Below are 53448 nucleotides of genomic sequence, written 5' to 3'. Positions count from 1 at the left end.
TAATCTTTTTGCTTAAATTTTGTGTAAAGCAATTCAAGCTGAGCTTGTTGTGCATATTGCCCAGTCGGGAAATAAGTATCCATTGCTTCTAACGCTTTTGCAGCATCGCCATATTGCCCACGGTCTAATGATTTTATCGCATTATTGTAATAAGTCTGCTCATTTGATTTCGGGCCTGTATCAACAACATCCTTCTTCGGATTGCTGCTACAGCCGACAAATGCAGTTGCTAAGCCTACAGTTAAAGCAAGCATTGTGACTTTATAACGTGGTAGCGACATAAAAATTCCTCTGTTTATACGGGCAATAGGCTACAATTGCGCTATTAAACCACTTTTGTCCGAATGAGCAAATGACTTCAGCACACTCTTCTAATTCTAATTTCCCAGAAAATGATTTCAATTTACTTGAAGATTCTGAGGATGCAGATAATCATAATTCTGCGCCGACTGCAACACGTTTATCGTTGCAATTTCAATTGGATGAAAGCTATTTAGGGCAACGTATTGACCAAGTCGCAGCACTGGTTTGGAACGAGTTTTCTCGTGAAAAACTCAAGCAGTGGATGAAAGAAGGTCATTTGTTGGTAAATGGTAACATTGTCAAGCCTAAGTATAAATGCGAAGGCAATGAACTTCTATGTTTAGATGTTGAATTGGAAGCACAAACGTCTGCACAACCTGAAAATATCCCTTTAAACATTGTTTATGAAGATGACGATATTATGGTCATCAATAAACCTGTTGGTATGGTTGTTCATCCTGGTGCGGGTAATCCAAATGGTACTTTGGTGAACGCCTTGCTTTATCATTACCCAAAATCTGCCGAATTAACCCGTGCAGGTTTAGTGCATCGTATTGATAAAGACACCAGCGGTTTATTGGTTGTTGCTAAAAATTTAGAAGCGCAATTTTCTTTAAGTAAACAATTGGCTAAAAAAACAGTTTACCGTGTATATGACTTGATTTGTTATGGTCATATTATTGCGGGAGGAACGATTGATGAGCCGATTAAACGTCATCCTGTAGATCGTGTAAAAATGGCTATTTTACCGGGTGGTCGTGATGCGGTGACGCATTACAATGTTAAAGAACGTTTTCAGCATTTCACTCGTGTACAGGCACAACTTGAAACAGGGCGTACTCATCAAATCCGGATTCATTTCACCTATATAGGTTATCCATTGGTGGGTGATCCAGTCTATGTTAGCCGAGTTAAAGTTCCAGCAGGTGCTTCTGAGAAACTGAGCAGTGCATTGCGTAACTTTAAACGCCAAGCTTTACATGCCTCTAAATTAGGCCTAGTTCACCCACGTACACAAGAAGAAATGATGTTTGAAGCACCATGGTCAGATGATTTCGTTGAGTTGGTTGAAGTGTTACGCTCTGAAAACAAAGCCTATTAATTGATTTACATGATAAAACTGCTCAATGAGAGCAGTTTTATACATTGATTTAGTTACCACAAGCATCTTTTGTACCTGTTGGAAAAGTATTGGTAAATTTTGATTTATCCGTGACCAATTCTAATGACATGGTTTTATTTAGGTATGGAGAGTTGGCTTCAAAACCCTCAAAATTGACTTGTAGGACTACTGTGAAATCTTTAGGTTTAGACAGTAAAGTCGCGACATAATCTAAATTTTTTTTATTTACAATCAGTCCAATTTGATTGGTATTTTGATTAAAGTAAACACCAAGATTTTGTTGTGAGCCTCCTTTAATTGGTTTTATATAAGAATATAATTCTTTAATTTCTTTAGTGTTAGGATCAGTTGATATAATTGATATCAATACCAAATTTTTTATATTATTTTGCACCTTTAAGAATGGGCTATTTTCATATATTACTGATATTGAATGCATATTTTTATTTTTATCCTGAAGTAATATTGTATAAATTTTTGCATCATTTCTAGCGTTTGTTAATTCAGTTGGAATAACGTCTGTATTTAATTCAAATCCAACAACACCTGATTGAGGTAATATTAACCCTCCCTCAACAATAGTACTATTCATCATTTTCAATGTACTATGATTGGCAGAATACGTGATTGGATATGCTGTTTCTAGAATTTTATAGGAAAGTTTTTGACCTGATGCTATAGGAAATTTAAAAAAAAATTGTATGGCTCAGGCATAAAGCCTTCTAAATCATAACGACATAGTGCAAATCCTTGCGTGCTGATAACACTCAGACTCAATAAAACAGCAAGCTTTAGTTTTTTCATGGTTTATCCTTATTTTTAAGTTTTAATTAATATTATTGAGTTTGATTAAAAAAACAACACTATGTGAAGTTGAAATGTTTAGTTTTGTTAATCAACAAAATGGACGAGAAGATTGGTTTTTGGATTGAGTAAATTTGTTATAGTTATTGAGTCGTGAAAATGATTTGAATAGGAAAATGAGTCATATGCAATTTGTTCAAGGATTACCTCAAGGTGTATATGCAGGCCAGACACATATACATCACCCAAAGGCTTTGCCATCTGTACAGCCTGAGCTTGAAGGTTTTAATTTGGCATTGCATGTAAATGACGATCCTCAACGGGTACAACAACACCGTATGATTTTATTGGATGAGTTTGCAGAATTGGGTGTTAGTAAAATTACATGGATGACGCAAACCCACAGCACAATATGTCATACCATCAATGAAGAAATGACATTTACTGCATTGGAGGGGGATGGCTTGGTCACACAGACTCAGGGGCATGCCTTGATGATGATGACTGCTGATTGCTTACCCGTTGTTTTAGGCAATGCCGCGGGTACTGAGGTTGCCAATCTACATGCAGGTTGGCGCGGTTTAGCAGGAGGGATAATTGAAAATACCATTGCCAATATGAAGTCTCCACCTACTTGGGCTTGGTTGGGAGCAGCAATCAGCCAGCCTTGTTTTGAAATTGGCGCAGAAGTCAAAGCTGCTTTTTATTCTAAATATGCTGAACTAGACACTGCATTTATAGAGGGTGAGCAAGCAGGTAAGCACTATGCGGATTTGTATGCGATTGCGCGTTATATTCTTAAACAACATGGGGTGAATGTGGTTACAGGAGGAGATCAGTGTTCTTATCGTCAAGATCAGGATTTCTATTCTTATCGTCGCCATGCAAAAACAGGGCGTATGGCTACTTTTGTATTTATTCGGAATTAAATCTTTATTTTTAAATAGATTTATCGTTGTTTTAAGCGTTATGTTATAGGTTTTCTGAACATTACAAGAATTGTTTAAAAATGAATTGATGTTAAACTTGACCAAATTTGTTTGTTTTCAATTGATATGTCTTTATCTGCTAAATCTATCGCGATCGTTTACCACAGTCCATTTGGTCATACTGCAAAAGTTGCGAATTATATTGCACAAGGTGCAGAGAAGATCGGTGTAACTGTTCATCAAATGGATATTGAGCATATTGATTGGGATATTTTAGATCAAGCGAATGCCATAATTTTTGGCTCACCGACCTATATGGGAAGTGTTACAGGTCCATTTAAAATGTTTATGGACTCTACATCTAAACGTTGGAAAAATCGTGATTGGCAGGGCAAACTAGCTGCTGCATTTACCAATTCAGGTGGTTTAAGTGGCGATAAGCTATCTGTACTGCAACAGATTAATATCTTTGCAATGCAGCATGGTATGTTATGGTCTGGACTCCCTTTAATGCCTACAGGTGTTAAACCCACAGATTTAAACCGTATGGCGGGTTATTTAGGGTTAATGACACAATCAGATAATGCACCTGTTGAAATTACACCGCCTTCTGGTGACTTGCAAACCGCAACATGGTTTGGAGAGTATATTGCGTTACTCATAAATAAAATTACGCCGTAGTTGTTCATTGGTATTCGATAAAAGAATGGAAAATAGAATAAATAAAAAATTTTATAATAGGCTTTTTTGATAAGCCATTTTTTAACTATAGATCAATATAAAAGTCCCACATCTTAGTCTTCTCCCAACGGGAGAAGCAACTTTAAATACCAATATAATTCAATCAATATGATTATTTTTTGCATTCATGGAAAGGTATTATGCACTGGTGGTTTATGATCTGCTTTGGACGGATTATTGTGATACTATTAAGTATAAATATACAATTGTTAAAATTAGTTACATAAAATAATATAAGTAAAACCCTTAAAAATATCGTAAAAATAATATTTTTATGTATAAAAATTATATACTTGTAATAATAATTTATTAAACTGAATTTTAGTATAACTTTTACCCATAATAAAATATGAGAAGATTATGTGGGTATAAAAATAGAGTGATTGATAAGGAAATCATTAAAGTTATAACGGTATCTCTGGCACGACTAGTATAGGGCTTACTCTTCAGCGCGATGAGCGCTTGGATCGTGGTTGACCTTATGAGTGTGTAAGCCGTTAGAAATTAATGTTCGCGGGCTAGATGCATGTTGACTTCCTATAAGCGGATTGGGATGTATAAAGCTGCCAACTTTGAAAAAAGTTGTAACGAAGGGGCTAATAAAAATCTGAAGGCTCACTTGGGGAGAATATAGTAGCGATTCTGTTGATAGTGTGCGAGATGAATTTGACGGCTCTGTTGATTAGGGAGAAAACATGATTTCCACTAAGGATTTTTCAAAGCGTTTTGTTGGCTATAATATCGTTGATTGTGAGGTAAGAAGGCGTAATTTTTTTTATTTCATTGCCCGCGAAGATTATACGAAGTGGACGGACTGGAAAGAAACTGGAGATCACCCAAGCGAGCGGTCTCTTTACAAGAAAATAATAACTTTCACTCTTTCTGAAGCCCCTAAAAAACAATGGGGGCATGGCCTGTTGAAGGGTTTTTCCAGGCTGACTTCAAGTGTGGCATTCCAACCGAAAGAGCAGCTTATCGTGGGATCTCTGAGTGGGCAGATATATGTTATCGGTTCAGGAGAGCACGAAATTCAAGGCGAGATTAAGTCGGATTTGCGAGGATCGCTAAATAGTCTTAGAACAATCGAAGGTAGCGTGTATCTGGCTGGTAGTGGCAGAGTTTCTGGAATTCGAAGAGGGAAGGACGACTGGCAGTGGATTAGTCGCGATACGCCATACGACCAGAAAACCGAACTGTACACTGCAGGATTCGACGTCATGGATGGATTTTCTAGCAATGATATCTATGCGGCCGGCGGGGATGGGGATGTCTGGCATTACGACGGAAAATCTTGGAGGCGCATAGATTTTCCCAGTAACTTGACTATTGGGACCATGTGCTGCGGCGCTGACGGAAAAGTCTACATCAGTGGATATGAAGGTTTGTCTTTCGTTGGTCGCGGTGATGACTGGAAGCCGGTAAAGCGGCGGGAAATCATTCCATTGGGATTCAAAGACATCGTCTGGTACGAGGACCGTGTCTGGTGTACCAATGACATCGGCGTGTGGTGGATTGTCAATGACGAGATCGTCTCCGCCAGTATTCCCGCCTTTGCCAAAGTCAGCTCTGGAAACTTGTCTGCCAGAGATGGCGTCCTGTTGCTGGCTGGCTTTTATGGGGCTGCCTATCTGGAAAATGGTCAATGGAACGAGATTTTCACCCATAGCGAGATGGTCGACCGCTGCAAAGCCGAAGGCCTGTATGACGGCGTGCTCAAAGCCCGTTGGCATGAGTTCAAGGATTAAGCATGGAATGCTTTGCGCATTCGCAGAAATCAGCTAGATGAGTACTACAAAAGTGTAAAGGGAAAAATGCCTCAGCAAATCCAGAAGAGCAGGCAAGATCCGAAAAGATATCCTCAGATGGTAGTGTAGAAATGGACTAAATAATTATGGAAACGATTAATTTCAGCAAAGAGCTCTTGGGTTTTAATATCGTTGATTGTGTCGTCAGAAGTAGGGATAAGTTCTATTTCCTTGCTCGTGAGAACTATACGCAGTGGACGGACTGGAAAGATGTTGGTCGTTATCCAGATGACACTGCCTTGGAGCTTAGAGTTATCTCCTATTTTAGCTCAAAACCTATTGGTTCTCAGTGGGGGCATGCAATTTTAAATGGGTTTGATCTTGCAAGTGCTGCTGTGGCGATAAATCCAAAAGAGCAACTGGTCGTGAGTTCAATCAGCGGTCAGCTCTATGCCGTTGGAAGTGGTGAGGCAGGCATGGAAGATAGTATTTCCAGTCAATCTCGTGGTGGTATTTTTCGACTAAAAACTGTATCAGACACATTGTACGCAGCTGGAGGAATGCGAACTTTTGGCTTTCGCGAGCAAAAAAACCAATGGCATTGGCATAACAAAAATATTCCATTGACTGAGGAGGACGAATCCGGGTGGCCGGGATTTAGGGATTTGGACGGATTTTCTAAAGCAGATATATATGCTGTTGGTGGATACGGTGATGTATGGAGCTTTAACGGACACGCGTGGCGCCAGGTCGATTTTCCAAGCAATCTCTTCATAAAAACAGTCTGCTGCGGTGGTGATGGCCGCGTTTACATCAGTGGTTACGAAGGCCAGACCTTTGTAGGTCGAGGTGACATCTGGAAGAAGGTAGCAAGCAAGGAACTCATCACCCTCGCGTTTAAAGATATGGTCTGGTACGAAGACCGTGTCTGGTGTGCCAACGACAGCGGTGTGTGGTGGATTATCAAGGACGAGATTGTCCGCGCTGATATCCCCGCCTTTGCCAAAGTCAGTTCTGGACACTTGTCTGCCCGCGATGGCGTCCTGCTGCTGGGCGGTTTTTATGGCGCCACGTTCCTTGAAAACGGTCAATGGCACGAGATTTTCAGCTACGACGAGATGGTTGACCGCTGCAAGGCCGAAGGCCTGTACGACGGCGTGCTGCAAGCCCGCTGGCATGAGTTCAAGGACTGACCCTCAGAATGCCCAACACGCTCTCCCAGCAGCGGCGAGCATATTGCTACGACAAGCGTTCCATCATGGAGTCCACAGCATAGGCAATTTAAATTTAGGAAATGTTCCATTACTGAATACTAAAGTAAATATGAACTTAGTTAATCTAAAACAGATAAATTAAGATTTGTTTCTAACGGTTATGGGAATCTAAAATGTTAAATCCCTAAGAGAAAGGAAATCTACAGATGGAGGTTTTTTTTATTGTTTATGTAAGAGATAAGCTCTATCTCACTTTCAAATAATACACCTGTTGAAATTACACCACCCTCTGGTGACTTGCAAACCGCAACATGGTTTGGAGAGTATATTGCGTTACTCATAAATAAAATTACGCCGTAGTTGTTCGGTGTAATTACATAAAAAAACAAAAAACATCATAAATAAAAAGCCTTTAGAATCATTGTAAAAGTTGAATTATTGAGTGAAATGTTTTGTTAATTGAAGGCTAAACTGTGTTTTGCCTTTTTTTTATTGTCGTTTTCATATAATTTTTACCAATAAGAAAAAATCTTAGAAGATGATATGGATATTAAAGATAGAAAAACAATTAAAATCATAAGGATGTTTTTAACTTATGGTCTGTTGTTTTCTCCAGTTTATTGTTTTGCAAACTCTTTTCAATCTGAAGGATTAACTGAATTAAATGACGCTGAGCTTTCTAAAGTTAGTGGTCAAGCCCTGATGAGTTTGAGTTATATTGCACCTAATGATTCAGTCAATAAAATGCAAGGGCAAGGTATCGGTTTTTATAAACTTGGACTCGAAGCTGATCTTGAATTAAATGCCAATATTAAAAAATTGCAGCTCGGTTGTGGTGGGGTAAATGGGGCGGGCGGTTGTGACATTGATATTGATAATTTGAGTCTTTCAGGTATAGCAGATACCCGAGAAGGACGTGTAGGTTCAAGTGCAAAATTGACCAATCCATTTATAGAGTTTGCGATAAAAAATCCCAATTCTGCGTCAACACGAGAAGTAGTTGGCCTACGATTAAGTGCTGAAAAAGCATTAGGTTTGTTAACAGCAGGTACTGAAAACTCAGATTTGCCAAATGGTATTAATAGCCTGAGTGGTGCTTTAAAAATTAAAGCAACAACAGGCAGTGCAAATACGACTGCACGGAATTTACAATATGCTGATACAAATATGTCTATTAAAGGGAACATTAAATTAGGTATTCTTCCGACAGCAAGTTTTCAGACAAATGACTATAATTTAGGATTGCAATCGACTGGCGCTACATTGGCTGTTAATGGGAAAACTTTATACGGCAATCGCATGACGAGTGCTCTTTTGACTGGAACAGCTAAAATTGATGAACTATTTTTTAGAGGTTCAATTAAACCAATTCTTGCAGGTATAGATTTATCATTTTTAACATTGAATGCGAGTGGTAGCATATCGGGTTTAACTGCAAATTTAGATATTAATCAAAGCTTGGGATATATTCATAAGCTACAATTGAATAATCCATTTTCTTTATCATTACAACAACAGTCTGTGTGGTGGCCAAATGCTGAAATTGCTGCTCAAAGAGGATGGTGGATAGCGATTGAAGATGAAATTGATATTGGTAAAGTCACGCCATCAAATACGATTGACGTAACCAATGATGTTTTAAAACAAGTTGTACCAAGTTTAAATGAATATCTTGCTAAATCTGAGAATACTGTGAAATGTCCAGGTTTAATTGGCTTATCTTGTATTGCGAGTGAGGTGGCAATTGGGCAAATTAATTTATCAGGTTCAAATCCACTATATTTCCCGATTAATGATTTGAAATTGGCGACTCAAGATTTTGCGCCTAACTGTTATGGCAATCTAAAATTCTGTTAAATCTTTGAGACTAAAGAAAACCTCCAGATTGAGGTTTTTTATTGGGTATAGCTTGATATGCGTTATATCGCAGGAGTCAATAATCCACTTGTTGAAAACGTATTATGCATTGGTGATTTATGTTCTGTTTTTGGCGGATTATTATGGTATTATTAAGTATAAATATACAATTGTTAAAATTAGTTACATAAAGTAATATAAGTAAAAAATCCTTTAGAATCATTGTGGGAGTGATGTTGAATTATATAAAAATTATAAAATATAAATATTTACGACGAAGTGTTATTCTATTTATTTAACACTTAGTATATTTTTTATCCATAATAAGATCTGAGAAGATGGTATGGATATCAAAAAAAACCGAGCAATTGATAAGAAAATCATTAAAATTGCAAAACTGGCTTTCATTTGTACAGGATTGTTTTCTTCAATCCATAGTTTTGCAAGCACTCTACATTCTGAGAGTTTAATGCAATTAAATGATGCTGAACTTTCGGATGTGAGTGGCCAGGCACTGATGAGCTTGAGTTATATTGCGCCTAATGACTCAATCAATAACATGCAAGGACAGGATGTCGGTTTCTATAAACTTGGACTGGAAGCTGAGCTTGACCTAAATGCCAATATTAAAAAATTACAACTGGGTTGTGGTGGGGTAAATGGGGCAGGCGGTTGCGACATTGATATTGATAATTTAAGTCTTTCGGGTATAGCCGATACCCGCGAAGGACGTGTAGGTTCAAGTGCAAAATTAACCAATCCCTTTGTAGAATTTGCGATAAAAAATCCCAATTCTGCGTCAACACGAGAAGTGGTTGGTTTACGCTTAAGTGCTGAAAAAGTTTTAGGCTTATTAACCACAGGAATAGAGAACTCCGATCTACCTAATGGAATAAATAGTTTAAGTGGGGCAATTAAAATTAAGGCGACCACAGGAACGGGATTTACAGCTCCAAGAGCGATGAGCTTTAATGATACAGGAATGGTTATGAGTGGCCGAATTAGAATAGGTTTTGTTGCACCAACTTTTACTACAAATAACTATAATTTACAGTTGCAATCAACTAAAGCTAATTTATTGATCAATGGTACAACCTTAACAGGTACACGTTTAACTTCTGCAAAACTCACAGGCACTGCATTGATCGATAATTTAAACTTTGGTGGAAATATTACTGCAAGGGTAAATCTACCATTAGTATCATTGGTTCCTTTGAGTATTAATTCAAATGGCTATATATCAGGCTTAAGGGCTGACTTAGATATTGAACAAGATCTTGGATATATTCATAAATTCCCTTTAAACAATCCATTTTCTTTATCACTACAGTCGACTCAAGTTCACTGGCCTGGTGCTGAATACACCTCGAATCGTGGATGGTGGTTAGCCATAGAAGATGAAATTGATATTGGTCAAGTTGTACCTAAAAATCAGATTGATGTAACCAATGATATTCTTAAACAAGTTGTACCCAGTATTAACAATTATTTGACAAATAATCCACCGACTTGTCAGTTAATAGTTGGGTGTATAGCACTTGGTCTGAATATTGGTGAAGTTAATTTATCATCGGCAAAACCACTATATTTCCCAATTAAGGATTTACCCTTAGCAACTCAAGGATTTGCGCCTAACTGCTATGGCAATCTAAAATTCTGTTAAATCTTTAAGACTAAAGGAAGCCTCCAGATGGAGGTTTTTTTATTGCTTATGCAAGATTGAGTTTTATTACTTTGCCAATCATGATCACTGACAATAACCTCTTAGGTGACTTGTAAACCACATGATGTGCTGAAAAGTAGATTGTATGACTATTAAGTATAAATATATAATAATTAAAATTAGTTACATAAGTAAATATCAATAAAAAGTCTTTAGAATCATTGAGAAAGTAATCTTGGTTTGCATAATTGTTATAGTATTGAGATATTTAATTCACTTTTCTATTTGCTTTATTTGTATTTTAGTATATTTTTTATGCATAATAAAATGAGATTAGCTGATATGGATATCAACTATAATAGAATGATTGATAAGAAAATCATTAAAGTCGTAAAGAATGGTGTAATTTATGCTGGATTGTTTTCTTCAATGCATTGTTTTGCAAATTCTCTATACTTGGAGAGTTTAACTCAATTGAATGACTCTGAGCTTTCTGATGTTCATGGTCAGGCACTGATGAGCTTGGGTTATATTGCGCCAAATGACTCAGTCAATAAGATGCAAGGGCAAGGCGTCGGTTTTTATAAACTTGGACTTGAGGCCGAGCTTGAATTGAATGCCAACATTAAAAAGTTACAGCTCGGTTGTGGTGGGGTAAACGGGGCGGGTGGTTGCGACATTGATATTGATAATTTGAGTCTTTCAGGTTTGGCTGATACGCGTGAAGGGCGTGTGGGTTCAAGTGCAAAATTAACCAACCCATTTGTAGAATTTGCCATAAAAAATCCCAATTCTGCTGCAACAAGAGAGGTTGTTGGCCTACGTTTAAGTGCTGAAAAAGTTTTGGGAATGTTGACCGCAGGTACTGAAAATACAGGTTCGCCAAACGGAATTAATAGTCTCAGTGGTTATATGAAAATTAAAGATACTACTGGTACAGGCTATACTCAGGCACGTGATATGTCTTATTCAGACACAGGTAAAACTATTGATGCAAATATTAATGCTCAGATTTGTGTAATTCTTTGCTTAAATATTCCTCTTGGGGTGAGGTCAAATAACTATAGTTTAAATTTAGATTCAGCTAAGGCTGATATTTTTATTAAGGGACAAACCATATCTGGCAATAGAATGAATAAGGTACTTTTAAATGGTTATGCAAATATTAATAGAATTAATTTTTCGGGTAATCTAGAAGCATCGTTGAATATTACAGCTGGCTTATTTAAGCTTCAAAAAACGGTTGATGGTAATATTACGGGGTTAAAAGCGAATGTGTCTGTTGATCAAAATTTAGGTTATATCCATAAAATTAATTTAAATAACCCTTTTTCATTATCTCTGCAAAATCAAAATGTATGGTGGCCAGGAGCTGAAGTTGCTGCGCAAAGAGGCTGGTGGATGGCATTTGAAGATTCTATTGATATTGGAGATGTTACACCTAGTCAAAAAATTATTATTACCAATGATGTACTTAAACAAGTGGTAGATCCGATTAGTAATTACTTAACATCAAATCCGATTCCATGTAGTGGATTGGGTGGGTGTTTGGGTGGTTATTTGGGTATTGGAAATGTCAACTTACCGAATACATCAGTAAACTTTCCGTTAAAAGATCTACAACTTAAAAATCAAGACTTTGCTCCCAATTGCTATGGTTCGTTAAAATTCTGTTAAAAAGATGTTTAAAAGAAAAAACCTCCATTTCGGAGGTTTTTCGTATATCAAATAGATTATTTATGCATGATTCGTGATTTATCACGCTGCCAATCGCGATCTTTTTCAGTGGCACGTTTGTCATGTAACTGCTTACCTTTTACCAAAGCAATCTCAAGTTTAGCCAAATGACCTTTCCAGTAACACGCCAAAGGTACGCAGGTATAACCTTTTTGATTGACAGCACCCAGTAGCTTTTCAAGCTCACGGCGCGAGAGCAACAGTTTACGGGTACGTGTCGCTTCAGGGACTACGTGCGTAGATGCTGAAAGTAAAGGTTGAATTTGAGCACCGAAGAGAAATGCTTCATTATTTTTAAAGGTAATATAGCTTTCAGTAATGGTCATCCGCCCAGCACGTAATGACTTGACTTCCCAACCTTGTAAAGAAAGCCCAGCTTCAAATTTTTCTTCAATAAAATAATCGTGGCGTGCACGTTTATTTTGTGCAATCGTCCCACTATTATTTTTTTTAATAACAATCTTATTCATTATAACCTTTTGAATAACTGAAAATAATTAAACGATCGTGAATAAGTTACCCGTTTGATTACCCGTTTTGAAATATTCACTAAAAACAGGTTTATATAAAAAAGCCCGCTATATGCAGGCTACTATAACATTTTTAGGCTTATATTTTTCAACTTCTTGTTTCACTGTTGATTCATACCAAAAAACTTCTTTATCACTTATTTTTATCGGCTCAGGCACATCACCTTGCTTTACCATGTTGTAGAACTTTGTTCTCCCGACCGATAAGAGCTTCATAAATTCAGAAGCCCTGACACGACGATCAATTTCCATCAACCTTCCTCCTTTTCTTCTTTATACCCATAATCCTGTGTATCAATATCAGCACCACAGAAAGGGCAATTTGAAAAAACAGCATATTTACCTTTAAATTTTCTTGTACATACAGCAACTCGGCTAATTCTTTCACCTGTTTTTAGATTTACTGAAAAGCGATTTTGTTCCAAAACTTCAGTACGAATTGCATCTAAAAGAGTAGTGCAAGGATTAACACTACGACCACTTTCAGTCTTTACGCAAAGTTCAATCATGCGATTTCTCCCAAACTCTTGACCACTTCACTCGGCAACCCAAACACATCACGGAAAGCCTTATCAAATTCACCGCTTGCAATGAATGTATCAATGCAGTTTTTCGGCTTCTCATATACTGCAATATAATTTGACAGTACGTGATAGATAACGTCAGCGTTTTTATCTGTAATAGGAAACTTTAAACCCTTATCGTTGATTACATGAACTCGCACCTCAACGGCTAACGCATTAATACAATTGCTATGCAAATGGCGAGATTCCGATAAGATTTCACCCAATACAACAGTCTGATCGAAATCAAGAGACATGGTGAAAGGCTTATCCTTGTGCAGCTCATCAATGATGTAGTTCGCCACAGCAATGTTTGTTTGTTGAATTTCAGTCATTGGTTGGCTCCTGTGCTGCTGCAATCATGGTGTTATAGATAAATTCATTACGTGAGTTATGGCTCATGTCTTGAATTTTCTCATCAAAATTCCATGTCGCATCAATCATTTTTGGAGTTGGCTCTTTCGGCACCAAAACAAACCCTTCAGGGGTGGCTTTGGCTTGCCACAACTTCCAACTAAAATTTATCCACCCAACAATATGATCTTCACTTGGATGCAAAACATCAGAAGCAAAGTATTCATTTTTCTCTGTGTCGAATATTGTTCCTACTCGCAAGTTATGAATATTCATTCCTGCTAAATGTTCTTCAAAAGCTTCACGTTCTTTTTTAATATCCATATCATCACCTATGTGCAATATTCTGCGAAAAATCCTTATTTTTTGATGATAATGCGCAGATTTTTGCTTGAATTTAATTAGTCGTTTTGAAAGTCATTAAGTGAAAACTTCCATTTGTCTATTTGACCGTTTTCATTAATATTCATGATGATGTAATCACCATATCCACGTTCAGCTGGTGACAGTGTGTTTGGAACATACCCATCTTCTTGAGATGAAATTACAGAATTACTTTTATCCAATAATTCCCAACCACAACAATCTGCTACTTTGTAATGAATGTTTGCAGTCTTGCCAATTTCCCAGTTTTGTATAATGCCTGTAGCAATATCAATTTTAGGGCACCACATTTCGCCTTGTTTGCAAGGGATATTCTCACCGTTTTCAGTATCTTCGATGCCATTGATTGTGGAATCTTCCCAGTAGCGAACATGCGCTTTCACAAGTAAATATTTAATTTCCATCACAACCACCACGCCATTTGCCAAAGTTGAAAGTAAAGTTTTAGGAGGGTCATGCTGCGAGCTCCTTTTGATTAAGCTGAATAAAGGCGCTATCAATTACCCGGTTAAATGCAATAACTGAGTTTTCAACACCTTGAATATCCAAATCTTTCGCATAAATACGCTTAATGAAAAGCTGTAAATGCTCAGGAAGTCGCGGATCGTAACTCACGAAATCACACCACTCACGACGAGTGCAGGCCAATTGCCATGTGATTTGTGGAATATGTTCATCTGGAACTTCTTGCATCAAAATCGTATTTAAATGCGTTGTGGTAGAAGGGCACTTAATCTCAAGTTGCCCATTTTTTCCAACCAATCCATCAGGACTGGCACCACTCATTTTGATAGCAGGGTGATCGATTAAACCAACATCTGTGACAAATGATCCTGTGTCATTTTCATAAGCAATTACTGCAAATGGCTCTTGATCAATCCCCCATTGCATAGGGCCAGTGGTTTTAGTTTCTTCCTGAACGCCAGTAAGGCGCTCAGAAAGAATAGTTAACGCCAAAGCGTTGTAGCACTTGCCTTTGGATGGTTTTGCGCCCATATCTTTGATGCGTGATGCGGTAATTTTTCCGCATCGTTGAGCATGCCAATCATCATTCCGCTGCAGAGTGTTCATAAACTTCCCCTTGTGGTTGATCGGCTTTTTGTGCAGCAGCCTTTAAAGATTCTTTATGCATGGTCCAGAAGTGTGAGCGACATTTACCTTTTGGTAATTCTGCATAACCAGTCTCAAGAGCTTCCATTCCTTCAAATGCCAATTCACGCATATTGTTTAAATGTGCTTCTTCAAACTCTTGATAACCATCGGGAATCAAATCGCCCGTTTCACCCTGAACAGTGCGAACTGTGCCACCATCTTGAATTCGTTCTGCTTCGTCCTGGTCATAAATTCCAACAAAGCCAAAGGCTAAACGTGCACATTGAATAGTCGCTTTGTGTCGTAAAAAACGAGAAGGGTGTGACTGCCATGGGCCAACCACATCGCCATATTTTCCTTTAAATGGTGGGCGATAGCATTCAGCCAAATATTCACGCACTACAGTTGGTCGCTCACGATCTTTGCGGTAAATAATGCAATCCACCCATTCAGGTGCAGCAACCTTTGCACCTTCCATGGTGACCATATTTTCAGAGTATTTAAATTCCAAGCCATCAAAATTAGGGCTACTATTTACGATGCGCGACCAGCCATCAACACCAACAACAGGGATTATCCCTTTATTTTTATCAGGGAAAGCATATATTTCTTTGGTCCACGGATTAAGCTTATATTGGCCTGCAACGATCAACAAAGAAGCCATTTGAGCGTCTGAAATTTCTTTATCACCATTATTAAAAGCAGTAGCAATTAATGTATTTTTTAATTCAACTGGATCAACATTACCAAGGCCTAAAAGATCTGCCATTTGAGTGATTTGAGCCGTTACAATCGTGCTGTGTTGTATAGGTGCATTCATCTTCTAATCCTCAGTATTTGATCGAAATGTGTGGAATTTGGTTTTTAGCAATCGCTGTAATTAACTCTTTTATTTGAGCTTCTGGAATCCCTAGACTCAAACCTTCAATTGCAGAGAAAGCTTCGCGATTAATGGTGCGCATGTGTTCAACATTGGCTTTGCGTTGTTCTTCAGCTTTGCGCTCAGCATCCGCTTTTGCTTGAGCTTCTTTCTCAATACGCAAACGCTCAGCTTCAACCGCTTTTTGGCGATCAATTTCAGCCTGCTTTTCACGCTCAATGGCTTGTTGCTTTAATTGCTGTTCGCGCAATTCAGCTTGTTCTTTTTCGAGCTTTAAACGTGCTTCACGTTGTTCTGCTTCAAGCTTTTCTTGCTCAGCTCTTTTATGATCTGCAAGTGCTTTTGCTTCAGCTTCAACACGTGCTTTGTCAGCTGCTTCACGTGCAATTTTTTCGTCACGTTCTTTCTGTTGGCGCTCGATTTCAGCTTGACGTAAGTGCTCCAATTCAGCACGCTCAGCATCTGCTTTTTCGCATGCAACAAGGGCAGTGCGAAGCTTTTCAAGTGTTTCGAATTTTGCAAGTTTGGCTTGCTCTTCGTATTCTTCAAAAGACTCATCTATATTGAAGTTTTCAAGATCAAAAATACTTCCTCTAATTACATGCAATTCCTGAAATGCTGTATTTTCGTCATAGAGACTTTTAATTGCCCGAATGGCCGCTTCATGCTTCGCCACACGATCTTTTTCCGCATTTTCCCAGTCTGTTAAAGGCTGACGAATACGGTCACGCTCAGCATCCAATTCATCACGTGCAAATTTTCGATCTGCATCAATTTTGTTGGTAACAACCGTGTATTGCTCTTTGAGCTTTTTACCCTCAGCATCGATTGCAGATTTTGATTGAGCAACCTTGTAAGCCAGTGAGGCAATTTCCTTGCGGCCTTTTGCAGTTGTAACATCGGGAACGATACTGCTTACTTGAGCTTTAATTTGATCAACGATTGCCTGAATGCCATTCGCATTGTTGAATGCAGCCACAATCACATTTTGTTCTAATACTTGTAGTTCCATTATGCTGCAACCCCTCTCAATTCATTAACTTTTTCTTCTTCAAAATGCGCCTTAAGCATTTCATTAAGTGTATAAACTTGGCTATTTGTCAGTGCAAATCGAAGCCCTTGAACAGCTAGAATCTCGTCAAAACCCTCAACAACAGGGCGGTGCCAAGTCGCTACTTCAAGCAAGTCATAATCCACATCAACATCATTTTGTGGATCACTTGTATTGTTCCAAGCAAGTGAACTTGTAGTTTGATTTGCTTCAACAACAGCGGACACATAACAAGCGCTGTAGTTAGGTACAATTAATGAGAAATAGACTTTTGAGTCTTGGATAACAAACTCATCAGCAACTACAAGATTTTGAAAAGTAGGCGCTTCAGGAGCGTAATTAGAAAGCATATTCATTAGGCATATACTCCCAAGTTAAAACCTATCGTTGAGTGATTGTTTTTTTGAATCGGTTCTTTTATCGAATCTTGGTATTGAACACCCAAGTTGTGCGCTAAAAGATTTCCTGATCCTCTTGTGTAGACAATCCCAATTTCGCCATTTAGATGGAATCTTAAAGCTTCATCTTGAGCAGGCTTGCTAGATATATCCGCACCTTTATGAATTAGAAATTCAACAAAATCATGAAAATGAGATTTACTTGATAAAACTTTACGCTGTGCATACTGACGGTTAGAGCCATAACGCTTTTTTAATACATCCCATTCATTAAGTGGTTTAGAAAGCATATTCATTGTTGTGGCTCCTTAACCTTAAATTCGACCACCCATACCCATGGATTTACAGCCCAAGAATCTGAACCGTTAATTTCCTGCCAAAGTGATTTAAAGCTTTCTATTGCTGTTTCACGATATGCACGTTCTTTATTTTTATAGCCTTTCCACATAAGGCGATCAGCTCTAACCCAAGAATCACCATCTGGAACATTATCTTGTACTATGATTTGTTCCACTCCCTCAGCCTTGGCATCTTCGCTAGAAATATCATTTAGGCGCTCTATACGAACATTAATGATTTCTAGCAAAATACGGCTTGCTGAACGTGGCATGTGAATTGATGGAGTCCACTTTTCACCATCAAAGCAATCATGAGATGCTCGATAGAGAGGTGTTCCCCAACTTGGACATCCACAAGGAAAATCTGAATGTGGGCATTCATCAGAATCGAATAAACGAAATGTTTCACGCACCCAAAGCTGATCACCAATTTTTCCATATGGACAGTTATGGCGAGAGATTGATGAAGGGAAAGGCATTCCATTATCCATAACTTCATGCATGGTAACTTCTGTAACCTTTGGCTCTGGTTCCATTGTATAAAGAGGTATGATGTTTTTATCGGTTAAAGGTGGTTGCACTTTCAATACGCGTCGAGTCTGAATCTTACGACCTTCCAAAATGGCTTGAACCATTGGAGTATTAAACAAAATCGGACGTTCCATACTCACCCCCTTACCAAAGCGATATAGAACATCGCACCGATCAAAAAGATGATGATTGAGCCAAGGAGTAAGCTTTGAACCTTGCTCCAAAACCAACGATTCGAAATCTGTTCGATCGTCAGTAGACGTTGTGGTTTTTTGTGTGACATAATTACCTCGTACTAAGTACAAGCCCACTTGTGATTTGCTGTCTAAGTGGGCTTTTGTTTGTGTATGAGATAAATATAAGAAAACTTAGTTTTATTGTCAAGAATTATTCTAAGAAAACTTATATTTTTTTAGAAACTTATTTTATTTATGCTTTAATAGACAAAAGAAAACCCACGCAGGGTGGGTTAGTTATAAGGTTTTACTATTTTATTTTGAATCTTTTAGCTTTTTAAGAATTCTTTCTGCTTCAACTTTTTCACTAGCCCTAGATTGAATTACACGCTTAAACTGAGATGCTTCAAGATTGTCTTGAATAGCTCCTGCGATACTCAACGCTCCTGTGATCAATAAACCTAAAATTAGCGAAAAACTTATTTTAGTATCTATTTTTAACCAAAGCAAAGATCCAGCAATAAAGGCGAAAACAACATAAAAAAGAATTGAATTTCTAGTCATTTTACCACGAGTACTTAAAATAAAGTCTAGACGTCTGGATTCAGAACTAGTTAAGTCTTTTATTTCACCAGTGGTATTAAGTGCATTCATTGATTGGAAAAGTATTGCAATTGGAGCCATAATGAAAGTCAAACACCAAGTTAAAGACTCCTTAGATAAGTTTAAATTAAAGTGTTTCAGGATAAAAAAGGACACTACTCCAACAATTGCAACTGATATAGCAATTGAATGAAAGCTATTAACGAAGATTCGTTTAACTGGAGTTTCCATAATTTAGCTATCCATTTGGTTTTAAGTTGCTCATCAACCATGCATGCATTTGAGACCATAGATTTGTCTCATTTACTGTTCCATTAAGAATTTCAACGGAAAGATTTGTTGATATTCTCAGTTCACCTGCTTTAATTGTTCCGCCATTTTTTAGCTCAATCTGATAATCATCATCTGGCAAGTGTCTCAATGCTGTGGCTACAGTGTCAATGACTTTCTGTCCGCTTTCAGTTGTTTTTCTATCGTAAGTCATTACCACGTACATTTTCAGGTTTGATGCATCAAGACCATCTTCCAAGTGCAGATCTTTTAGTTTATCTTGACCTAAAACCGTTTTTAAAATCTCAATCCCTTTACCTGTTAGGTTAAAAGATGCTGATTTTGCTTGTTCAATAACACTTGTATTATGCTTGCTTTCATCCAATTTAGTCTCTATAGGGGCACCAATTTTAAGAGATTTAGCAGGGTTCTTTTTAATTTTTTCTTGAGACTCCTTACTGATGGTATCACATAATGCCAATACTGATGTTACATCTAGCAAAGAAGAGTTTGACAAAAGCCATTTAAGATAATCTTCAAGATGGTTGCTTTTTAATGCGGGCGATTGCATAAGTACCAAATGATTTTCAAACACACCAAAATATAGAATGGAATTAATAAACTGATTTTTAAGTTCTTCGTTCTCTTCGTCTTTAGGTTGAATAGTTTTTATATCTAATGGCTCGATTTTATATTCTTGGGTTGTCTCATCCAAGCGTAAAAAAGTTTGAGATTTATCATATTCAACAAATACGAGTTGACCAAAAAGCATACCTTGAAAGTTAGTATGATGATTTAATAAGATAAAGTCTTTTGAATCATTATTAATCAACTGATGTCGGTCTTTTGCTAAATATTGTAAGGCACCAGTGCTTAGCGCTCTTTCTAATAGGGTCTGAAGATTGTGTTTAGAATCAGGCATATTAACTGATTTGTAATAAACTTTTCTTCTACGCTTTTCTGTTTTCATTTAATTCTCCAAAGTCTGTTCCCCGATAATTTATAAAGGACTGCGTCGGGTTCGCAGTTTTTAATCTTTCTTATCAGAATAATTTTCTAAAAATTCATCTATCCATTCTTGTGCAGCATCAAGATTTGTTATATCACCTAGCTTTAAATTAGTTTCTTCAGCCTCGTTAAACCCCTCAATAATCGCTTCAAAAATATTAGCTTCAGCAATCACTTCTCGCGCCATATCAGCAGGATCGTAGCTTTGCTTGGCTTTTTTAAGTGATGCTATTTGTTTATCAATTCCTGCACCAATTTTAGCTAAAGCCAATTTAAACTCTTGACGATTAATTGTTAGCGAAGTTTTAGACTTATTCAGTGTTGCGATCATAATATTCTCTTTTATATAAGAAATTTAATTTAATGAACTCACGCAAAGGCAGCCTTATTAACTCTTGCGCATCTTATTTCTGCGCTTTGATCTAAATACATATCTAATCGAGTCAACCACCTCTCCAACAAAAACACACTCTTCATCCAGCGGGATGATATTTGGTTTAAATTCAGGGTTTAGAGCCTGTAAATATCTTGAGTTATCAGTTTCGATAACCAGCCGTTTAAAAGTGGCCTCATCATGCTTTCTTACAACGATCACATCCCCTGACTGCATTTCATCATATTGCACTGTTGGATCAACAAGAATGTAATCCCCCTCATGAAATGTAGGGTAGTTACTTAATCCTTGAACTTTTAGATAAAAACATTCGTCACAATCATCAGGTAAAGGAAGCCACTCCTCGACCTGTGACATATCAACCGACTCTACGTTGGTAAACACGCCAGCCTGCACCCAAGAGAGAACTGGGGCCATTTTAGGTGAAACAGGCGCAACATTCCTTTCGCTTTTAAATTCACCACCCTTTCCAGTAAGAATATATTCAGTAGTAACGCCAAACTCATTCGCCATAGCTTCAAGTGATGCAGCCTTAGGTAAATAACTATCTTTTTCCCATTCAGTAACAGCAGGCGAGCTCACTCCGGCAACCTTAGCTAATTGCACTTGAGTTAATTTTTTCGAACGTCTAAGCGCACGTATGCGCTGACCAGCAGATTGTTTTTCCATATAAGTTATCTTACATATTGCTTTTATAAGTTTTCTTTGATTAAATACTAAGAAATCTTATTTTAAGGTGTTAGTGATGACCAAACATGAAGCATTGAAGTTGCTTGGGGTTAATGGTGTTGAGCTGGCTAAGCTTTTAGGTGTTGAACCATCAGCAGTTTATCAATGGCCAGAAAACAAAATCCCATTAGCTCGCGAATACCAAATCCGTGACTTAGCAAATGGAAAAGAACCAATTACACGCCACCAAGTGGCATAGGAAAAACCATGAGCCTTGAAAAAAAATCTACGCATGTGCGCTTATCTCCTGAGAATCACGAACGAGCAAAGGTTTTAGCTGAAATTAAAGGTAAAGACCTTGCTCAATATATGGCCTACCTGCTTGAAAAAGAAATTGCAGGTGAGTGGCATGTACTTAATTTACAAGCAAAATCGTTCGAGCGCTTGGGAGTATCAGCTTTGTTAAGGGATTTAAGTACAGAGGTCGAATTTCGAGAGGGATCCGAAGGGATTCACGGGGATTTAGACATTAAAAAAGCCTGATTTGCGAGATCAGGCTTCGTGTAATTCACCGCGTATTCAATAACCCCCTAAAGAATCATGGAGTATCGAATGAAAACAAATTTAGCACATGAACCACCAGAGCCGCAAGCAACCTATCGAGAAAGAATGATTGAGCAAAAAATCAGACTTCTTGAAGGTGCGCTCAAAGCAAATATGGAAAAGCCATGCTTAGACAATGCCATGGGTGTTGCCAAAGCTCGTTATGACCTTTTTGATTTTCTGCGAGGTGCTGTGTGAATACATCAATCTCAATGATTAAGCTGATTGAGGCTATGAACGATCAACCAATTGCGTTTAACAAACACTATGTTTTTATCGGGTGTGGAATTAATGGCGCACTAATGCTGTCGCAATTGGTGTACTGGACCGCACGTACTAAAAATTCTGATGGGTGGATCTATAAAACCCAACATGACTGGACTATGGAAACTGGTCTAACTCGCAAAGAACAGGAAAATGCCCGTAAAAAACTGAAAGACCTAAGTTTTTTAAAGGAAATGAAAAGGGGTGTACCTTGCAAGGTTTACTTCAAAGTTGAGCGTGAAAATCTATACAAAGCATTAATAGAATACTCTGAAAGCCTTGATTCATCACAGTATGCACCAAACGGGCAATCTAGTCTGAACGAAACGGGCGAACTAGTTGGCACCAAACGTACCAACAGTGTTGCACCAAACGGGCAATCTATTACAGAGAATACAACAGAGAATACTACAGATATTAATTTAGGCGCATCCGCACCTAAAGCACAAAAATTCTCTGCTAAAAAATTCTTATCTCAAAATGGAGTTTCAGAAGAAACAGCTCAAGAGTTTATTGATCTGAAAAACAAGAAACGTAAAACCATCACTGAGCGTGCTTTGAAAATCATTTTCAATCAAGCAAGCGAAGCACAACTTTCAAATGAACGTGTATTTCAGATCATTGTTTTACGTGGCTGGGAATCTTTCAAAGCAACTTGGGCATGGCATGAGACCAATAGTCAATTAGAGCAATTGGAAAATCCAAGAACTGCACATCCACAATCCAATCAACAAGAATCTCTAGAAGATTCATTTGTGGAGTTCTGATCATGTCAAACCTTCACAAGATGGAATTCGAACAAGCTGTACTAGCAACCTTGATGACTGTTGACAACAGCTACAACAGCCTTGAAGTAAAGCCGAGTGTTGAGGACTTTTACGCTACTCGTCACCAAGAAATTTTAAAGGCCATTGAAAACCTAAATATCCAAGGCAAGCCGTATGACGTGGTGATGGTTAAGGATTTACTTCAAGCCAACAACCAATTACATATCCTTGGTGGCGAGCAGTACTTGATGCAAATGATGCAAGAGGCACCAGCATCGTTTTACAACATTCCAAGCTACATCTTGAAGTTAAAGAAGCTTACCGAGTGCCGAAAAATTGAATCAGCTGGTAAGAAAATCATTGAGCTGGCTCAAAACACATTGACTGAAGACATGCCAATGAAAGCCCAAGAAATTGTGGCTGGTGTTGAGTCAGTGATTGCCACCGATACTCGTTACAACCTACAGGATTCAAGCGTTATGGCGTTTGAAGTACTGAACGAGAAGATCCAGCACAAGACCAACAAAACTGGTTTGGCTTATGGCGTAAATACAGGTTTACGTGACCTTGATGCAATGCTTGGAGATATAGAGCCAAGTCATTACATGGTAGTCGCTGGCGCACCAGGTGGCGGTAAAACAACAATGGCTCAGATGGTTTCACTCAATGCAGTTAAGCGGAACAACGCACCTACATTGTTTTTCTCAGGTGAAATGGCTCATTACGAAGTCACCAATCGAATTGTAAGTGCTTTGGGCAAGATCCCATTTGATCACATCAACAAGGGAAATATGACAAGTGATGATTATTCATCATGGGTTCATTTGACTGTCGATGTTTTCCCTCAATACAAGCTTGATATCGTTGATAAAACAGGTATCACAATTCAAGAAATCCGTGGAGAAATTAAGAAATCAATTGCAAAGCATGGACGAATCGGCTGTGTGATTGTTGATTACATCCAGTTGATGAGCGATCCATATTTCAAAGAACAATACGATGTTATTACCGCAGTTTCAAAAGGTTTGAAAAAGATTGCTAAGGATTTCAAGGTTCCAGTAATCGCTTTATCTCAACTCACAAAAGATGCCATTGGCAAAAAAATCACAATGTCTGATTTACGCGGATCAGGGCAAATCGCTCAGGATGCCGACAAAATTGTGATGCTCTATCCATGTCCAAATGCACAAGGCGTGATCGTTGCTGATGTTGTTAAAAACCGACAAGGCAAAAAAGGAGAGGTTCGTTTGAGTGATCGATTTGAGTATTGCCAGTTCGGAAATGTAGGCAGTGTTTTAGATGGTATTGAGAGCGGGTCAATGCAAGGGGAGCTGGTATGAATGCGGTTGAGTTTGTGAAAAAACACGGTTGGGAAGAAGCCAAGAAATTCTTGAATTTACCAAGTTACACGATAGACCAATTATTAATGCTCCAGTCTGGTCTGCGTTGCAATGAATTGCAAAAACTAGTCGATAGTTGGGAGTTAGTGGAGTCATGGGGAGGATTAGAAGATGCAAAACTATATGATTTATCTCCTTGTGAAAAAAAGCCTGAATCCGCAGGTTATAAGTTGAAAAAAGCCATTACTGACGTGGAACGAGTAGGGGGTGGGGTGTGAGCGAATCTAAAACAACATTCGAAGATCATTTAAGTGTAGTGCTTTTTGCGTGCTATGCAACACAACCTTTTACGATCAAGGATATTCAAGAAGCAGTGCTAGATATTCATAGAGCTAATGTCTATCACTTGCTTCAAATGTTTGTGAAGCAAAGATATTTAGAGCGAGTTACGGACACGCATTACAAAGCAACACAGTACGCAAAAGACATCTTAAATGTTGAGCGCAATGAGGTGGCACTATGACAACTATAAACAACCTGACAATTGAGCAGATGCGAGAGATTGTAGAGAGTGCGCCTGATTGGGCAATTTGGTGGTGTGTGGAGAAGAAGAAGTTTCTTGATTTTATTCCATGCTCTAAGTGTTTGGTTATTGAAGACCTCCGCACCGCCATTGCAAAACATGACGAAGATCATTGCAATCATGAATGGAATGACATGACGAGCAATGGTGATAAGTATAGAAGCTTAGTATGCAAACACTGCGATAGCACTAAGAACTATCTACCACTTGATGAAGACCACGTCACAGACATTCGCAATCACGTTAGCCCGAGTACGAAGGTGGTGGATTTATGAGTCTAAGTATCAAAGAAATTAGAGCTAACAAGCCAAATGGTACAACCCATTTCAGAACACCTCATTCTCGTAATTGTACAAATTACTATCGAGTTGAACCGCTTACTAAAGCTGTTTTGTATTGGAGTAACAAAGATGTTGGTTTTTGGATTAGAACAGATTTAACGATTGAAAAATTGGCTGATCTTGGAGCCATGCCGATTGATTATGTGCCAATTGATTGGGTTAGAGTTTTGGAGGCAGAACGTCATGGATAAGTTAGATCATAGAAAATTAACACTGATTAAACGTGCAGCCGAAGATGCTATTCACGCATGCAATAGACATTATGGTCCATTTGTAGATGTAGTTGCACATCCCTTAAATATCATTGCACTGGTTGAAATGGCGCAATCCCGACAGGCTGAGGTTGATGAGCTTTCATCACAGAATCAAATTTTAAAAGAAGTCGCTGAAAGTGATATGAAGACAATTGAGCGTTTAGAGTCAGTTATTAATCTAAATGATTCTGAATTGAAAGAGAAAGACAAGCGGATTGAATCAGCAATATCTGAACTTGAGTCTTTACATAATAAAAAGTGGGCTGAATGGAAAGAGCAAGCAGATATGCATTCTCAAGGTGAAGCAAATGCTTATGAACATGCAATGCAGATTTTAGAGAGAGCCCTGCGAGGTGAGCATGAATAATCAAGAATTAGCAAAAATTGGGTTGATGTTTATCAATTGGATTCAAGTGCATCGTGAATCAATTGATAGATTCCAAGATTTTGCAAACTGCTTTGAAGATGATGCAAATAAGCCAGTCCACAGCTTAAAAGAATTCAATAAAGCAATGGAGATTAACAAACAAGCATCTGAATTGAGCGCTGAGTCTAAAAAGAGGTACAACACCTTGCTTGAAGAAGTGGATCTATATCTTGCTAGTGAAAAGACTGAAATCAAGCGAGGTGAGCATGCAAATTCCTAAAGGGTGGCAAACGCAGAGCAAGCCAGTGGCTAGGTCAAGACAACCAAAATACAAGAACAAGACTATCGAATGCGATGGTCTAAAGTTCGATTCAGTCAAAGAGTCTAAACGTTATCGAGAGTTGAAGATACTCGAACGTTCAGGGGAAATCAGAGAGCTACAGACGCAATACGCGTTTGTACTCGCTGAGTCAGTCAGATTTAGCAATGAGCCACGTAAAAAGCCAGCACTTCGATACATAGCTGATTTTGTCTATCTCAAAGATGGGGCTCAAGTGGTGGAAGATGTCAAAAGCAAGATTTCTAGAAGTCTTGCTGAGTATCGAATCAAAAAGCACTTGATGATGTCGGTGCATGGGATTGAGATTTTAGAAGTTTAAGGGGCAATTATGAACGCAGTAGCAGAGAAGTTTGAACAATTTGAGTGGTTGACTCATGGCATCACTGCTAAGTCACCGCAATTCAATGATGAGACAAAAGGCACAGGAGAGAAACCTTTGGACTATCAAGATCGCTTGGGTGCTATTGCGTCAATGGAAACCCAGTTGGAGAAGTCGATTACTTCGGTGATCATCTTTGGACAGAACAGTAAGAGTGATTTTGAGTTTGTGCAGAATCATTTGGCAAAGATCATGATTGCAAATGCATTGAGTGATAAGCGTCGAGAACCAGAGGGGATTCAATTAGATTATTTGGCAGTGTTGATTGCTCGAATGGTAATTGATTTCTCAATAGATCCTGAGCTTGAGAATAACTTTACTGCTCAAGGTCGATTGTATTATGCAGGGATTCGCTCTTGGCAGATGACTCAAAATTCATATCGTTTAACATGGAAGCAATACGAAAACATGATGATTATTGCATTAGAGACATCAATCAAATGTGCCTCAGATGCAATTGAAAAGTATAGGAAAAATACTTACAAAGATTTAAAAGCATAGGGCTATCATTTAAATGATAACTAAGGTATAGTTTTTATATACTGGTCGTATTACGGTTCACCCAAGACCAAACAGTTTTTGCTACCCACCTACTCCAATACGTGGGTATTTTTTTGTCTGGACATTTTTAGAAACCGTTTAGTGCTACACTCCCACCGATAAATAGGAAAACACATGAATATTTGCATCGGTGGCGAACAGAACGGTCAGGTTGTAGAGAAAAGCCCGAATGATTACTTTCAGCAGTCAATCGTAATTGGCGACAAGACCTATAAGTTTTGGTTTTCAGATAAAGTAAGTTTTCATGATGCGTTTGTCGAGGCTGAGAAACTGGCAAGGCAGATCAAATAAGGGATTATCCCGTATTTAAAATTAAGGCGCTTAGGCGTCTTTTTTTATGCGCCATTAGCTCAAATGGATAGAGCATGGGTTTTCTATACCAATGGTTGTAGGTTCGAGCCCTACATGGCGTGCCATATTCCAAGGAGAACAGCATGCTCCGAATTAAACAAATCTTCTGCCATCACATTTGGGAATATTCAGATTTCTTTACGGTGAGAGAGTGTCGGAAGTGTGGGAAGGTTAAAAATGTTTAAATTTTAAAGAGAAGTTAGTAAAAAAATATATTCATTCTATCGTTAAAGTGTTTTAATAATAAGTATAAATTTCATGTGTATGGATATAATAGATAAGCTAGAAGTTCATAAAAATATCTATTGTTCTTATTTTAAATACGGTCCATACAATTCATATAGGGTGAGGTTGGTTTTGGATACTTTTAGACATTCAAGTTATGAATTTGATGTTGTAGGTGTAATTGGCGGTGGTGGTTTTGGTCAAGTTTTTGAAGTTTCATTACCTAATTGCAAGTACAAATATGCTTTAAAGAAATTCTCACCTCAAGAAGACATTGCAGAGGCTTCTTTTCTTTCTGAAGGAGAGTTGCTAGCTAGGTTTAACCAAGAAACTAGATATCAAACTCAGTGTAGTCATAAAAATATTGCTCCAATATGTGTTGTACATGGTGGAGAAGCCCCATTTTTTGTAATGGATTATGCAGATTCAGATTTAGATAAATTAATAAGAAAGGATAAACTTACAAAAGAAGAAAAAATAGATGTCGTATTGGATGTTTTGGACGGATTAGAATACCTTCATGATAAGGGATTAGTTCATCGTGATATAAAGCCTGCAAATATTTTGCTATTTGATGGTGTTTACAAAATTTCAGATTTTGGACTCATTAAAAATACTAATGATAAAAAACATCCAGGTGATGTAATGAGTGCAATTGGACTGCGACTAGGAACGCAAGGCTACATGGCACCAGAAGTACTGGTGGCATGTGAATATTCTAACTTGTCTGATATATACGCTTTAGGAGCTGTAATAACACAATTACAGATTCCTGAGTTAGATGCAATTTCATCGAAATGCTGTAGTTATAGGCCAGCTTTAAGATATCAATCAGTAACAGAAATTAAAAATGAAGTTGCAAGGGTGATAAAATGATAACTCAATTAAGTTCGATCTTAGCTTTTTCAGAGTCTCGAGATAAGTTTCAATTAGAAAAGAAAAAACAAAATGAGGATTCATTACTTGCACCTGTTAAAAAGAACAATGGATTTTTGTTTGGTGTTGCTGATGGTTTGGGTTCTTATAAAGGTGCGCGTGAGGCTTCAAATTTTGTTTGTAACTTTTTAAAAGATAATGGGAATATTAGCCACACTTACTTAAGAGATCTATTTAAAAGTGAAATCATAACTGAATTTAATAGATTTATTGAAAGCTTAGATGCTGAGTCAAACAAAGCATCAACCACTTTATCATTTTGTTATTTAGATGACATTGGATTAAGCATTTGGCATGTTGGCGACTGCAGAGTATTTATAAAACAAGATTTAAAATTAATTCAATTAACCAGTGATCATACCCAATATCAACAGCTTCTTGACAAAAAGATCTACACCAAAAAAGAGCTTGCTGAAAAAAATATAGGCCAAAATACGCTAACAAATGCAATTTCAACATTTATTGAATTGAATAATGATTATATCTTTATTCCTTATGATGTTATGAAGGAAGAATATGGAGATGAAATATCTTTCTTTATAATGTCAGATGGAGCACATCATTTTTGGGAGCAAAGAAAAAAATTTAGTAAGATGACAATGAGTGATATTATTAAATTTGGTAATGCTCTTAAGAGAAGAATTGAAAATAAAGGGCCTATTGATGACTATACATTAATAGGCACAACATTTAAGTTGGCTGATTAATTTTATAAATTTATTTTAAGAATTAAACCCCTCCAGAGGGGTTTTTTAATGCCTAGAGGAAAGTGGGATGTCAAAATTATTAGCATTATCAATGGTTGCATTCATTGGTACAAAATCAGTATTAGCAACAACAATGTCACGCGGTGAGTATAACGAGTACCGAGGTTGGACTATTCCTGAAAATGAAGATCCAGCTGAGCAAGGTTATTTGGTTGAATATGTCGATGGTGGCAAGCCAAATGATGAACGTCATAAGGGTTATATTTCTTGGTCGCCACGTGACGTTTTTGAAAAATCTTATCACCAGTCACAAACCCCACAAGACCGAGTGCGTTTAGAGCAAATCGAATTAACACAAAAGCTTGATGCGCTTGAAAACCTCCTCGACAAAGGTCAACCAGCATTCATTGATGATGAGCAATGGAAATTACTCAACAAGCAAGCTGAAATTATGGATCAGTACAGTGATGTCTTAGCAAAGCGTATTGCTTTGTTCTAACCTTTCGCTACGTTTCCTTTGCCCCGAAAGGGGTTTTATTTTGTCAGGTGAAATATGACAGACACAGTACAGGCTAGAAAAGACTTAGAGCTTTGCAGTGCTGAGCTGTCTAAGTATCAAAACCTTAGCCGTTCAGGATTAAGACACAGCGAATTAATCGCAATAGACAATGTGATGATTCGATTAAAAGAACAGATTAAGAATTTAAGAGTTGTGTTGGGTGATTGATCTTACTTGGATAATTTGATAATTTATTGTTTCTAAATTAATTATAGAGATAATAATGAAATCAAAACAATATATCTTAGTAAATATTTGTGGAGATAAATTTGGATTCTCAGATATAAGTAATAGCGGGAATCTAGAACTTTATCTATCTGGTCAAGAATATGATAAGTCGTCTTTTGAATTTGAATCTGCAAGTATTATTCTTATATTTGAAGCCAACTTAGAAGATGACATAAAAGAGATGATCCATAAATCCTTTCGTAAGCAGTTAGTTGGTTAATAACTAAACCTCCTTCGGGAGGTTTTTTATTGGAGATTCCTTTATGGAAGATATAGAACTTCCGAAAGGGAGTGAGCCACTCGAAGATGATCGTCGCGAACGTTTGGCACAAGAATACTTAAAGTGCTTAAACATTGCCAAGGCTGGTGAATTGGCAGGGTATGCGGATAAGAGTACCTCATGGAGAGCTTGGAGTAATCCTGATATGCAGGATCGCATCAACTTTCTTAAAGGTGAACGTGCAAAAGAATTACATATTGAGCAGGTTGATGTTTTATCTCGGCTTTGGGCAGTTGCTACAGCTGACCCGCGTGAACTGGTAAAACACAAATTAGTAAATTGCCGTTTTTGTTGGGGTGAAGACCATCAATACCAGTGGCGTGATGAAGCAGAATTTGAAAATGCTTTACAACAAACGATAGCTGAAGAGAGAGAAATTCAAAAAGAAGATCCAGATTATCGTTGTAACTATCCAACTGATGTTGGTGGTTATGGATTTCGCAGAACTAAACCACCTCATCCCGAATGCCCGTCATGTGATGGCGAAGGTAAAGGTTATTTGCACATTGAAGACACGTCAACTTTAAGTGAGTCAGCTCAATTATTGTATGCAGGTGCAAAGCAGACCAAAGAAGGCATTGAAATCAAAATGAATGATCAAATGGCTGCTTTAAAGCTGGTTGGTCAACATATTGGTATGTTTGCAGGAAAGATAGAACATTCAGGCACTATAGAAATTCAATCTCTTTCCGAATTGATGGATGAATTAAGCAAAGGGGATTAATAAGGAGGGCATATGCTTAAACCTGAGCATAAAGCAAAACTTGTTGATCAGCACTGGCGATTAAATAACCTCTACTACATCACTGATAAGAAGGGTAAACAAGTCAAATTCAAGATGACTCTTGAACAACTTGAATACTTTGAAAACGAGTGGTCAAGAAACATTATCTTAAAAGCAAGGCAGCTTGGGTTTACAACAGAAGTTTGTATTATTCAATTAGATGCTGCTTTATTCATGTCTGATAAATGTGCATTGATTGCACATACCTTACATGATGCTAAGCGCTTATTTCGTGAGAAAGTAAAATATGCGTATGAAAAATTACCTCACCCTTTAAGAGCTGCAAATCCACTTCTTATCGAAACAAAAGAAGAGCTAGTATTTAAGAAAGGTGGTTCAGTTACAGTAAGTACTTCATTTCGTGGCGGTACATTAAAACGGCTGCATATTTCTGAGTTTGGTAAAATTTGCGCCAAATATCCAGATAAAGCGCGTGAAATTGTCACTGGTGCGTTTGAAGCTGTAAGTGTTGATGGAAAAATCACGCTTGAATCAACAGCTGAGGGAAAGGCTGGTTATTTTTATGATTACTGCCAAGAAGCTGAAAAGCTTCAATTACAAGGCAGAACATTAGGAATCTTGGACTGGAAATTCTTTTTCTTCTCTTGGTGGAAAAATGGTGAATATGCATTACCAGTTGCTGGAGAAATTCCGCAGCGTTTAAAAGATTATTTTGCTGAGTTAAAGGCAAAATACAATATAAATACCTCACCAGAACAACAACAGTGGTACTGGCAAAAAGAGAAAACGCTTGGTGATGACATCAAGCGAGAATATCCAAGCATTCCATCTGAGGCATTTCAGCAATCAGTTGAAGGCGCATATTACAAGAAGCAATTTAAATTCTTATATGCAAATGGTCGAGTTGGTGAGTTACCAAGTAATGATCATTTGCCAGTAATGACCTTTTGGGATTTAGGCGTTTCAGACTCAATGGCAATTTGGTTTATCAGGAAAATTTCTGATGAATGTTATCAAGTCATTGATTACTACGAGAACTCGGGTGAAGGCTTAAGACATTACTTTAAAGTGTTGAAAGATAGAGGCTACACATATTCAAAACACTACGCACCACACGACATCAAAAACCGTTCTTTAACAGGTGATGCTAAATCTCGTCTAGATATCGCTAAAGAAGGTTATGAGATTGAAGGCGAGATTTATTCAGTCCGATTTGAAGTGGTTGAAAGCATAGGTGTGATGGATGGTATAGAACAGACTCGTGAAATCCTTAAATACTGTGAGTTTGATGAAACCAAGTGTGAAGAAGGTATTTCTCATTTAGAAAACTATCGTAAAGAGTGGGATGACAAAAAAGGGTGTTGGAAAGATAAACCTTTGCATGACCATACATCTCATGGTGCCGATGCCTTCCGCATGTTTGGTGTAGCGATGAATAAGCGAGAAAGAAAAGTCAAAACTCGAAGAATTCGAGGGATGGCTTAAACAGTTTGCACCTTCGGGTGCTTTTTTATTGGTATTAATATGGCAGTTACAGATCAACATCCGCAATATGCAGCGGTCAAAACTAGTTGGCAACTGATGCAGGATTCAAGTTCTGTTGCTGGCGAAGAAACAATTAAGAGCGCAACAACTAAATATTTACCAAAATCAGCAGGTCAAATCGAAGCTGAAAAGCAAAGTCCATTGGGTAAAGAGATTTACGCTGGATATTTGCAACGTGCGCAATATCCATTATGGGTCCAAGATTCATTGCGGACTATGATTGGTTTAGTCTCTAAACTAACTCCTGAAATCCAAATCAAAAGCAATTTGATGAAGCATTTAGAAGAAAATGCAACAAATGATGGATTCGGATTAAAGCAGTTATTCATCCGAATAGTTGAGCAGATTTTAGAGTTTGGTCGTTGTGGTTTATATATTGATGTGGATGATCAAGGTAAGCCTTATTTTGCTTTGTATGAGGCGTTATCAATCATCAATTGGAAAGAAAACAGTGTTGGTGGTCGAAAGGACACCACTTTGGTTGTTTTAGAAGAACAACATAATGTGGGCGAGGATAAATACAGTCATACAACCAAGACTGTACAGCGCTCATTAGAATTGAATGATGGTACTTTTGAAGTGTTCCTGCACGACGGTGGGAAAACTGAAGAAAAGACTCCGAAAATTGGAGATAAAAATCTAGGTTTTATTACTTTTGTATTTATCGGTGCAACGAATAATTCGCCAAATGTTGGATCAATTCCATTGTTATCCATGGCAAAGGCTGCGATCAAGTATTACCAGTTATCAGCGGATTATTTTCAATCACTGCATCATACGGCTCATCCTCAACCATGGATTAGTGGCTTGTCCGATGATGACGAAATCAGTGTTACTGGTGTAATGGCTGTTTGGGATTTACCTCAGGATGCTGAATGCGGATATTTGGAGATTCAAGGCGTAGGAATTGATAAAACCAAAGCTGAAATGGATTCTCAAAAGAATGCTGCATTAGAAGCTGGTGCAAAGGTTATTGACACCAATACTCAAGAATCAGGTGAAGCACGTCGAGCAAGACAAGATGATCAGCACGCAAGTTTACACAGTATTGTGACTTGTGCTGCTGAAGGTATTGAGCAGGCATTAAAATATGCAGCGCAATGGCTTGGGCTAAATCCTAATGATTATGTGTTCACGGTAAAAGCTGAATTCTCAAATCAATCTTATGATATCAATTTGGCTAGGCAACTTTATGAAGGCGCATTGGCGGGAAAAAATTCATTCTCAACTTACTGGGATTACATTGCTACTGGCAAACTTCCTGAAGGTGGGTACCAAGAAGAATTGCTTAAGGTTGAACAAGAAACTGAAGGCACATTAAATATGGGTTAGACCATGAATAACTCGATTCAAGAACAAGCGTTTCTCAATGCATTTATTCAGCATCAAACTTACTTGCATCGTGCATCGAGTCAAACTGCTAATGAGATTTGGCAGCTTTTTAGTAGTCAATCTGATGAAATGGTTGTGAAACTTCGTGATTTGCTGGATGAATTAAGCGATCAAGAGAAAGTAGCCTTATCTGGTGCACAATACACAACACCAAAGCTCAAAGAAGTGCGCAGCCTTATTGATGAATGGTTCCTAAGCTTGAGTGTCGCACTGCCTGAAACTTTTGCAGTAACAGCAACGGCTTTTGCTGTTTACGAGTCTATGTGGTTATCCAAGGCACTAAACAATTCAATTAAAGAGCCTGATAGCAAAAAACTGTATACAAAGATCAGGCACAAACCTTTAACTGGTGGTGCTTTGGTAGATAGTTTGCTTGAGAATATTGCCACTATAGCGCGCCAAAAAGTTGAATATACGATTCGAGATGGAATTAATTCTGGTCAAACTAATTATGAAATCATTAAACGAATTCGAGGTTATGACAAAACGATTGATGGAAAGAAAGTTCATTTTGATGGTTTGATCGATCAATCGTTTAAAGATGTGGATCGGGTGGTTAGGACCGCGCGAAGTCATGTGTCAAATCAATCTTATTTGTCTACTTGGGATGCTTTGGGATTTGATTTCTACAAGTTCTTTAGTGTGCTTGATGGTAGAACTTCATTACTGTGCGCGTCTTTAGATCAAACAACATGGCAAAAGGGTGATCCAAATATCAGGCATCCACCATTGCATCCCCATTGTAGATCAACTTTGCTTGGCGTAGATGCCGATGGGAAGGTTGCTGGATTAAGACCATTTGTGGCAGATAATCGAGCGATTAAGGATATTCCTAAAGATCAGCGTGATGGCAAGATAGGTCAAGTTGATGCTAATACGACCTATAAAGAGTGGTTTGATCGGCAAGATGAGTCTTTTCAAAAAGAATGGTTAGGTCCATCAAAATACAAGCTTTATTCTGAAGGCGGATATCTAATCGATAAGTTTGTTGACCCTTTAAATGGCAAGCCTTTTACTTTGAAAGAATTAAAAGTACTAGATGAACAAACGTTTAAGGAGTTGGGGTTATGAGCGGTGATAAGAATTGCAAGCGAATGTTGGTTGTAAAGCGTCATCCAAAATTCAAACATAAACTCACTCTTTGTGATGAGGAAACAGGGCAGCCACTAAGCGGATTGATTGATATTAAGATTGAGAGTTCAGCAGATGCCCCAGCAAAGCTCATTGCTACTTTTGAAGCATGGGGATCGACTGGAATACGCTTTGAAGATGATTTTCGACAAACGTTTTAAATAAAGATTCAAATCACAGCACCTACCAAGGTGCTTTTTTATTGCCTGCGCAAAGCTCAGGTTCACAAATCCGCAAGGCGGTTATTCGAGGAATAGACAATGTCAGATGACAATAAAGTTGATTTAAACAACCCTGAAATTCAAGAAGCAATCAAAAATGCCGTAGATGAACAGGTCAAAGGCTTGAAGGCAAAAAATGATGAACTTCTTGGTAAGAACAAAGACTTAAACACTGAACTTTCAGGCATTAAAAAGCAGTTGGAAGGGGTGGATTTAACAGCAGTTAAAGACCTTCTTTCAAAAGCCAATATGGATGAAGAATCAAAACTGATTGCCGAGGGCAAGATTGATGAAGTCATTCAAAAGCGTACAGAAAAAATGAAGCAGGACCATGACAAACAACTACAGGCTGAAACTGAGCGGGCAAATAAAGCGGAAGCATATGCAAACCAGTTTAAACAGTCAGTAGTGAAAGGTCAGATCGCTCAAGCGTTCAGTGGTGTTGGTGGTTTATCAGAAGCGACAGACGATGTTACGGCTTTAGCTTTATCACAATTTGCTTTAGATGAAAAAGGCAATGCTGTGATGATCGATGCCAATGGCGAAACAATCATTGGGAAAGATGGCACAACACCATTGAGCCCTAAAGAATGGGTCGAAAGTCTGCGTGAAACCAAGTCTTATTTCTTCCCTAAAGCACAAGGCTCTGGTGCACCAGGTTCAGGAACATCAACTAAAAAATGGTCTGACTATACAGAATCAGAACGAGCAGCAATTGCTCGTGAAAATCCAAACGCATTTCAACAGTTATTAAAAACTAAGGAAAACTAATTTATGCCAGCTACTCGTATTGCGGATATTTTTGTTGGGGATTACTACCAAACATTAGATCCAGTGAACTCACCTGAAAAAACGGCAGTTTATCAGTCAGGAATCGTTACTAAAAACCCAGCTTTGAGTGATATTGCAAATAATGGTCAAGGCACTTCAACGATTTCTTACTGGCAGGATCTTGATGCCAGTGAAGAAGCAAACGTCTCTACAGACGATCCAGATCAAAAAGGTAAAGTGGGTAAAGCGTCGCAAGGCAAGATGCAAGCGCGTACTCTTTATTTGAACAAACCTTATGGCGTGTCAGATTTAACGACTGAGCTTGCCAACAGCGAACCAATGCAACACATTCGCAACCGTTATGGGAAGTATTGGGAGCGTCAATGGCAGCGTTATTTGTTAGGTGCTGCACGTGGTGTGATTGCATCTAACCTTGCCAATAATTCAGGCGATATGGTTATTGATGCTGGCGCAGCGATGACCGCGACAGCAATGCAAGATGCAGCATTTACCGCTGGTGATGCTGCTGATCAGTTTGCTGCAATTGGCGTGCATTCTGTTGTAATGAAGCAGATGGTGCAAAAAGACCTGATCGAGTATGTGAAAGACTCTCAAGGCAACATCATCTTAACTACTTACCTTGGTAAGCCAATCTTTATGGATGATGGTCTTACTTATGGTACTAAACAGTATCTTTCAATGTTCTTTGGTACGGGTGCCTTCGGTTATGGTGAAGGTACACCAACAAATCCAGTCGAAGTACAGCGTGATGCCTTAGGTGGTAATGGTGGTGGTTCTGAAATCATCGTAGAGCGTAAGACTTACATCTTACAGCCTGCTGGGTTCTCATGGAAAGGTGAGGAAGATCCAAATAAAACTCCAACAATTGCTCAGTATGCAAATGCTGCGAATTGGGAGCGTGTATTTGATCGTAAACTTGTGCCTTTTGCTGCGGTAATCTCAGGTACACCTTAATAAACTTGGCGGCTTCGGTCGCCTTTGCTTAGGAGAATAAAGTGAAAGTTATTTATACAAATACAATTCCTGAAAATCAGCAACCAAATATTTGCTACCGAACTTCATTTCTAGGTGTTATCTCTGCCGCAACTTCAGTTGAAGTCGATGATGAATTCCCAAATGCTGAGGCAGTAAAACAAGCCTATGCGTTCTTAAATGCTCAGGCTCTATCAGTTCAAGTTAATGTAGGCATCACGCCTGAATTACAAGCAGTTGTTGATGAAGCAAAAGCCGAGTGTGAAAAGGTGGTTGCAGAACGTGATGAAGCTTTAGACCAGCTTAAAACATCAAAAGGTGAATTTATTGCATTCCAAAATAACATTGAAGCAATGAAAGCCCGTATCACCGAATTGGAAGCAAACGCCGATAAAACGGATGATGAAAAACCGAAAACAACCAAAGCAAAGTAGGTGAGTTATGAGTTTTGTCACTGAATCAGAAGTTGAGCAAGCGCTTGGGGATACTTGGAACAACCAAAGTGAAAGTGACAAGGCTCAACTTCTTAAGAAAAGTCGAGCATATTTAATAGCTCGCAATGTTAAAGATTATGAAAATGTTAAAGATGCGCCACAAGATTTAAAGGATGCATCCTTTGAAATCATCAAAGGCATTATTGATAAAAAACTCTATATCGATAAAGACCAAGATCTTAAATCCAAACGAGTCAAAGCTGACAGTGTTGAAAGTGAAAAGGTATACCAAGATGGCTCCAAATCAATAAATGCAACTGAGCAATACATTTGGGATTTGATTAAGCCTTATACCAAAAAGTCTCGAGTTCAAATGGTAAGGAAATTGTGATGAATAACAACTACGTTCCAGAATGGCATATTTCACCTTTTGATCATTCAAAATACACACTTGTTCGCAATCAAGATCAGTTCGATCTACTGTTTGACGATGTAACTGATACACAAGAATTTATGCATTTGGGTGCTGGTGCTCAGGTTGATTATTACGACAAAGGTAAGCATTGCATTGTTCAATTGGGCGATTGCAGCGAAAGAACACTGATTGAAGTTCATGGGCTTTTACTACATGAAGCGGTTCATATTTGGCAGCGAATCAGAAAGCTAATGGGTGAGAAAAAGCCAAGCACTGAGTTTGAGGCATATTCAATTCAGCGTATCGCTCAAGATTTGTTTGCTATGTTTGAGGAAAGCGAGAGTTTGAATGGGATTGAGAGATGAACTACAAGCCGACATTGGAGAGGCATTTGATACTGATTTAGCTGATGCAATTACCACTTTCACTTGCTCCAAAGAAATCCAATCAGGTGATTTCGACTTTGAAACACAGACTTATCCCGTAGTGACTGTTGAGCAATATTCAGGATGTGGTGTTTTTGGCTCATATAAGCGTGATTTGGTAAAGCCTATTGATTACCAAATTGAAGATGTAAAAGCTACTGTGCTTCAAAATGAAGTAACGGGTGTGCCTCAGATTGATGATGTTTGGGTGGCGGGTGGTCAATTCAAAATTTTGAATGTAGGTAAAGATCCAAGCGGAAGTATTTGGGTTTGCCAGTTGCGGAAATTTTAATCTTGATTGATAGGTGGGTTTTATGGGTTGGAACGGATTAAGGCCATCACAATTTACACTCCAAGTATTACGTGATGGCTCAGAACTACAAAGAAAAATTACTGCTGCAATGCTTCAAGGTGTTGTGCTTAAAAGTCCAGTCGATACGGGGGCTTTCAGAGGTAATCATCGAGTTTCAATTGGTAGTGTGGATTACACCAAAGACTTTCAGAAAATAGATAAATCAGGTACTACTACCATTGCAGATGGAATGGCTAAAATATTGAGCGTTCAATTAGGGATGAGAGTCTTCATTAGTAATAATCTGCCTTATGCAGTTGCTCTAGAAAATGGACATTCGGGCCAAGCGCCTTTAGGTATTTATTCAATCACTTTCCAGTCAGTTACGAGTAGATATAAATGATGACATTATCGGAAGCTGAATTGGCGATATACAAGCGAATAGGTCAATTCAATGGCGTGGAAAAAACAAATCTTCGGATTGAGAATCAGAAAACGCCAGATGGTAAGCCGTTTGATCCACCATCAAATAAACTTTGGTGCAAGGTCTATATTCAATATGGAGATAGTTTGATTGCAGGTATTGGAAATGAACCCTGTATTCGAGATATAGGTACTATTTCAATCCAATGTTTTGCACCAAAGAACACTGGAACCATTGAGATGACAAAGTTGTGTGATCAATGGCGTGATTTTCTTCAATCATTCGGTGTTTCTTCTCTTGAGGTCTATAAAGTCCATGCACCAAAAGATATGGATGATGATAATTTTTACGCTAAGATAATGAGAGCCGAATTTAGGGTGAATTAAATGGAAGCAAGAAAATTCTATAAATTATCAACTTGTGACTACGATGGTTACAAGTCCACTAATAGAAAAGTTATTGGACTATTCTCAACTGAAGAAAAATTAAAAAAGTACATAGTTAATGTTCTGAAGTTGAAATTAGATGATTGGGGTTACACTCATGAAATTGAAGAGTTAGAAGTTATTGATTAGTGACTTGTATACGAGCGCTATACAAGTTCATTGAATATTAAATAATTTAACCAAGTTTTACCTTTAAGCCGAACTGTGATAGTTCGGCTTTTTTAATGCCTGAAATATGGCATCCAAGCCGACTAGGGTAGCTCCTGAAAGGAAGATGGTCGTTTCGACTACTCATTGCATCTTCTTGTTGGCTTTCTTTTCTTTATGAGTGGTCGGAGCGTATCAATGAATGCAATTGTAAAAATTAAGTATGAAGATTATGACCAATCCTTTGATAACAATGGATGGTTTAATGCAACAGAAGCAGCAAAACAATTCAAAAAGCGTGCGAATGACTGGATCAACCTTGCTGAAACGAAATCATATATTCAAGCACTTTGTGAATACATGGGAATAAGTGAGCCAAAATCACTAATTAAAACTAAACGGGGTGGAAGTACCGTTACCAGCCAAAATGGTAACGCTCAAGGTACTTGGTTACATCCTAAATTGGCAGTCCCTTTTGCTCGTTGGCTTGATTCTCGTTTTGGGGTTTGGTGTGATCTGCAAATTGACAATCTAATTCGAACCAATCAAGCACCACCTTCTGTACAAGACATGATTCGCCTGATGTTGTTGCCGACTGCAACTACATGGGAAAAACGTTTTCCTGATTCATATTACAAAGCCTTGGCAAAGATCACAGGAACAAAATTCAACAACCATATAGGTGGAAGTCCTGCAATTTTTGGGGACATCACAAATAAATGGATTTATCGAATCATTATGCCTAAAGAGGTTGTTACAGAACTTCGAGCAAATAAACGTGATGGTGAGAAAATGCATCAATGGCTTACAAATGGCGGTGAGCATATGCTTTCAAAACAAATCAATGCAGTGGAAGTCATTGCAAACAGTTCCACTGATTACCAAGACTTTACAGCTCGGTGTTATCAAGCTTTCCCACAAGCGAAAGGTCAATTGAGATTAGTGATGCAGGAGTGCATGGCGTGAATGTGATTACGGGTAATGCCTATTTGATATTCGCATGTAGAAAAGCTTTTGAAAATGATGCTGAAGTGGATTTTTTAATTGACGATGAAAAATATGTGATTCATGCAGCATCCAAAGCTAATCTATTTGATCTGAATGAAAAGCAAACTGAATTAGAGGCAAAATTCCCAAAGAGTAAAGTGATTATTACTCATAGACCATTATTCAATCTTATAGAAACTCTTGATCAGTTAGAGTAACTTGAATCTGCAATAGTTTCAGATGGCGGTCTAATTGATAGCAAACCTACAGGTCGAATAGTTGATGCATTCAACTGGGATCATAAGCACGATATTACAAAGCAATCTGGTCATTGTTGAGCAGACTTAAATCAATCCACCTCCTTAAAGGAGGTTTTTTTATGCCTAAATTAAGGAGAACTTAATGAGTTCTGGAGCTAAACAATTAACCCGAGTTGGTTTTGAAGCATCACCCGGTGTGATTGCAACCACTTGGAATACATTTGCATTTACCACAAATGGTTTAGATGCATCAGCACAAACCACTGAATCACAAACAATCAAAGATTCACGAATTGCAGCCGGCACTCTGGTAACTGGTGTTGAAGTGCAAGGAGATATTAAATCTGAATGGGCTTATGGCATTCAAGATAAAGTCTTAGAGCTAATTGCCTTCAATGCTTGGAATAGCAACGTTTTAACATTTGGTGGCACAACTCGAAAAACGCTTTCGATTATTCGTGGCTTTAGTGATATCGATAACTTCCAAGTTTTCACCGGTTGCCACATTAACCAATGGACTTTATCAATTCCTGATGGTGGCATTGTGACTTCTAAATTCGCAATTATGGGAATGAAGCGCACAGCTTATGAGGTTGCACCGACTGGTACCGTAACACCTGCAGTGGATGCAGTACCATTAACCAGTCTATCCACTGGTGACATCCTTATTGATGGTGAAAAGAAACCAGGAATGTGCATTACTCAGATTGAGCTAACCATTGATAATACAATGCAGATTCAGAAGTGCTTAGACTATGAAAATAACATTGCCGCAATCTTAGAAACCATTATGAAAGGCAGTGGTAACTTTACAATTGCATGGTCCAAAAACACTGCAGAGCTTTATGAAAAACAATTCTTAAATGAGCCGATCGGCCTTGAATATTCATTGAAAGATACTGCTGGTAATAAATACACGCTCAAACTACCTAAAGTTCAAGTATCTGCGCCTTTGCCAAGTGGTGGTGCTGGCGATGTATTAACTACTCAATTCTCGTTCACAGTCGCGGATGTTGCACCGACTCTTACACGTATTCCTGTAGTTGTGGGGCCTTAATCATGTTAATTGAAATTGAAGAACAGAAGTCCATTGAATACGTTCAAGAATGGTTTGATTTTAAAGATGGCGTGAAACTACTCATTGCGAGTATTGATAAGCCATCATTTCAGCGCTCACTTGAACTCAATGGGATTCAAGCTGAGCAGGAACTTGCTGGTATTAAGGCGGTAACAGATGAAGGAGCGGTTAAGGCTAAATTAGGTTTTAACCGAGCTGTTTCACATTTGTTGCTAGGGTGGGTTGGGCTAGTCGGTAAGGATAAGAAGCCAATCGAATACAGCGCGCAAAATGCAGAGCTGATTTGTACAAGCTCAAAGCAATCACTTGAAATTATTGTCTTCATCATGGAAAAGGCTAAAGTGATCCATGACTCTAAGACTGAAGAGATTGCTGATGAAGTGGGAAAGTCATCAAGCACTACGAACAAAGAAACATCAAATGGTGCGAAGAAAAAACCGCAGAAGTCTACCAAAAGCTCGGCATAAAGCCACCTGAGCGATTAGAACCAAGCTTCACAGCAGATCACATGATTAAAGCCTTTAATTTAATTTCAAAGGCTCGACGGTTTATTGCTTTTCCGCAGGGTGGTGGGTTTTATGACTCACTCACTCTTGCTGATATCAAAAGCTATTTTGATGTGTACGGTTGTGACTTGGATCGAGGACTACTTGTAGAGTGTATTTTCGCGCTAGATGCAAAGTATTTGAGTGAAATGAATAAAAAATAATTGATTCTTAGAGATTTAAAATAAGTTTGTAAATTATTGAATATTCTATAAAAAATGTATTTTCAATTACATGATGTTACATCTAACCTTTAGAAGTAACATGTATAAGAGAGAACTATATTCATATGGTTTTCTTGATTCCAAAACAAAACCCCGAGAGTTGGCGCTTTCGGGGTTTTTGCATTCCAGTCCACCACAAAGAAGAGAGGAAAAGTATTTCGTATGAATGATTTTATCACAAATTTAAATGGGTTGTTGAAAATGACAGCAGATATCTCTATTTGGCGACTAGCATTTTTGTTACTAGCTGTGATTGTTTGTATTCTTGCATGGCAATCACCTCAATTCCTCAAAGCATATCTTGAGTATAAAAAGCAGAGAGCTAACCAAGATGATGAATAAGTTATCAGAAAGTAAACCTTTAAGAGTTTGGACCTATTTAATAATGGCTGCAATTATTACTGGAATACTCGCATGGCAAGCAGCCCCAATACTACAAGCAGTAGCAAAAATAATAGAAGTAACTAAATAAACCGACCTACAAATGGTCGGTTTTTTATTGTCCGCGATGCGCCCTTAGGCGCTTTTTTTACGCCTAAAGGAAAAGCCATGGCTGAACAACGCAGCACACTCATTATCGAAATTAGCTCAGAACAAGCAGCACGTAATGCACGTGCATTAGATCGAGAGCTACAAAGTATTGAACGCACTGGTAATTACGCAACTACTTCAATGAACTCTATGTCAGTGGCAGCACGTCAATTGGCAGGGTATTTGGCAGGTGTTGTGACTGTTGGTACTGCGATTGCTAAGATGGATACTTATACTGGTTTAAATAACAAACTTAAATTAGTCACTAAAAGCCAATCTGAACTCAATACTGCAATGAACGATACCTTCAAAATCGCTCAAAACACTGCACAAGCATGGGATTCGGTTGCACAGATCTATCAACGTTTTTCCGACAATGCACAGCGCTTAAACATTACTCAAGCCAAAACTGCAGAACTAACTGATACCGTTGCTAAAGCAATCGCAATTAGTGGTGGTTCAGCTGCTTCGGCAGAAGCCGCATTAGTTCAATTTTCACAAGCTTTGGCTTCCAATGTTTTACGCGGTGAAGAGCTTAACTCTGTAATGGAGCAAGCGCCCGGACTCGCAAAGGCAATTGCTCAAGGTATGGGAATCACAGTAGGTCAATTACGTTCAGTTGCTGCAGAAGGAAAGATTACAGGTGATGTACTTGTTGACGCTTTAACAAAAGCACGTGGCTCAGTAAATGAACTATTTGGCAAAACAGATTTCACTATTGCTCAATCACTCACCCAACTATCCAATGAAGTCACTAAGTTTGTGGGTGAGGCTGGTAAAGGGAGTGGTGCGGCAAATGCAATTTCAGGATCTCTAACTTTACTCGCAGAAAACCTTAACAATGTAACCAACATTGCTATGATCGGTGGTGCTTATTGGGTTGGCACTTATATTCCTGCACTTTATAAAAGTGTAGTTGCAGGATATGGAAAAGCTACCCAATTAGTTGAACAAACAGCTATCCAATGGGCAGCGATTGAAGCTGAAAAAGTAGCCGCAGCACAAGAATTGGCTGGTGCAGAAGCTAAATTAGTAAATCTTCAAGCAACACGAGCTCAACTTGTAGAAGAGTTGAAACTTGAGTTAGCACGAAAGAAAAAACAAATTTCAGATCAAGGTGCAATTAATTCTGACATTAGAATGGGGATTTTACGTCAACAACAAGCTGCTATTAATACTGAATTAACTGCCACTGAAAATGCTTTAGCAGCAGCTAGAACAAGATCAGCTGTAGCAAATAATGCAACAATGGGGGCTGGGCGTGGTTTACTCGGATTACTTGGTGGAGCTGGAGGATTAGTAGGTATTGTGGCAGCCGTTGGCGCATCAATGCTTTTAATGAGAGACAATACAGACTCAGCTACAAACTCCCTTAATATTCAAAAGCAATCGGTTAGAGAGATTGCAGCTGAATATAGTAAGTTATCAGCAGCTAAACTTATCTCAGAAATGGATGAAATTGATAAAAGAATCAAAAAATCACAATCTGATGCTTCAAAAGCTAGAGATAGCTTATTGGGAATGGTAACAGGTAGTTCTGAGTCAATAAGTAATGAAGAAATTAAACGTCAAAACCTAATGCTTAAGCAGCTTAAAAAGATCAAGGAAGACGGTTTAAGTACAGCTGCTGCACTTCAGAATCTGAGTAAATCAAAATTATTTACAGATGGGGAGATTAAAAGTGCGCAGCGTTATTTTGCTCAATTAGATGAGGGTATAAGTTCAGCACGTGAATTTGGTTATCAGAAAGAATTAGCAAACAGCTATATGGCTAAGGCTTCAGGTCTTTATGAGGAAAATGCAGACAAAATTTCAAAGCTCACAAACGAGTCTGAGCGTTTAAATGAGTCATATTCAAACTCTAAAGAGTCAATTGTTAAATCAGCTGAATCCTTTCTTCAAATCAGTGAAAATTCTGGTGCCTCAGCAAAACAATTAATTATTGCTAAAAATGCTCTAGATAGTTATAGCAAAGGAACAATTTCAGCAACGCAATTATCGCGGATATTTTTGGAAAATCTTCCAATTCCTCAAAAAACAATTGATTCATTTATTGCTCAATCAAAGCAAGCTGATGGCTACAAGAATTCAGTAGCTGGTGTGAACGTTGAGCTTAAGAAGCAAATTGATTTTAGAAATACTTATTTAAGTCAGCATCAAGGTGTTTTAGCTGCTGAAAAAGAGGTAACAGAAGAGAAACGGAAGCAATTGGCCAATGAGCAGAGACTAAGTGAACTCCGAAAATCTGCCAACAAATCAATGCTTGACGATAATTATTGGATTAATACTTATAATCGAGAATTGAAAAATATTGGTGGTGATAAACAGAAAGCTTCAACTTTTGCTGATTTTGCACTTAATTGGCGAAAAGAGAACAAAATTGAAAGAGATGTTCAGTTAACCACCGAGCAAGCTAAAATTTTAAATGATCTATGGGTCTTAGATCAGAAGCGTAAAACACTATCGGATGAAGCAAGTAAATCCGAAAAAGAACGTACTGAGGAGCTTGAGAAGCAGCAAAAACTGCAAGCCAAACAAGCTGTATTACTTGCGGGGAATAATGAACAGACTCGTAATATGCTTCGAGTTTATCAATCCTTTCGTAATGCAGGTTTAGGTGATAAACAAGCCCGCGTAATGACAGCTCAAGTTGGCCGTGAAAATGATTTTCGTAACAGTGATATGTTTGGAAGTCACAAGGATGCGAATAACGGCTATACAAATACTGGCTTTATCTCTTGGCAGAAAGGTCGTTCAACTCAACTCATGCAGTTTTTACAAGGGCAAGGTGTTCTTGATAAGAACGGTAAGATTCAACAATCTCAAGATGCTTTAGATGCAATGGCTAAATTCTTGATGCAGGAAATTGCAACTGGAAAAAGTTATGGGAAAACTAAGAACGCCTTAAACGATGACAATCTTAGTTATCGAGAGCTAGAAAAAATTGTTGGTCAAAACTTTATTGGATGGGACTACAACGGCAAAAAGTTAGGTAAAGATAAAGCTTCACAACATCTTTCTAAACAAGATAATTATTTTAATCAAATTAGTAAAATTTTAGGTGCAAATCCTGAAAATGTAATGAGTTCGATTAAAGATTTATCTAAGTTTGAAGATGAAGCTTTTAAAGCTCGCGCCAAAACAGAAGATGAAATTAAGCAACTTCAAGCTAAGTATGATACTGAAGCAATTACACGCTCCAAAGCGAGAGAAGAAGCAATTAATGAAGCGACTGTGTTGGGGCAGCTAGATTTACTCCCAAAAATCAAAGAACGCTACGATGCCCAAGATAAGTTGGCTAAACTCCAACAAGATTATGAGCTCAATGGCTATAAATATACCGAGGATCAAAAGCTAATCTATCAGCGTGATTCAGCTAAATTTAGTTTAGATTCAGAGGGCAAGTATAGCGACGATGTAAAAGCACTTCGTAAAAAGGCTTATGATGATCTTTATGATTATGAGCTTGAAAAGTCAAAACTTGCTAAAGAGCAGCAATTACTCCAAACAAAAGCATTTTATATGTCTGAGTTACAAATGGCTCAGGCAAAATATGATATTGAAAGGAGGCTTTTAGATCAGAGCAATGAAGATCCAAAAGAGCAAGCATTTAAATCACAAATGCTTGCTCTTCAACATCAAGCTGATTTAAGTACACGTTTAAGAGATGCCTCAACAGGTTGGGAATCTGTACAAGCCCAAATGAATGGATCTACAGGGCGATACCAGGTTAGCCAAGATAGACTGAGCCGAATGGGGGTTTCACAGAATTTACTTGAAACACAGAGTGCTGATGTTGAAAGACAGGAACAAGAGCCAGGCGCTGATTTACAAAAATTAGCTGAGGTTCGGGAACAAATTTGGGCTGATCACAATAAGCGAATGATTGATATTGAAAATCAGTATCAAACGGATTCATTGAATTTGCAATTAACCCAAGCTCAACAATTAACTGGTTCATTTGCAAATATGTTTAAAGGTATTCTTGGTGAAAGCTCAGGTGCATATAAAACAATGTTTGCAATGCAACAGGGCTTTGCGCTTACTCAAGCTGGTATGAATTTATGGTCGTCTGTTTCAGATGCTTATGCTAAAGAGCCAGGTACTGTATGGCAGAAAGTTGCCGCAGGTGCTAAGGCGGCTTTGGATCAAGGAACATTCTTAGCAATGATCCAAGCAATTACCCCTCAAGGTTTTGCAACTGGTGGACACATCACAGGTAAGGGCACTGGAACTAGTGATGATATTCCAATCATGGCATCCAATGGCGAGTTTATGATGCGTCAGTATGCTGCCTCTAAAATTGGTCTAGTTGCTTTAAATTATATGAATCAGACTGGAGAGATCCCATTTCAAAGTGAATATCTTGGTATGAAATCTCAGTACTTAGGTTCTGCTCAACCAGATTTAAATGTTCAAAAATTTAAAGATGGAGGGTTGGTTGGCGTTTCTCGTTTAAATAATGCTGATACAGAAAGAAGTCAGTTTAATTCGGTTCAGCAGACTAATATTGGATTATCTCAGCCAAAAGTCACAATTATTAATCAAACCTCGCAACCTGTAGAAGCTACAACTCAGTGGGATGGCAGTGAGTTACAAGTGGTTTTAAAGGAGATGCAAAAGCAAAATGAGGCACAAACCAAGTCTTTAATTTCTCAGTCTTGGCGAGATGCTGAACGTCAAGGTGGTGCTTTGGATAGAATAAAAAAAGGTAGATAGCCACCTCGGTGGCTTTTATTTTAATTTATTGATATTTTATAAGCACTTTAAGGAGTGCTTTAGAATGAGAAAATTATTACTGATTGGTGTTTTGGGTTTTAGCTCAATTTCCAGCAATGCTATTGCAAGCCAATTTTGCGACATGATTGAAAGAATTTCGTATCAAACCATGCTATCAAGACAGCAAGGCGCTCCATTATCTAAAGAAATGGGAATAATTAATGAAATAGCTAAGACAGAGAGTCAAGGCTCGAAAGCAACACAGATTTTAAAGAAAATTGTCATTTCTGCTTATGAAGAACCAAAATACGAAACTAAAGAAAATCAAGAAAGAGAAGCTCAAGAGTTTTCTAATGATTGGACTTTGGCATGCTACAAACTTGAAGATAATTATAAATAAAACCCACTTAGCTGGGTTTCTAGTTTTAGTTTACTAAATCTTCACTTTATCTTTACTCTTTGTTACATTGGTAGCACTTTATAACAATGGTTATTTAAATGAAAAAGTTGGTTTTAGCAGCATTAGTTGGTCTTGGTGTAGTTTTAAGCGGGTGTTCAACCACCATGCCTATTAATTATGTGGCATCCCCAACCATTAAAGGACAGGGGGATATTGGAGTGGGTGTATTCAAGTATATTCCAGCGGACAAGGGTTTGGTAAAGGCTAATGAGTTTCAAAAGCCCGCAGCTGCACTAGGAACAATGTATATGTCAGACAAGGCTGATGCATTGTTGAAATCCTCACTTACAAAAGAGCTAATTGCTGCGGGATTTAATCCAGAACAAAATGCAGAAATACAAATATCAGGTAATATTCAAAAATTTGAATATGACTGGATAGGCTTTATTGAGGTTGATTTTTACTTAGATGTTGATTATTTGGTAACTAAAAGTGGTCAAACTGTTTATACAAATACTATAAAAACTCATGTAGCTTCACCAAAAGCAATGGGTGGTACTGATTCAGAAGCTGTGAGATCTGCAATTTCATCAAATATTGGTGATTTATTTCAAGATTTGAGATCCAAGAAAATTCTATAAGGATTTACAAGATTTAAAAAACCCGCCTAAGCGGGTTTTCTTTAATTCAATGAAAATAAAGTTTATCTTCTTTAGTGATGTGCAGCTCCATTCTTTCAACTTGAAAAGACCAATCTACACAGACATCCATACCAGTTTCGGCTAATTGCTTAACCTGTGATGCAGCATGTGGTGATTTTTGCTCAAGTAAAGTTTTAATGATCGAAAATAGGTTCGCCATTTCATCGAATTTACTTGCAGCTGCTTTTAGGTCGGCTTGCATATTGTCTTTCCTGAGCTGTTTATTTGGAAGGTCTTGTGGTTCTGGTTCGGGTGATGCTATAGTGTGCATAGTTTGTAGTCCTTTGGGACACGGAGAAACCTTGTTTAGATTGGTAGTCGGACAAGGTTTTTTTGTGTCTGAAATATTCATAACCATTCGCCACGTTCTATGACGAATTTAGTGCATTCAGGATTTGATTCAGATAAAGCTTTAACTTGGCTTAAAACTTCATCTAGCAAATTACTTTGATAAATAGTGTTCCCTTTACAAATAAACTCTCTTGTTGAATTTTCTTGATTTATGCCAGTACAAACATAACCAAGTAGGCGATAACGTTGTGTAGGAATGGTCATGCTGCTTTCTCTTTCAATTGACTTTCTTGCCACTTTTTTAATTCAATGGTGAGTTGTGTCATACCGAGAGAGGTAACGCGAGTTTGAACAGTGTTGTGTTGCTCTCCTGAGCGACCTTGAAAAGTTCGATAAACAGCTATTAGGTATTTCTTATCAATTTTGTCTTGATAAGGGTTTAGTTCACCTGAGCGCCTAAAGCACCATTTGTTATTTTCCAACCATGGGTTTAAAAACTTTTTGGGTTGAACGCCAAGTAATTTTGCAGCTTGATCTAGTGTTACAGTACCTTCAGCATTTGCAATAGCATCTAAAGCATTTGCTTTTGGCTCTAGAATCTCAACTTTTTGTGTGAGTTCAATATTCTGCTTTGCTTGGGTTTCGATAGCTTGTAGCAAGTGATGTGGATTCGAAATATCGAAAACTGGTTTAGCAACTTGCGTTTCCAACTCTTGCCAACGATCTACCAAACGAGCCGTGAACTCTGGGCAAAGTTGAGCAACTACGATGATGCTGTCACGTTTACCTTGTTCGCCAGTGAACTCATATACATTTGTAAATTTATTCGGGCTAAGTGATTGTTTATTTTCAACTTTCACCATTGGAGGAAGTTGAATAACTCCTTTCTTGGCAAGACGCTCTATAGAAAGTGTGACTGCGCGATGCTCTGATTGAACTAATTCAGCAATTTCCAAACTATTCATTGATTGTGTTTGCAAAGGTACAATTGCGTTCATGCTGCTTCTCCATCTGTGATAGATTTAGTATCACTTTTTGATTGATTTTGAGGGTATAATCCCTCATTCTTAAGAGCAGTTATCAGAAAATGACGGAATTGCCCACGAGTGGTGCGGTTTTCATCTTCCGCAACAGACTTAATAATGTCTGCAATTTCATCTTCTACGGTGAATGTATACATTTTAAAACTCACATTTGATTGGTATTGTTAGATTAATATTGATTTTGAAAAGTGTCAATAGGTTTTGATAGTTTATGAAAGATAGTTTCGGATTAAGATTGAGATATTACAGAACTCAAAAAGACTTAACACAACAAGAGTTGTCGGAAAAGTCAGGGGTTAGCCGTAAGCAAATATCTGATTTTGAAATGGATATTCAGAAGAACCCGAGATTGTCTACAATAAAGAAATTGGCCGATGCCTTGGAAATAAAGGAAGAAAAACTTTCAAAAGAGAGTTTTGAGTTTATTGAAGATGACAATGTTTTAGATTTGCAAATCTCTAGTGAAGCACGAAATAAACTAGCAAAACTAGCAGAGCTAAATAATCGCTCTGTTGAGGATGAAGCCGCTGAGCTTTTAAAGAAAGCTTTAAGTAAAGAATTAGACGAGATCAATAACAATCCAGAACCAACTATCGACCTAGTAAAGAATAAAAAAATTGAGGAACTTGAAGAGCAAGTTGCTAATTCAATGAAAATGATAGAAATGATGAGTGGTTATTTTGAAGCGATGATTAAAGGTAATCATGATGAATATATGGAAAGTGTTTTTAAAAAATACCCAAATGTAGAAAAGTTCTATCGTAATGAAACTAAATATCCATTTGAAGATATATATGAAAATAAAAAAACTGAAAAGTGATGTTTAGATTCAATAATTATCAATCTAACCAAACCCACTCACCTGAGTGGGTTTTTATTGGACGCAATTTATGAGCAATGAAAAATTTACATATCCATGTGATCTAGATGGAAACTCAGGCAAACAAAACTTCAATATTTTGACTTCAAAATTTGGTGATGGCTACGAACAGAATATCTCAGTAGGCATCAACAATAAAAAGGGGGAGTGGCCTTACAAATTCACATCTACCAAGGAAGAGATTCTTCAAATCAAAGCTTTTTTTGATCGACATAAAGGGGCTGATTCATTTCTATGGATTTCTCCATTGGATGGTGAGGTGAGAGTTAAAACAGATACAAGCTATACACCTAGTCAAGTAGGTGGAATGATCTGGACTATCTCCACCACCTTCACCCAAGTCTTTTACCCTTGAGAACTCTTAACTTTTGACCATCAATGTCTTACTATCAAATGGCTGAATTTTCAGCGATTAATGCATGAGGTCAAAATGAAAGACGGAATTTACTTTGTTGAATTCAAAAGCAATATCCAAGATTTTGGAGTAGGCACTGTGATAGTAAAGGATGGTGTGGTCAATGGTGGAGATTATGGGTTTACTTATCGCGGGAAGCTTGAAAATAATCTTCTTAAATTGAATGCAAAACAACATGACAAAGATGTTGTGTCTGTATTTGGAAATATCAGTGATTACGAATTGGTTTTAGAGGTTAATCCAACTAATGCTGGTTATGATTTGGTTGGCAAAACTGAATTAGCACCAGGCGTGGTTATTAAAGTGCAAGCCAAATTTATTGGTGATTTATTAGTTTAAAAACAATCAAAAGAGAAGGACGCATTTGCGTCCTTTTTTTATTATCTAAAGGAAAGCAAAATGAAACAGTTTTCAACCGATTTATTTATTAAACTATGTGTAAAATATACTGGCAAAAGCAAGCAAGATCTCGCTAAAAAGTGGGGATTTTATTACTTCTTAACCCGATCAAAAACAAAAGCCTACTGGCATACAATTTTCTCCTAATGTCGTGACCTCATGCAAGTAACTACGACATGCACATAAGACGGAGTTGTGCCCGTCACCTAATTCTTAATAATTTTCGCGCCCCACTCGTTGGGGCTTTTTAGTGAGAAAAATATGGCTATTCAAACAATTAATTTAGGAACCGCGCCAAGTGGTGCTGGTGGTGATACATTCCGCTCAACTGGCACCAAAGTAAATGAAAACTTCACCAATCCAGAACATGCTGCAAGTAAACTAGTGGGTACATCTGGTGCGAAGGTACCTTTGATGAATGCTGTAAATACATGGGTGCCTCAAGTGATTAGTGATAATTACCCAGCAATCAGATACGAAGTCCAAAATATGCAAGCTGGGGTTGTTGGGCGTTGGAATATTTTAGAATGTTCGGATGCTGGTACAACATCTTCAATTTATCTAGCAAGACGAAGTAGTCAGGATGAAAATACCAATCAAGTTATTGTCTATTTCCCGACTGCATCAGGCACAATTGCCTTAACAACTTCGGATGAAAACATTAAAAATAAAGAAAACTTGGTCGATGAAAGTGAATGTTTTGAGCGATTGAATAAATTAGAGCTATGGGATTACAAATATAAATTTGAAGCCTCACAATCGGATGTGATTGCAGCAGAACCTAAACGCGGATTCATGGCTCAGCAAGCCTATTCAGTAGACCCGCGATATGCCATTCGCCCCGTTACAGAGCATGAGTTATGGGGAATTGATGATCGTGCAATTATTGCTGACTTAGTTGGTGCTATTCGCGCACTAAAAGCCGAAATTGATCAATTGAAAGGTGTAGATAATGACTCTGAATAGTGATTTTCAAAAGCTCTATGTTGATGGGTTAATTACATTATTTGAATTAGACGCCAGCGCTTTAGGAGCTGGCATTTTGCGATTTCATGGGCATATCGCTTTTCAAGATTGGGAAAAGATATATTCATCTATTGGTTCAGAAGGTCTGATTGGGTCTGATACTGGTTTGATCGGTAAAGTTTTTGA

General features: G+C 38.0%; 77 protein-coding genes, 1 tRNA gene and 3 pseudogenes (2 of these 81 only partly in view). 57 read left to right on the top strand and 24 right to left on the bottom strand.

Annotated elements, in window-relative coordinates; translation table 11 throughout:
• Positions 1 to 281, bottom strand: partial view of an outer membrane protein assembly factor BamD gene (locus L3V46_RS16685; protein ID WP_034617516.1) — the beginning only. 742 nt of this gene lie to the left of the window's left edge; 281 of the gene's 1023 nt are visible here — the first part of the coding sequence; the start codon lies at positions 279 to 281; the stop codon falls past the left edge of the window.
• A gap of 71 nt (positions 282 to 352) precedes the next feature.
• Between L3V46_RS16685 and rluD the strand changes: the two genes are divergently transcribed.
• On the top strand, positions 353 to 1405 hold the full coding sequence (rluD, locus tag L3V46_RS16680; protein WP_004722483.1) for a 23S rRNA pseudouridine(1911/1915/1917) synthase RluD: 1053 nt from the start codon (positions 353 to 355) through the stop codon (positions 1403 to 1405).
• A gap of 49 nt (positions 1406 to 1454) precedes the next feature.
• On the opposite strand, the gene L3V46_RS16675 is transcribed toward rluD, so the two are convergent.
• Positions 1455 to 2054 carry a DUF4882 family protein gene (locus L3V46_RS16675; protein ID WP_239046788.1) on the bottom strand — a complete coding sequence of 200 codons (600 nt, stop codon included), beginning with the start codon at positions 2052 to 2054 and terminating at the stop codon, positions 1455 to 1457.
• 47 nt (positions 2055 to 2101) lie between these two features.
• Positions 2102 to 2230 carry a hypothetical protein gene (locus tag L3V46_RS22860; protein WP_270402789.1) on the bottom strand — a complete coding sequence of 43 codons (129 nt, stop codon included), beginning with the start codon at positions 2228 to 2230 and terminating at the stop codon, positions 2102 to 2104.
• Positions 2231 to 2415: 185 nt separating this feature from the next.
• Here L3V46_RS22860 and pgeF point away from each other — a divergent pair, with 185 nt between their 5' ends.
• From pgeF to L3V46_RS16635, 8 genes and pseudogenes are all read left to right on the top strand, one after another.
• Positions 2416 to 3159: a peptidoglycan editing factor PgeF gene (pgeF, locus tag L3V46_RS16670; protein WP_239046307.1), complete on the top strand. Its 744-nt coding sequence runs from the start codon at positions 2416 to 2418 to the stop codon at positions 3157 to 3159.
• A 126-nt stretch (positions 3160 to 3285) separates the two neighbouring features.
• Positions 3286 to 3840 carry a flavodoxin family protein gene (locus L3V46_RS16665; protein ID WP_034617506.1) on the top strand — a complete coding sequence of 185 codons (555 nt, stop codon included), beginning with the start codon at positions 3286 to 3288 and terminating at the stop codon, positions 3838 to 3840.
• 755 nt (positions 3841 to 4595) lie between these two features.
• Positions 4596 to 5645 (top strand): hypothetical protein, encoded by a 1050-nt coding sequence (locus tag L3V46_RS16660; RefSeq protein ID WP_239046306.1) that lies wholly within the window; start codon positions 4596 to 4598, stop codon positions 5643 to 5645.
• Between the two features lie 146 nt (positions 5646 to 5791).
• Entirely contained in the window at positions 5792 to 6838 is a 1047-nt protein-coding gene (locus L3V46_RS16655; RefSeq protein WP_239046305.1) for a hypothetical protein, read from the top strand.
• A gap of 270 nt (positions 6839 to 7108) precedes the next feature.
• A pseudogene (locus L3V46_RS16650) lies at positions 7109 to 7219 on the top strand (flavodoxin family protein); the annotation flags it as partial.
• Positions 7220 to 7402: 183 nt separating this feature from the next.
• A complete protein-coding gene (locus L3V46_RS16645) occupies positions 7403 to 8716 on the top strand; it encodes a hypothetical protein (RefSeq protein ID WP_239046304.1) in 1314 nt (437 codons plus the stop codon).
• A gap of 343 nt (positions 8717 to 9059) precedes the next feature.
• The gene (locus tag L3V46_RS16640) at positions 9060 to 10379 is read left to right on the top strand and encodes a hypothetical protein (protein WP_239046303.1); all 1320 of its coding nucleotides are present in this window, start codon (positions 9060 to 9062) and stop codon (positions 10377 to 10379) included.
• 342 nt (positions 10380 to 10721) lie between these two features.
• Complete coding sequence (locus L3V46_RS16635; protein ID WP_239046302.1) at positions 10722 to 12056, top strand: hypothetical protein; 1335 nt, start codon at positions 10722 to 10724, stop codon at positions 12054 to 12056.
• A 56-nt stretch (positions 12057 to 12112) separates the two neighbouring features.
• Here L3V46_RS16635 and smpB read toward each other — a convergent pair whose 3' ends face one another.
• From smpB to L3V46_RS16550, 17 genes are all read right to left on the bottom strand, one after another.
• On the bottom strand, positions 12113 to 12586 hold the full coding sequence (smpB, locus tag L3V46_RS16630) for an SsrA-binding protein SmpB (protein ID WP_234622598.1): 474 nt from the start codon (positions 12584 to 12586) through the stop codon (positions 12113 to 12115).
• A gap of 108 nt (positions 12587 to 12694) precedes the next feature.
• A complete protein-coding gene (locus L3V46_RS16625; RefSeq protein WP_234622599.1) occupies positions 12695 to 12898 on the bottom strand; it encodes an AlpA family phage regulatory protein in 204 nt (67 codons plus the stop codon).
• Positions 12898 to 13155, bottom strand: coding sequence for a hypothetical protein (locus L3V46_RS16620; protein WP_239046301.1), 258 nt, complete (start codon positions 13153 to 13155; stop codon positions 12898 to 12900). The genes L3V46_RS16625 and L3V46_RS16620 overlap by 1 nt, the downstream gene beginning before the upstream one ends.
• Entirely contained in the window at positions 13152 to 13544 is a 393-nt protein-coding gene (locus tag L3V46_RS16615; RefSeq protein WP_239046300.1) for a hypothetical protein, read from the bottom strand. Before L3V46_RS16615 ends, L3V46_RS16620 begins: the two co-directional genes overlap by 4 nt.
• Positions 13537 to 13887, bottom strand: a complete 351-nt coding sequence (locus L3V46_RS16610) for a hypothetical protein (RefSeq protein WP_239046299.1) — start codon at positions 13885 to 13887, stop codon at positions 13537 to 13539. Before L3V46_RS16610 ends, L3V46_RS16615 begins: the two co-directional genes overlap by 8 nt.
• 77 nt (positions 13888 to 13964) lie before the next feature.
• Complete coding sequence (locus L3V46_RS16605; protein WP_239046298.1) at positions 13965 to 14351, bottom strand: hypothetical protein; 387 nt, start codon at positions 14349 to 14351, stop codon at positions 13965 to 13967.
• Positions 14352 to 14400: 49 nt separating this feature from the next.
• On the bottom strand, positions 14401 to 15018 hold the full coding sequence (locus L3V46_RS16600) for a lambda exonuclease family protein (protein WP_056517842.1): 618 nt from the start codon (positions 15016 to 15018) through the stop codon (positions 14401 to 14403).
• Positions 14996 to 15808, bottom strand: coding sequence for a phage recombination protein Bet (gene bet, locus L3V46_RS16595; RefSeq protein ID WP_275059831.1), 813 nt, complete (start codon positions 15806 to 15808; stop codon positions 14996 to 14998). Before bet ends, L3V46_RS16600 begins: the two co-directional genes overlap by 23 nt.
• A gap of 61 nt (positions 15809 to 15869) precedes the next feature.
• Positions 15870 to 16931 carry a hypothetical protein gene (locus L3V46_RS16590; RefSeq protein WP_239046296.1) on the bottom strand — a complete coding sequence of 354 codons (1062 nt, stop codon included), beginning with the start codon at positions 16929 to 16931 and terminating at the stop codon, positions 15870 to 15872.
• A complete protein-coding gene (locus L3V46_RS16585) occupies positions 16931 to 17326 on the bottom strand; it encodes a hypothetical protein (RefSeq protein ID WP_239046295.1) in 396 nt (131 codons plus the stop codon). The genes L3V46_RS16590 and L3V46_RS16585 overlap by 1 nt, the downstream gene beginning before the upstream one ends.
• Positions 17326 to 17664 (bottom strand): hypothetical protein, encoded by a 339-nt coding sequence (locus L3V46_RS16580; RefSeq protein ID WP_239046294.1) that lies wholly within the window; start codon positions 17662 to 17664, stop codon positions 17326 to 17328. Before L3V46_RS16580 ends, L3V46_RS16585 begins: the two co-directional genes overlap by 1 nt.
• On the bottom strand, positions 17661 to 18371 hold the full coding sequence (locus tag L3V46_RS16575) for a hypothetical protein (protein WP_239046293.1): 711 nt from the start codon (positions 18369 to 18371) through the stop codon (positions 17661 to 17663). The genes L3V46_RS16580 and L3V46_RS16575 overlap by 4 nt, the downstream gene beginning before the upstream one ends.
• A 2-nt stretch (positions 18372 to 18373) precedes the next feature.
• Positions 18374 to 18520 (bottom strand): hypothetical protein, encoded by a 147-nt coding sequence (locus L3V46_RS16570; protein ID WP_239046292.1) that lies wholly within the window; start codon positions 18518 to 18520, stop codon positions 18374 to 18376.
• A gap of 208 nt (positions 18521 to 18728) precedes the next feature.
• On the bottom strand, positions 18729 to 19247 hold the full coding sequence (locus L3V46_RS16565) for a hypothetical protein (protein WP_239046291.1): 519 nt from the start codon (positions 19245 to 19247) through the stop codon (positions 18729 to 18731).
• Positions 19248 to 19254: 7 nt separating this feature from the next.
• Entirely contained in the window at positions 19255 to 20256 is a 1002-nt protein-coding gene (locus tag L3V46_RS16560; protein ID WP_239046290.1) for a hypothetical protein, read from the bottom strand.
• 60 nt (positions 20257 to 20316) lie between these two features.
• Entirely contained in the window at positions 20317 to 20625 is a 309-nt protein-coding gene (locus tag L3V46_RS16555) for a hypothetical protein (protein WP_239046289.1), read from the bottom strand.
• 57 nt (positions 20626 to 20682) lie between these two features.
• On the bottom strand, positions 20683 to 21357 hold the full coding sequence (locus L3V46_RS16550; protein WP_239046288.1) for an XRE family transcriptional regulator: 675 nt from the start codon (positions 21355 to 21357) through the stop codon (positions 20683 to 20685).
• Positions 21358 to 21433: 76 nt separating this feature from the next.
• Here L3V46_RS16550 and L3V46_RS16545 point away from each other — a divergent pair, with 76 nt between their 5' ends.
• The 43 genes and pseudogenes from L3V46_RS16545 (at position 21434) to L3V46_RS16335 (ending at position 49208) form a co-directional block, all read left to right on the top strand.
• Positions 21434 to 21616 (top strand): Cro/CI family transcriptional regulator, encoded by a 183-nt coding sequence (locus L3V46_RS16545; protein WP_004817487.1) that lies wholly within the window; start codon positions 21434 to 21436, stop codon positions 21614 to 21616.
• Between the two features lie 8 nt (positions 21617 to 21624).
• Complete coding sequence (locus L3V46_RS16540) at positions 21625 to 21900, top strand: hypothetical protein (protein WP_004817486.1); 276 nt, start codon at positions 21625 to 21627, stop codon at positions 21898 to 21900.
• A gap of 69 nt (positions 21901 to 21969) precedes the next feature.
• A complete protein-coding gene (locus L3V46_RS16535; RefSeq protein WP_056517833.1) occupies positions 21970 to 22158 on the top strand; it encodes a hypothetical protein in 189 nt (62 codons plus the stop codon).
• Positions 22155 to 22991, top strand: a complete 837-nt coding sequence (locus L3V46_RS16530) for a DNA-binding protein (RefSeq protein ID WP_239046287.1) — start codon at positions 22155 to 22157, stop codon at positions 22989 to 22991. Before L3V46_RS16535 ends, L3V46_RS16530 begins: the two co-directional genes overlap by 4 nt.
• A gap of 2 nt (positions 22992 to 22993) precedes the next feature.
• Positions 22994 to 24331, top strand: coding sequence for a DnaB-like helicase C-terminal domain-containing protein (locus L3V46_RS16525; protein WP_239046286.1), 1338 nt, complete (start codon positions 22994 to 22996; stop codon positions 24329 to 24331).
• Positions 24328 to 24609 (top strand): hypothetical protein, encoded by a 282-nt coding sequence (locus tag L3V46_RS16520; RefSeq protein WP_004817481.1) that lies wholly within the window; start codon positions 24328 to 24330, stop codon positions 24607 to 24609. Before L3V46_RS16525 ends, L3V46_RS16520 begins: the two co-directional genes overlap by 4 nt.
• Entirely contained in the window at positions 24606 to 24854 is a 249-nt protein-coding gene (locus L3V46_RS16515) for a hypothetical protein (protein ID WP_239046285.1), read from the top strand. The genes L3V46_RS16520 and L3V46_RS16515 overlap by 4 nt, the downstream gene beginning before the upstream one ends.
• The gene (locus L3V46_RS16510) at positions 24851 to 25189 is read left to right on the top strand and encodes a hypothetical protein (protein WP_239046284.1); all 339 of its coding nucleotides are present in this window, start codon (positions 24851 to 24853) and stop codon (positions 25187 to 25189) included. The genes L3V46_RS16515 and L3V46_RS16510 overlap by 4 nt, the downstream gene beginning before the upstream one ends.
• Entirely contained in the window at positions 25186 to 25446 is a 261-nt protein-coding gene (locus L3V46_RS16505; protein WP_239046283.1) for a hypothetical protein, read from the top strand. The genes L3V46_RS16510 and L3V46_RS16505 overlap by 4 nt, the downstream gene beginning before the upstream one ends.
• A complete protein-coding gene (locus L3V46_RS16500; RefSeq protein WP_239046282.1) occupies positions 25439 to 25876 on the top strand; it encodes a hypothetical protein in 438 nt (145 codons plus the stop codon). Before L3V46_RS16505 ends, L3V46_RS16500 begins: the two co-directional genes overlap by 8 nt.
• A complete protein-coding gene (locus L3V46_RS16495; protein WP_239046281.1) occupies positions 25869 to 26156 on the top strand; it encodes a hypothetical protein in 288 nt (95 codons plus the stop codon). The genes L3V46_RS16500 and L3V46_RS16495 overlap by 8 nt, the downstream gene beginning before the upstream one ends.
• Positions 26143 to 26535, top strand: a complete 393-nt coding sequence (locus L3V46_RS16490) for a DUF1064 domain-containing protein (RefSeq protein ID WP_239046787.1) — start codon at positions 26143 to 26145, stop codon at positions 26533 to 26535. Before L3V46_RS16495 ends, L3V46_RS16490 begins: the two co-directional genes overlap by 14 nt.
• 9 nt (positions 26536 to 26544) lie before the next feature.
• Complete coding sequence (locus L3V46_RS16485; RefSeq protein ID WP_239046280.1) at positions 26545 to 27096, top strand: hypothetical protein; 552 nt, start codon at positions 26545 to 26547, stop codon at positions 27094 to 27096.
• 174 nt (positions 27097 to 27270) lie between these two features.
• Positions 27271 to 27447 (top strand): hypothetical protein, encoded by a 177-nt coding sequence (locus tag L3V46_RS16480; protein ID WP_004725004.1) that lies wholly within the window; start codon positions 27271 to 27273, stop codon positions 27445 to 27447.
• Positions 27448 to 27495: 48 nt separating this feature from the next.
• Positions 27496 to 27572: transfer RNA gene (locus L3V46_RS16475), tRNA-Arg, on the top strand.
• A gap of 199 nt (positions 27573 to 27771) precedes the next feature.
• Positions 27772 to 28608: a serine/threonine-protein kinase gene (locus tag L3V46_RS16470; protein ID WP_239046279.1), complete on the top strand. Its 837-nt coding sequence runs from the start codon at positions 27772 to 27774 to the stop codon at positions 28606 to 28608.
• Positions 28605 to 29375 (top strand): protein phosphatase 2C domain-containing protein, encoded by a 771-nt coding sequence (locus L3V46_RS16465; protein WP_239046278.1) that lies wholly within the window; start codon positions 28605 to 28607, stop codon positions 29373 to 29375. The genes L3V46_RS16470 and L3V46_RS16465 overlap by 4 nt, the downstream gene beginning before the upstream one ends.
• A 133-nt stretch (positions 29376 to 29508) precedes the next feature.
• Positions 29509 to 29676, top strand: a pseudogene (locus L3V46_RS16460) (DUF2829 domain-containing protein); the annotation flags it as partial.
• Between the two features lie 252 nt (positions 29677 to 29928).
• Positions 29929 to 30102 (top strand): hypothetical protein, encoded by a 174-nt coding sequence (locus L3V46_RS16455; RefSeq protein WP_004823307.1) that lies wholly within the window; start codon positions 29929 to 29931, stop codon positions 30100 to 30102.
• Between the two features lie 55 nt (positions 30103 to 30157).
• Positions 30158 to 30382: a hypothetical protein gene (locus L3V46_RS16450; RefSeq protein ID WP_004725001.1), complete on the top strand. Its 225-nt coding sequence runs from the start codon at positions 30158 to 30160 to the stop codon at positions 30380 to 30382.
• A 43-nt stretch (positions 30383 to 30425) separates the two neighbouring features.
• A complete protein-coding gene (locus L3V46_RS16445; protein WP_239046277.1) occupies positions 30426 to 31166 on the top strand; it encodes a terminase small subunit in 741 nt (246 codons plus the stop codon).
• A 12-nt stretch (positions 31167 to 31178) separates the two neighbouring features.
• On the top strand, positions 31179 to 32672 hold the full coding sequence (locus L3V46_RS16440) for a terminase (RefSeq protein ID WP_239046276.1): 1494 nt from the start codon (positions 31179 to 31181) through the stop codon (positions 32670 to 32672).
• Positions 32673 to 32711: 39 nt separating this feature from the next.
• Positions 32712 to 34064 (top strand): DUF4055 domain-containing protein, encoded by a 1353-nt coding sequence (locus L3V46_RS16435; RefSeq protein ID WP_239046275.1) that lies wholly within the window; start codon positions 32712 to 32714, stop codon positions 34062 to 34064.
• 3 nt (positions 34065 to 34067) lie between these two features.
• Positions 34068 to 35195: a minor capsid protein gene (locus L3V46_RS16430; protein ID WP_239046274.1), complete on the top strand. Its 1128-nt coding sequence runs from the start codon at positions 34068 to 34070 to the stop codon at positions 35193 to 35195.
• The gene (locus tag L3V46_RS16425) at positions 35192 to 35416 is read left to right on the top strand and encodes a hypothetical protein (RefSeq protein ID WP_239046273.1); all 225 of its coding nucleotides are present in this window, start codon (positions 35192 to 35194) and stop codon (positions 35414 to 35416) included. Before L3V46_RS16430 ends, L3V46_RS16425 begins: the two co-directional genes overlap by 4 nt.
• A gap of 99 nt (positions 35417 to 35515) precedes the next feature.
• The gene (locus L3V46_RS16420) at positions 35516 to 36247 is read left to right on the top strand and encodes a hypothetical protein (RefSeq protein ID WP_004724995.1); all 732 of its coding nucleotides are present in this window, start codon (positions 35516 to 35518) and stop codon (positions 36245 to 36247) included.
• Positions 36248 to 36250: 3 nt separating this feature from the next.
• A complete protein-coding gene (locus tag L3V46_RS16415; RefSeq protein ID WP_004724994.1) occupies positions 36251 to 37222 on the top strand; it encodes a hypothetical protein in 972 nt (323 codons plus the stop codon).
• An 89-nt stretch (positions 37223 to 37311) separates the two neighbouring features.
• Positions 37312 to 37623: pseudogene (locus L3V46_RS22875) on the top strand (hypothetical protein); the annotation flags it as partial.
• 58 nt (positions 37624 to 37681) lie between these two features.
• Positions 37682 to 38065 carry a hypothetical protein gene (locus L3V46_RS16405; RefSeq protein WP_239046271.1) on the top strand — a complete coding sequence of 128 codons (384 nt, stop codon included), beginning with the start codon at positions 37682 to 37684 and terminating at the stop codon, positions 38063 to 38065.
• Entirely contained in the window at positions 38065 to 38454 is a 390-nt protein-coding gene (locus tag L3V46_RS16400; RefSeq protein WP_004724989.1) for a hypothetical protein, read from the top strand. The genes L3V46_RS16405 and L3V46_RS16400 overlap by 1 nt, the downstream gene beginning before the upstream one ends.
• Positions 38438 to 38806, top strand: coding sequence for a glutamate 5-kinase (locus L3V46_RS16395; protein WP_239046270.1), 369 nt, complete (start codon positions 38438 to 38440; stop codon positions 38804 to 38806). Before L3V46_RS16400 ends, L3V46_RS16395 begins: the two co-directional genes overlap by 17 nt.
• 22 nt (positions 38807 to 38828) lie before the next feature.
• The gene (locus L3V46_RS16390; RefSeq protein ID WP_239046269.1) at positions 38829 to 39209 is read left to right on the top strand and encodes a hypothetical protein; all 381 of its coding nucleotides are present in this window, start codon (positions 38829 to 38831) and stop codon (positions 39207 to 39209) included.
• On the top strand, positions 39206 to 39616 hold the full coding sequence (locus L3V46_RS16385) for a hypothetical protein (protein WP_239046268.1): 411 nt from the start codon (positions 39206 to 39208) through the stop codon (positions 39614 to 39616). Before L3V46_RS16390 ends, L3V46_RS16385 begins: the two co-directional genes overlap by 4 nt.
• Positions 39617 to 39805 carry a hypothetical protein gene (locus L3V46_RS16380; protein ID WP_239046267.1) on the top strand — a complete coding sequence of 63 codons (189 nt, stop codon included), beginning with the start codon at positions 39617 to 39619 and terminating at the stop codon, positions 39803 to 39805. It begins immediately after the preceding gene.
• A 216-nt stretch (positions 39806 to 40021) separates the two neighbouring features.
• Positions 40022 to 40789 (top strand): KilA-N domain-containing protein, encoded by a 768-nt coding sequence (locus L3V46_RS16375; RefSeq protein WP_239046266.1) that lies wholly within the window; start codon positions 40022 to 40024, stop codon positions 40787 to 40789.
• Positions 40786 to 41028 carry a hypothetical protein gene (locus L3V46_RS16370; protein WP_239046265.1) on the top strand — a complete coding sequence of 81 codons (243 nt, stop codon included), beginning with the start codon at positions 40786 to 40788 and terminating at the stop codon, positions 41026 to 41028. The genes L3V46_RS16375 and L3V46_RS16370 overlap by 4 nt, the downstream gene beginning before the upstream one ends.
• A 184-nt stretch (positions 41029 to 41212) precedes the next feature.
• Positions 41213 to 42127, top strand: a complete 915-nt coding sequence (locus L3V46_RS16365) for a phage tail tube protein (RefSeq protein WP_239046264.1) — start codon at positions 41213 to 41215, stop codon at positions 42125 to 42127.
• Between the two features lie 2 nt (positions 42128 to 42129).
• Complete coding sequence (locus L3V46_RS16360) at positions 42130 to 42615, top strand: hypothetical protein (RefSeq protein WP_154129854.1); 486 nt, start codon at positions 42130 to 42132, stop codon at positions 42613 to 42615.
• A 41-nt stretch (positions 42616 to 42656) separates the two neighbouring features.
• Positions 42657 to 42857, top strand: a complete 201-nt coding sequence (locus tag L3V46_RS16355; RefSeq protein ID WP_239046263.1) for a hypothetical protein — start codon at positions 42657 to 42659, stop codon at positions 42855 to 42857.
• 222 nt (positions 42858 to 43079) lie between these two features.
• On the top strand, positions 43080 to 43259 hold the full coding sequence (locus L3V46_RS16350; RefSeq protein ID WP_239046262.1) for a hypothetical protein: 180 nt from the start codon (positions 43080 to 43082) through the stop codon (positions 43257 to 43259).
• 207 nt (positions 43260 to 43466) lie between these two features.
• Complete coding sequence (locus L3V46_RS16345) at positions 43467 to 48167, top strand: tape measure protein (RefSeq protein ID WP_239046261.1); 4701 nt, start codon at positions 43467 to 43469, stop codon at positions 48165 to 48167.
• Between the two features lie 64 nt (positions 48168 to 48231).
• Positions 48232 to 48567 (top strand): hypothetical protein, encoded by a 336-nt coding sequence (locus tag L3V46_RS16340; RefSeq protein WP_239046260.1) that lies wholly within the window; start codon positions 48232 to 48234, stop codon positions 48565 to 48567.
• 98 nt (positions 48568 to 48665) lie between these two features.
• Complete coding sequence (locus L3V46_RS16335) at positions 48666 to 49208, top strand: hypothetical protein (RefSeq protein WP_239046259.1); 543 nt, start codon at positions 48666 to 48668, stop codon at positions 49206 to 49208.
• Positions 49209 to 49254: 46 nt separating this feature from the next.
• Here the strand turns inward: L3V46_RS16335 and L3V46_RS16330 are convergent, their stop codons facing one another.
• From L3V46_RS16330 to L3V46_RS16315, 4 genes are all read right to left on the bottom strand, one after another.
• On the bottom strand, positions 49255 to 49539 hold the full coding sequence (locus L3V46_RS16330; RefSeq protein ID WP_239046258.1) for a hypothetical protein: 285 nt from the start codon (positions 49537 to 49539) through the stop codon (positions 49255 to 49257).
• Positions 49540 to 49616: 77 nt separating this feature from the next.
• Positions 49617 to 49823 (bottom strand): hypothetical protein, encoded by a 207-nt coding sequence (locus L3V46_RS16325; protein ID WP_239046257.1) that lies wholly within the window; start codon positions 49821 to 49823, stop codon positions 49617 to 49619.
• The gene (locus L3V46_RS16320) at positions 49820 to 50557 is read right to left on the bottom strand and encodes a phage antirepressor KilAC domain-containing protein (RefSeq protein WP_239046256.1); all 738 of its coding nucleotides are present in this window, start codon (positions 50555 to 50557) and stop codon (positions 49820 to 49822) included. Before L3V46_RS16320 ends, L3V46_RS16325 begins: the two co-directional genes overlap by 4 nt.
• A complete protein-coding gene (locus L3V46_RS16315; RefSeq protein ID WP_239046255.1) occupies positions 50554 to 50739 on the bottom strand; it encodes a hypothetical protein in 186 nt (61 codons plus the stop codon). The genes L3V46_RS16320 and L3V46_RS16315 overlap by 4 nt, the downstream gene beginning before the upstream one ends.
• Before the next feature lie 74 nt (positions 50740 to 50813).
• Between L3V46_RS16315 and L3V46_RS16310 the strand changes: the two genes are divergently transcribed.
• The 5 genes from L3V46_RS16310 to L3V46_RS16290 all read left to right on the top strand — a co-directional run.
• On the top strand, positions 50814 to 51422 hold the full coding sequence (locus L3V46_RS16310; RefSeq protein ID WP_239046254.1) for a helix-turn-helix transcriptional regulator: 609 nt from the start codon (positions 50814 to 50816) through the stop codon (positions 51420 to 51422).
• Positions 51423 to 51492: 70 nt separating this feature from the next.
• Positions 51493 to 51837 carry a phage tail protein gene (locus L3V46_RS16305; protein ID WP_239046253.1) on the top strand — a complete coding sequence of 115 codons (345 nt, stop codon included), beginning with the start codon at positions 51493 to 51495 and terminating at the stop codon, positions 51835 to 51837.
• A gap of 75 nt (positions 51838 to 51912) precedes the next feature.
• Positions 51913 to 52236 carry a GrlR family regulatory protein gene (locus tag L3V46_RS16300; RefSeq protein WP_239046252.1) on the top strand — a complete coding sequence of 108 codons (324 nt, stop codon included), beginning with the start codon at positions 51913 to 51915 and terminating at the stop codon, positions 52234 to 52236.
• 474 nt (positions 52237 to 52710) lie between these two features.
• Positions 52711 to 53262 carry a tail fiber domain-containing protein gene (locus L3V46_RS16295; RefSeq protein WP_333494227.1) on the top strand — a complete coding sequence of 184 codons (552 nt, stop codon included), beginning with the start codon at positions 52711 to 52713 and terminating at the stop codon, positions 53260 to 53262.
• A protein-coding gene (locus L3V46_RS16290) for a phage minor tail protein L (RefSeq protein ID WP_239046251.1) crosses the window boundary here: on the top strand, positions 53249 to 53448 show its 5' portion. Its footprint extends 589 nt past the window's final position; the window shows 200 of its 789 coding nt (coding positions 1-200); its start codon is at positions 53249 to 53251; the stop codon falls past the right edge of the window. The genes L3V46_RS16295 and L3V46_RS16290 overlap by 14 nt, the downstream gene beginning before the upstream one ends.

This window comes from Acinetobacter sp. AG3, assembly GCF_022343575.1.
In the GTDB taxonomy this organism is placed as follows: Bacteria; Pseudomonadota; Gammaproteobacteria; order Pseudomonadales; family Moraxellaceae; genus Acinetobacter; species Acinetobacter guillouiae.
The sequence above is the reverse complement of the archived record's forward strand: the minus strand, read 5'-3'. Positions and strand labels throughout refer to the sequence as shown.

What these genes read in the sequence shown, in the direction of transcription:
- L3V46_RS16520 (WP_004817481.1), top strand. Translation starts at nt 24,328, where the DNA reads ATGAATGCGGTTGAGTTTGTGAAAAAACACGGTTGGGAAGAAGCCAAG.
- L3V46_RS16575 (WP_239046293.1), bottom strand. Translation starts at nt 18,371, where the DNA reads ATGGAACGTCCGATTTTGTTTAATACTCCAATGGTTCAAGCCATTTTG.
- L3V46_RS22860 (WP_270402789.1), bottom strand. Translation starts at nt 2,230, where the DNA reads ATGAAAAAACTAAAGCTTGCTGTTTTATTGAGTCTGAGTGTTATCAGC.
- L3V46_RS16610 (WP_239046299.1), bottom strand. Translation starts at nt 13,887, where the DNA reads ATGGATATTAAAAAAGAACGTGAAGCTTTTGAAGAACATTTAGCAGGA.
- L3V46_RS16440 (WP_239046276.1), top strand. Translation starts at nt 31,179, where the DNA reads ATGCTTAAACCTGAGCATAAAGCAAAACTTGTTGATCAGCACTGGCGA.
- bet (WP_275059831.1), bottom strand. Translation starts at nt 15,808, where the DNA reads ATGGCAGATCTTTTAGGCCTTGGTAATGTTGATCCAGTTGAATTAAAA.
- L3V46_RS16330 (WP_239046258.1), bottom strand. Translation starts at nt 49,539, where the DNA reads ATGCACACTATAGCATCACCCGAACCAGAACCACAAGACCTTCCAAAT.
- L3V46_RS16505 (WP_239046283.1), top strand. Translation starts at nt 25,186, where the DNA reads ATGAGTCTAAGTATCAAAGAAATTAGAGCTAACAAGCCAAATGGTACA.
- L3V46_RS16660 (WP_239046306.1), top strand. Translation starts at nt 4,596, where the DNA reads ATGATTTCCACTAAGGATTTTTCAAAGCGTTTTGTTGGCTATAATATC.
- L3V46_RS16375 (WP_239046266.1), top strand. Translation starts at nt 40,022, where the DNA reads ATGAATGCAATTGTAAAAATTAAGTATGAAGATTATGACCAATCCTTT.
- L3V46_RS16645 (WP_239046304.1), top strand. Translation starts at nt 7,403, where the DNA reads ATGGATATTAAAGATAGAAAAACAATTAAAATCATAAGGATGTTTTTA.
- L3V46_RS16565 (WP_239046291.1), bottom strand. Translation starts at nt 19,247, where the DNA reads ATGGAAACTCCAGTTAAACGAATCTTCGTTAATAGCTTTCATTCAATT.
- L3V46_RS16320 (WP_239046256.1), bottom strand. Translation starts at nt 50,557, where the DNA reads ATGAACGCAATTGTACCTTTGCAAACACAATCAATGAATAGTTTGGAA.
- L3V46_RS16455 (WP_004823307.1), top strand. Translation starts at nt 29,929, where the DNA reads ATGACAGACACAGTACAGGCTAGAAAAGACTTAGAGCTTTGCAGTGCT.
- L3V46_RS16345 (WP_239046261.1), top strand. Translation starts at nt 43,467, where the DNA reads ATGGCTGAACAACGCAGCACACTCATTATCGAAATTAGCTCAGAACAA.
- L3V46_RS16560 (WP_239046290.1), bottom strand. Translation starts at nt 20,256, where the DNA reads ATGAAAACAGAAAAGCGTAGAAGAAAAGTTTATTACAAATCAGTTAAT.
- smpB (WP_234622598.1), bottom strand. Translation starts at nt 12,586, where the DNA reads ATGAATAAGATTGTTATTAAAAAAAATAATAGTGGGACGATTGCACAA.
- L3V46_RS16550 (WP_239046288.1), bottom strand. Translation starts at nt 21,357, where the DNA reads ATGGAAAAACAATCTGCTGGTCAGCGCATACGTGCGCTTAGACGTTCG.
- L3V46_RS16450 (WP_004725001.1), top strand. Translation starts at nt 30,158, where the DNA reads ATGAAATCAAAACAATATATCTTAGTAAATATTTGTGGAGATAAATTT.
- L3V46_RS16445 (WP_239046277.1), top strand. Translation starts at nt 30,426, where the DNA reads ATGGAAGATATAGAACTTCCGAAAGGGAGTGAGCCACTCGAAGATGAT.
- L3V46_RS16405 (WP_239046271.1), top strand. Translation starts at nt 37,682, where the DNA reads ATGAGTTTTGTCACTGAATCAGAAGTTGAGCAAGCGCTTGGGGATACT.
- L3V46_RS16360 (WP_154129854.1), top strand. Translation starts at nt 42,130, where the DNA reads ATGTTAATTGAAATTGAAGAACAGAAGTCCATTGAATACGTTCAAGAA.
- L3V46_RS16640 (WP_239046303.1), top strand. Translation starts at nt 9,060, where the DNA reads ATGGATATCAAAAAAAACCGAGCAATTGATAAGAAAATCATTAAAATT.
- L3V46_RS16430 (WP_239046274.1), top strand. Translation starts at nt 34,068, where the DNA reads ATGAATAACTCGATTCAAGAACAAGCGTTTCTCAATGCATTTATTCAG.
- L3V46_RS16540 (WP_004817486.1), top strand. Translation starts at nt 21,625, where the DNA reads ATGAGCCTTGAAAAAAAATCTACGCATGTGCGCTTATCTCCTGAGAAT.
- L3V46_RS16380 (WP_239046267.1), top strand. Translation starts at nt 39,617, where the DNA reads ATGGAAGCAAGAAAATTCTATAAATTATCAACTTGTGACTACGATGGT.
- L3V46_RS16570 (WP_239046292.1), bottom strand. Translation starts at nt 18,520, where the DNA reads ATGTCACACAAAAAACCACAACGTCTACTGACGATCGAACAGATTTCG.
- L3V46_RS16350 (WP_239046262.1), top strand. Translation starts at nt 43,080, where the DNA reads ATGAATGATTTTATCACAAATTTAAATGGGTTGTTGAAAATGACAGCA.
- L3V46_RS16605 (WP_239046298.1), bottom strand. Translation starts at nt 14,351, where the DNA reads ATGGAAATTAAATATTTACTTGTGAAAGCGCATGTTCGCTACTGGGAA.
- L3V46_RS16310 (WP_239046254.1), top strand. Translation starts at nt 50,814, where the DNA reads ATGAAAGATAGTTTCGGATTAAGATTGAGATATTACAGAACTCAAAAA.
- L3V46_RS16340 (WP_239046260.1), top strand. Translation starts at nt 48,232, where the DNA reads ATGAGAAAATTATTACTGATTGGTGTTTTGGGTTTTAGCTCAATTTCC.
- L3V46_RS16480 (WP_004725004.1), top strand. Translation starts at nt 27,271, where the DNA reads ATGAATATTTGCATCGGTGGCGAACAGAACGGTCAGGTTGTAGAGAAA.
- L3V46_RS16555 (WP_239046289.1), bottom strand. Translation starts at nt 20,625, where the DNA reads ATGATCGCAACACTGAATAAGTCTAAAACTTCGCTAACAATTAATCGT.
- L3V46_RS16420 (WP_004724995.1), top strand. Translation starts at nt 35,516, where the DNA reads ATGTCAGATGACAATAAAGTTGATTTAAACAACCCTGAAATTCAAGAA.
- L3V46_RS16510 (WP_239046284.1), top strand. Translation starts at nt 24,851, where the DNA reads ATGACAACTATAAACAACCTGACAATTGAGCAGATGCGAGAGATTGTA.
- L3V46_RS16415 (WP_004724994.1), top strand. Translation starts at nt 36,251, where the DNA reads ATGCCAGCTACTCGTATTGCGGATATTTTTGTTGGGGATTACTACCAA.
- L3V46_RS16365 (WP_239046264.1), top strand. Translation starts at nt 41,213, where the DNA reads ATGAGTTCTGGAGCTAAACAATTAACCCGAGTTGGTTTTGAAGCATCA.
- L3V46_RS16315 (WP_239046255.1), bottom strand. Translation starts at nt 50,739, where the DNA reads ATGTATACATTCACCGTAGAAGATGAAATTGCAGACATTATTAAGTCT.
- L3V46_RS16585 (WP_239046295.1), bottom strand. Translation starts at nt 17,326, where the DNA reads ATGAATATGCTTTCTAATTACGCTCCTGAAGCGCCTACTTTTCAAAAT.
- L3V46_RS16495 (WP_239046281.1), top strand. Translation starts at nt 25,869, where the DNA reads ATGAATAATCAAGAATTAGCAAAAATTGGGTTGATGTTTATCAATTGG.
- L3V46_RS16385 (WP_239046268.1), top strand. Translation starts at nt 39,206, where the DNA reads ATGATGACATTATCGGAAGCTGAATTGGCGATATACAAGCGAATAGGT.
- L3V46_RS16525 (WP_239046286.1), top strand. Translation starts at nt 22,994, where the DNA reads ATGTCAAACCTTCACAAGATGGAATTCGAACAAGCTGTACTAGCAACC.
- L3V46_RS16325 (WP_239046257.1), bottom strand. Translation starts at nt 49,823, where the DNA reads ATGACCATTCCTACACAACGTTATCGCCTACTTGGTTATGTTTGTACT.
- L3V46_RS16655 (WP_239046305.1), top strand. Translation starts at nt 5,792, where the DNA reads ATGGAAACGATTAATTTCAGCAAAGAGCTCTTGGGTTTTAATATCGTT.
- L3V46_RS16635 (WP_239046302.1), top strand. Translation starts at nt 10,722, where the DNA reads ATGGATATCAACTATAATAGAATGATTGATAAGAAAATCATTAAAGTC.
- L3V46_RS16615 (WP_239046300.1), bottom strand. Translation starts at nt 13,544, where the DNA reads ATGACTGAAATTCAACAAACAAACATTGCTGTGGCGAACTACATCATT.
- L3V46_RS16295 (WP_333494227.1), top strand. Translation starts at nt 52,711, where the DNA reads ATGAATGCTGTAAATACATGGGTGCCTCAAGTGATTAGTGATAATTAC.
- L3V46_RS16425 (WP_239046273.1), top strand. Translation starts at nt 35,192, where the DNA reads ATGAGCGGTGATAAGAATTGCAAGCGAATGTTGGTTGTAAAGCGTCAT.
- pgeF (WP_239046307.1), top strand. Translation starts at nt 2,416, where the DNA reads ATGCAATTTGTTCAAGGATTACCTCAAGGTGTATATGCAGGCCAGACA.
- L3V46_RS16590 (WP_239046296.1), bottom strand. Translation starts at nt 16,931, where the DNA reads ATGGAACTACAAGTATTAGAACAAAATGTGATTGTGGCTGCATTCAAC.
- L3V46_RS16500 (WP_239046282.1), top strand. Translation starts at nt 25,439, where the DNA reads ATGGATAAGTTAGATCATAGAAAATTAACACTGATTAAACGTGCAGCC.
- L3V46_RS16355 (WP_239046263.1), top strand. Translation starts at nt 42,657, where the DNA reads ATGATTAAAGCCTTTAATTTAATTTCAAAGGCTCGACGGTTTATTGCT.
- L3V46_RS16395 (WP_239046270.1), top strand. Translation starts at nt 38,438, where the DNA reads ATGGGATTGAGAGATGAACTACAAGCCGACATTGGAGAGGCATTTGAT.
- rluD (WP_004722483.1), top strand. Translation starts at nt 353, where the DNA reads ATGACTTCAGCACACTCTTCTAATTCTAATTTCCCAGAAAATGATTTC.
- L3V46_RS16545 (WP_004817487.1), top strand. Translation starts at nt 21,434, where the DNA reads ATGACCAAACATGAAGCATTGAAGTTGCTTGGGGTTAATGGTGTTGAG.
- L3V46_RS16390 (WP_239046269.1), top strand. Translation starts at nt 38,829, where the DNA reads ATGGGTTGGAACGGATTAAGGCCATCACAATTTACACTCCAAGTATTA.
- L3V46_RS16535 (WP_056517833.1), top strand. Translation starts at nt 21,970, where the DNA reads ATGAAAACAAATTTAGCACATGAACCACCAGAGCCGCAAGCAACCTAT.
- L3V46_RS16620 (WP_239046301.1), bottom strand. Translation starts at nt 13,155, where the DNA reads ATGATTGAACTTTGCGTAAAGACTGAAAGTGGTCGTAGTGTTAATCCT.
- L3V46_RS16465 (WP_239046278.1), top strand. Translation starts at nt 28,605, where the DNA reads ATGATAACTCAATTAAGTTCGATCTTAGCTTTTTCAGAGTCTCGAGAT.
- L3V46_RS16490 (WP_239046787.1), top strand. Translation starts at nt 26,143, where the DNA reads ATGCAAATTCCTAAAGGGTGGCAAACGCAGAGCAAGCCAGTGGCTAGG.
- L3V46_RS16470 (WP_239046279.1), top strand. Translation starts at nt 27,772, where the DNA reads ATGGATATAATAGATAAGCTAGAAGTTCATAAAAATATCTATTGTTCT.
- L3V46_RS16435 (WP_239046275.1), top strand. Translation starts at nt 32,712, where the DNA reads ATGGCAGTTACAGATCAACATCCGCAATATGCAGCGGTCAAAACTAGT.
- L3V46_RS16300 (WP_239046252.1), top strand. Translation starts at nt 51,913, where the DNA reads ATGAAAGACGGAATTTACTTTGTTGAATTCAAAAGCAATATCCAAGAT.
- L3V46_RS16335 (WP_239046259.1), top strand. Translation starts at nt 48,666, where the DNA reads ATGAAAAAGTTGGTTTTAGCAGCATTAGTTGGTCTTGGTGTAGTTTTA.
- L3V46_RS16580 (WP_239046294.1), bottom strand. Translation starts at nt 17,664, where the DNA reads ATGAATATGCTTTCTAAACCACTTAATGAATGGGATGTATTAAAAAAG.
- L3V46_RS16400 (WP_004724989.1), top strand. Translation starts at nt 38,065, where the DNA reads ATGAATAACAACTACGTTCCAGAATGGCATATTTCACCTTTTGATCAT.
- L3V46_RS16600 (WP_056517842.1), bottom strand. Translation starts at nt 15,018, where the DNA reads ATGAACACTCTGCAGCGGAATGATGATTGGCATGCTCAACGATGCGGA.
- L3V46_RS16625 (WP_234622599.1), bottom strand. Translation starts at nt 12,898, where the DNA reads ATGGAAATTGATCGTCGTGTCAGGGCTTCTGAATTTATGAAGCTCTTA.
- L3V46_RS16305 (WP_239046253.1), top strand. Translation starts at nt 51,493, where the DNA reads ATGAGCAATGAAAAATTTACATATCCATGTGATCTAGATGGAAACTCA.
- L3V46_RS16485 (WP_239046280.1), top strand. Translation starts at nt 26,545, where the DNA reads ATGAACGCAGTAGCAGAGAAGTTTGAACAATTTGAGTGGTTGACTCAT.
- L3V46_RS16665 (WP_034617506.1), top strand. Translation starts at nt 3,286, where the DNA reads ATGTCTTTATCTGCTAAATCTATCGCGATCGTTTACCACAGTCCATTT.